Origin of the sequence: Puia sp. (assembly GCF_036500295.1) — a bacterium.
Lineage (GTDB): Bacteria > Bacteroidota > Bacteroidia > Chitinophagales > Chitinophagaceae > Puia.
In genome coordinates, this window is sequence record NZ_DASYCH010000140.1 from 1 (window position 1) to 57,671 (window position 57,671).

The window sequence follows — 57,671 nt, forward strand, 5'->3', positions numbered from 1 at the left end:
AAAGGCGGCGATGGAGCCGAGGCCGAGATAGCGAAGCGTTTTTTTTCTGTGCTGCGGGGCGACGGTGGGTGCGTACAGGCTTCCCAGGTAGTAGCCGAGGGTGATGATGCCGAGCCAGGGCAGGATGGGGTAGCCGATGACGAAGCGGAAATGCGGATAGGTGAAGAAGGTGAACTGGTGCAGGAAGGCCCAGCCGACGGCGGCGAGGCTGTTGCCGGTGGCGTGGATCCCGTCGAGGAGATTGTGGCCGGCGATGAGCAGGAGGGCAATCGTCAGCAGGGTGGGGCGGGAGAGGTGGACGAGGGCCGAGAGGAGGACCATGGCGACGCCGAAGGCCCAGATGACCTGGAGGATATAGAAGGTGAAGTGGAGGTTAAAGGTCCAGCCGACGGTGACTATGAACAGTTCGACAAAGATGAGCCAGGCGCCGCGGGTGAGGAGAAAAAAGGATACCGCTTTGCGGCCGTTCTTGTTGCCGTAGAGCCAGGCGGCGATGCCGGCCAGCAGCATGAAGATGGGGGCGCAGTAATGCGTGATCCAGCGGGTGAGGAAGAGGGCGGGGGAGGCCTGGGTGAGATCGGTGGGATCGTATAGATAGGCGCTGCCGTTGAAATAGTCGCGGGCGTGATCGAGGGCCATGATGATCATGACGAGGCCGCGGAGGAGGTCGATGGATTCGATGCGGGGGCGGGGGGGTGCGAGGGCGGAGTTTGCGGCGTTTGGCGCGGGTGAAGTTGCGGCGGATGACGTTGCCGCGGGTGACGTTGCGGCGGATGACGTTGCCGCGGCTGAATTTGCTGCGGCGGAGTTTGTCGCGGAGGACGCTGTTGACATGACGTTGGTGTTTTTAGCTCCGTAAAGATCAGTTGAATGCTCCAATACGCAAGGAGATGTGGACTACCTGCGGAAAATAATGGTGGTAGTCCAGTAATTTGAAGACTGAAGCGGGTAAGAAGATCCGGGAGCGGATGCTTGCCGTGACTGGCCGGCCTGGAGTTGCGTTGCGGGTTACCTGGCGGATTCGACGCCCTGGTCGATAGCCATCGCTACGGTGGCTTCCAGTTCGGTGATGTCGAATGGTTTTTGGAGGAAGTAGTCGGCCTGGGCTTCGCGGGCCAGTTGGGTGACATTGCTGTTCGCGCTGAAGAAGATGACCGGGATGTCCTGGGTTTCGGGGGCGAGTTTCAGGAGCCGGGTTGCTTCGATGCCGCCGGGTCCGGGGATCCAGTTATCCATGAGGATGACATCGGGCCGGTAGCTTTTTACCTGACTGACTACCTGGTTGGAATTATTGAGGGTTTGGACGTCGAATCCTTTCTTGCGGAGAACGATCGTGCAGATCTGCAGGATGTCCAGGTCGTCGTCTAATATCAGTACCCTTTTATTCATACAACTATCCTTGAAAATTCTGTGCCAACAATAGTTGGGGCGCCCGAAGGGCGCCCCAATGTAGGCTTATTTGCGGATAAACAGGGGTTTTAGGGTATACCAACCCAATGCCGGGAAGAAATGCATGGGGATAACCATACCGGGGAACAGTTCGGGCGTATCGATCGGCGGGGAGAACCGGTGGCCGATGGGCAGCAGGAGACTGGCGAAGCTAAGCAGGGTGAAGATCAGGTTGAACACGATCTCGCCGCGGGCCTTCAGTAACTTATCCAACAAGCCATATCCGATGGCCGCCAGCACGCCGCCAAAGAGACTCGCGGCGATGATCTGTACGGTGGAAGCGACTTTCGAGAAGTCGGCTTCATTGGCCGTGTAGTATACTTTTGCATAGACGATCCCGGCGATGCCGGCGAGCAGTCCGGAGACGATGCCGAGCAATAATGCTTTTTTAAACATACTAGCTATTTTGTGACGGGGACAGAGAGGTCGATTTTGATGGATTCGCCAACATCGCCGCCGGGCTTACCGAGTTTGTAGTCGTTCCTGTTGACGGTGAAGGAACCTTCGAAAAGTCCGCCGGCAGGCGTCTTTTTAAAGGCGAACGGGAAGGTGATGGACTTCGTGACACCGTGGAGCGTCAGGTCGCCGGTCACGTGGTAACTGTTACCCGATTTGGCGACGTTCTTCGAAGCGAAATGGATCTGGGGATATTTCGCAACATCGAACCATTCGTCGCTTTTGGCGTGTTTGTTCTGCAGGCCGTTGCCGGTGTTGATGGTCGATACGTCGATCGTTACGTCAAATTTGGATGCGGCCGGATTTTGCTCGTCGAAGGCGATGGCGCCTTTGAACCCCTTGAAGACGCCGCCGGCATCGTCGCTGCTGAAGGCGATGTTATAGCTATCGGCGATCTGCCAGTTCTGTGCGGTGATGAAGGCGAAGGCGCTGCCGGATAGCAGCAGAAAGGCAATAAACTTTGTCATGTCATTTAATTTATTCCTGCCGCCGGAGGCGGCAGGAATAGTTACGATTTTTAGCCTTTTACAAATTCGGTGTTGGCAACGAGGACCACTTCATCGCTGAGCATGGCAGTGGGGAAAGTATTCCCGATGCCGAAGTCGGTGCGTTTGATGGTGCCGGTGACTTTGAAGCCGGCGACGGTCTTCTTGTTGCTCGGGTTGGTGATGGTGCCATTGAAGACGGCGGTGAGCGTGACGGGTTTGGTGACGCCATGGAGGGTCAGGTCGCCGGTCAGCTGATAGGTCTTATCGCTTACTTTCTTAAAGCCTGTGCTTTTGAAGCTGAGGGTACCGAACTTGGCGGCGTCGAAGAAGGCGTCGGTTTTCAGATGGTTGTTCCGTTGTTCGTTACCGGTGTTGATCGTGTTGACATCTGCGGTCAGTTCGATGGCGGCATCGGAGAAATCATCCTTTGTCGAGGTGAACTTAGCCGTTACGGAGCCAAAGGTTCCGCCAACTTCGTTGATGCCCATGTGGGTGATGCCGAAATTGATCTGGGAATGCGCCTTGTCCATATTCCACTCCTGTGCGAAGGTGGAGGCGGCGAGGATAAAGAGAGCTGCGGTGCTGAGGAGGATCTTCTTCATTTTTTGTTTTGTTTGTGTGTTTTATAGATTAATGACTAATTCGTCTTTTGGCCGGCGCACTTTTTTCAGGTGCACCAGTTTGTCGTTGGCGGTATCGCGATAGCCGAGGGCCATGAGGGCATAGCTGCGGAGCCCTTTTTGGGGAAGGCCGAGCAACTGGTCGAGGTCGGCGTTGCGGAATCCTTCCATGGGTGCTGCGTCCACTGCTTCGAGGGCGGCTGCGGCCACGGCGACTCCCAGCGCGAGATAGGTTTGCCGGATGGCCCACTGGGCGCGGAATTCGGGTGTGTAGCCGGCGAATCGGTCCTTCAGTTTCTCCACGTAGTCTTTTTGGGCTCCGGGTGCGAGGTTGCGTTCGGCGGCGATGCGGCCGTAGACGGCTTCGATATGTTCGGAGCTGACGTCTTCCCAGGCGGCGAAGACCAGCAGGTGGGAAGCTTCGGTTATCTGCGCCTGATTGTTGGCGATAGGTTTTATCTGTTGCAGCAATTGTTTATCGGTGATGTGCAGGATAGTAAACGGCTGGATCCCGCTGGAGGTTGGCGCGAGGCGGATGGCCTCGAGGACGTTATCTACCTTTTGCTGGGGTAGTCGTTCCCCGGTCATTCTTTTTGTTGCGTAGCGCCATTGAAGGGCATCGAGAAGGTGCATATGTTGTGGTTTTATCCTTTAAATTGATGGTAATCCTATGGGGGGTATTAATTCTAACGGTGTTATGTTATGGGGCCAAAAAAAAACTAACCGGCGGCTTCGGGGGCGGCGGATGGCAGGGTTGCTTCCGGGTCGCCGGTGGGCGCCTTCGCGGGTTCGGATTGTTGGCGGCCGGAGTTTCCGGCGGGCGCTTCCGCGGCTTCGATCCCGCGGATGAAGCTGCACATCACGTCTTCGAGTACTTTGAGGGGCAGGTTATCATGATGGCCATCGGTCTGAATGGTTCGGCCCAGGGTGCTCATGTTGATGGACACGAGGCCGTGGAGCATGGACCAGAAGGACTGGTATTTGAGGAAGGGGTCGAAGGGTAGCGGGTTGCCGGCGGGTACCATGGCGACGATGCTGCTGGTGATGACCTCGTTAAAGGTGATCATGGCGGGTATCTTGCTGACGGTTTCGCAGGTGGGGATGCCAAGGCCGAACATCAGCTGATAGTATTCCTTGTTCCGGAAGGCGAAGTCCCAGTAGGCGCGGCCCATGGCTCTTATCTGGTTAGCCGGGAGGGGCTGGCCAGCCTTTGCCGCGATGAGGGCGTCAGTCAGCAGTTGGAATCCTTTTCGGTTGAATTCCAATAAGATAGCGTCTTTATTTTCAAAATGACTATAGATGACCGGGACGCTATATTCGATGGCGTCGGCAACTTTGCGGATGGAAAAGGAGTGCCACCCATCGGTGACGACCATTTCCCAGGCCGCGTCCAGGATGCTGGCCCGGACCTCTTCTTTCTGCCTTAGTTTGCGATCGGTTATCCCCATTTTCTAGGACCGTTACTTTTTGTAACGGCGTTAGGCAAAATTACACCCTTTTTTGATTCCACCAAATTTTTCTTGGAGATGGGGTGCACGGGACGGGCTTGGGAGAGGTTGGGCTCCGGCGCCAGGATGCGCGCATTGCAACCCCGGCCGTGAGCGCAGGGGTGGGGATATCTCATTTTCGGCCCCGTTGTTGCATTAGGGGTGCCAGAACCCTATGCCGGAGGAAGTAAAAATTCCTACGATATGATTACAAAGATCTCCGGTTTTGGCGTCGCCGTGGCGATGTTGCTTTTATTCAGCCATTCAGCAAATGCGCAATATGCCAACCCTTCCATCCCGCCGCGGTGGGAGGTAGGTCTCAGTGGAGGTGTTCTTGTTTACCAGGGTGATCTGGCTCCATTGGCCGGTTCCTATAAGATGGTCAGCCCGGAGGGAACCGTATCGGCCACCCGCCTGCTGAGCCCGCACTGGGGCTTGCGAACCAGCCTTACCATCGGTGAACTTCGGGGGGATGACCTGAAATACGGGCATGACTCTTACCGGAAGGCGAGGGCCCTGAAGTTCAGGACCTCTGTTGCGGAGGTAGCCGAGAGCGTGGTATGGGATGTCTTTGGCAACAATTACGACCGGACGCGCAACCGCATCGCTCCCTATCTGTTTATCGGTATCGGCTATTCCTTTTTGGGTGTCCATCGCGATGCCAGCCGCTTCGATTCCGTCTTCTTTCCTCCCCAGTCGGGGGTGACGGAGGGGCTTCGGGCCGATCTGGCAAAAGAGCCACCTCACGGAACGGTGGTGATGCCGATTGGTGCGGGTTTGCGGTATACGATCTCGCCGGCCTGGTCGATCAACGGGGAAGCCAATGGCCGCTTTGCGGCGACGGATTACCTCGACGGGTTCAGCCGCGTGGCAAATAATGGGAAGAACGACCATTACTACAGTATTACGCTGGGCGTGATCTATACTTTTTTGGGCGGCGGCAAGGAGTTGAAATGCCCGCCGAAGTTACCGCAATAGCGCCGGTGGGAGCCCGCGCCGTATATCGGGATCCACCTCATGGAGGTGGATGGGTATCATGTAAATATTTATGGGTGGACGGCGCCGGAGAAGTTTAATGAGAAGAAGCTGGCGGTGCAGGCGAAGTTGCTGGAGGATTTGAGGGGGAGTGGGATTAAGTGGCCGGGGATGTGATTACAGCGAATCGTCCATGAACCTGGTATTACTGAGTATCTTTTTTGCCTGCGCAACCTTTTCAGGAAAGAGCGTGTCCTTTGCATCAACGGTCGTGTGAAAAATGATCACCGTTTCCGTGTTTTTTTTTACAGATTTTCTGGATGACTTCTTTTTTGAAAGCATATGGTGAAGTTACAAAATTCTTTTTATTAAAAAAGCCAAATAGGCGGTTTTCATTGTTGGGTCAAAGGGTATCTCTATATTGTTTTCGGCTGTGTCAACGAGCGCACGCAAAGCAAATTCCTGGCTGAACCTATCATAATATGTCTTTAGGATGCGCGTATAAAGTTGGGTATGTTCTTTTGTGCTTTTCATAAAGGTATAACGTGTGGGGCGAATTTGTTCATATGGGTACGTCACCTGCGACATATTACAAAGCTACAAACTTTAGTAATTTAAAACTAAAATTTGTAGCTTTTTTATTATGCCTATCGTCGCGCGGCGGCAATAGGTTTTGTCGTAGCGGCTGCGGGCGGGGCCGGTGAGCCGGCAGGTGCGGCGGCGGCCGATCCCTCCCACGCCGCCGCCAGCCAGGGGCGAAGCGTATCGGGAGTATGCGCGGTGAGCGTGCGGTAGAGATCGGGAATACCGGGATAGGGGCCGGCGGACCGGAGCGCCCATTGCTCGTGGAAGCTGTGGAGGGCGGCGTTGAGACTGTCGACGCCGATGCGCCGGGCCAGGGCATAGAGTTGCAAGGCGGCGGCGGCATCCCATTGATACCATTTATTGGCGCGAAGAAGGGGGCGTTCGCCGTCGAAGTTGGTGCGGTGGCCCCAGTTGTTATCCCATTGGGTGAACTCGAGGGCGGAGTGGAGCTGGTTGGTGTCGGGGTTTTGGGCCAGCAGGCAGAACGCGGCATAATGCGGCAGCCCGCTGTTGATGACGGCGGCAGCGAGGGTGGCATTAGGCATCACCGTTATTCCCCACCATTGATGGGCCAGTTGCACGGCGACGGAGTAATAGCACTCGTCGAAGGTTCCTTTGGAGCGCAGGTCGCTGGACCAGCCGGAGGGCTCGCTGATAAAGATCACGCCGGGTGCGGCGTCTCCACGGTGGTTATAGGCGGGCGTCTCCACGAGGCTGATCCGGTCATAGGGATAGAGACCGTAAGCGCGGGAGAAATAATGCATCCCTTCCTTCAGCGCCTTTTTGTAATGTGGGAGGTTGATGGCATTGGCGGGATGATAGTCGATTTCCATTTGAACGGTGTGACCATTGTCCAGGCGGATGGTGTCGACCAGGCGGCTGTAGCGGGCGGACGCGATGACAACGGGCGGGTAAGCGCCGGGGCCCTTCCGGATAAAATGAAAATAGTTGCGGCCGTTGGCGCGGTATTGCTTCACGAGCCGGCCGGATGACTGCACCCAATGATCGTCGCTCGTGCTGACGGTGAGGTCGTAGTCGACGAGGTCGCCGTTGAATTGATTGTTTGGCGTCCGTTGACCGACGGGATCATCTGCCGGCGTCTCCGGCCATTTCTTTGCCGCGAGGCCATGGCTTCTGCGAATATCGTCGTTTCCCAGTTCGTCACCTTCATCATAGCCGAGGCCGGGCAGGTTACCGGTATTGAGGATGCCGTTGCGCAGGGCGTTAGCGGCGTAGAGGCCGTTTTGAAAACCGTTGAAGGCGACGGTGGAATGGATTTGGAACTGGGCCGAATCGCCAGGTTGCAAGGGAGCGGTCAGCCGGTAGACGCGGTAGTCGGAGGCCTCGCGTGCCGGCCGGAAGAGGTTGAACTTCCCGCGGGGGAAGTAGAGCGGGCAGGTGTAGGCGAGAGGAGTGCCGTTGCGGCTGAGGCTGTAATCCAATCCGTCGCCGTCGAACAGCAGGCTGTCGATGGGTTTATCGGTTTTGTTGACGACGCTTACCCAGGCATGGGTCTCTTCGCGCTGTTCGCGGGGATAGAGATCGACCGTCATCGTCAGACCGGTGACGTGGGGAAGGGGAAGACCGGCATACCGTTTCAGATATCGTTCCGTCAGGGCTCTTTTTTCACGGACTTCCCAGGGAGTAGTGTAGTCGTTGAGATAGCTGACATTGTAGTAGATATAGCCGCCGGCGACGAGGAAGAGGACCAGGAGGGTCAGTAGCCGCAGCCGGGTGGCGCCATGAAAGCGCTGCCGCGCCAGCCGGATGCGTTCGCGCCAGGATCGGTCGACGCCCCGGGCGAAGAAAAGCGATCCCAGGACGATGAGGATGAGACCGCCCAGCAGCCAATACAACTGATAGGCCGCGATGGGCTTTACCATATGGCCGATGCCATCCATATCGGAGGCCCAGATAGCCGGGATATAGGAATAAAGAAGAAGGATGTAATTGAAATAGTTGAATTGAAACGCCAAAAGCATGAGTATCCAGATCGTGATGGCGATGCCGTGGCCGGCGAATTTATTATTGACAACGCTATGCACGCCATAACAAAAAAGTACCATCACCACGAGGCGGGGGAGGCTGATCAGGAAAAAGGAGGATGCATATTGAGCGAGATTGAACTCGTGATAGCCTTTCAACAGCTGGATCGGCAGTCCCAGCAGAACGGGCGCCAGCGCAAGGAAAGCGGCCAGCGCACAGAGGCTTAGCAGCTTTGCACTGTTGAGTACGCGATCGGAAGGGGGCAGTGCGTCGTTGATAAAGGCAAACCGGGTCAGCTTCTCCCGGTGAACCGTTTCACCGGTGTAGAAGGCGATGATCACGAAGAGGAAGGTGATAAAGATGTCGTTGAAGGCGTCGACAAAGAAAACGGTTCGGGGGTAGTCGTTTACGCCGTAGTTGCCGGGACCATGCCAGAAGACGAAGCTGAGGAAGATATAGCCGCCCGATAGGATGATCCAGAAATAGTTGTCCCGGATGATGTTGAGGATCTCGATGCGGGCGAGGCTGAACAAGGTCCGGCGGTTGTATTTCCCTGTCAGTTCGATGTGCACCGGGGGCAGGTTGGCGGCGAGGCTTGGTGCTGGCGGCAAGGCTTTTTCTTTTGAGGCCCGGCCGCTGAAGAAGCGTTCGAAGCTGAAGCGCCACCAGGTGATGGCGAGGACGAGGGCGCCGACGGAGACCCAGATGATGCGGTTGTACAGAACAAGACCGCTGAAGGGGACGAGGTCATGGTTCAGTTGGTCGGGAGAGAGTCCGGAGACCGAACTGCGGAGGCCGTTTATCAGGAAGGGATCGGACAGGTAGATGACCGTTGGGTTATGGATATTATGGAGGAAGAAGTTGCCGATAATATAACCGAGGAAGAGGAAGAGCCCGCTGCTGTAGATGACTTTTACGTTACGGAAGACAGCCACCAGGCCAAAGAAGAGCGCCGAGGTAAAGAACAGACTGGGGACGATCAGGGTGAAATAGGGTTGCAGATAATAGAGTGCGTGATTGGGGCCATAGCGGCGGCCCTGCTGCCAGCCGAGGACGGGTCCGAGCAGTGTCCCCAGCCAGGCGCCGAGGACGGCCGCGAAGCTGATCACCAAAACGAAGAGGAAGGAGCCGAAGAAGCGACCCCAGAAATAGCCGGCCTTTGTAATGGGGTAGGAGAGGTAGTATTCTTTTGTATTGTGTTCGAGATCCCGGTAGAGCGGGGTGCCCATGATGGCGGAGCTGACGAGCATCAAAAAGATGCTGCAGGTGGCAAAGAATTCGGCGAGGACAGCCGGTGCGTTGAACATTTCCTTCTCTGTCACCGGCAGATCTCCCTGCGCAAAGCCCAGGGTGCAGAGAAGCAGGATGACAAAAAAATAGACATAGAAGACCGGACGGCGCAGCCGGTACCGGATCTCGAACAGGAAGATCTGGGTGAACATGGTAATATGTTTTACGATGCGGTTAGACTAGATAGTTAGTACATCCATTTTTGTGGCGATATGGCTGAAGTATACGTCTTCGAGGTTGGGGGCGCTGGGCCGGAAGTTGCTGCCCGGGTCCTGATCGGCGAGGATGCGGATGTGCAGGTCGCCGGCTTTCAGTTGGGTGGAGATGATGGGATAGAGTGCGCGGTACTGGTCGATGGTATCGCGGGGGATGCGTTTGCTGTAGATCCTGCCTTCCAGTTCCGCCACGGCGGTTTCGGGTTTCCCGCTGTAGAGCACTTCCCCGAGGCAGATGATGGCAAAGCGGGAACACAGCGTGCTAACGTCTTCGACGATATGGGTGGAAAGAATGACGATGGTCTGTTCGCCGAGATGACTGAGCAGATTGTAGAAGCGGTTGCGTTCGGCAGGGTCGAGACCGGCGGTGGGTTCGTCGACGATGATCAGCTTTGGGTTGCCGATGAGGGCCTGGGCGATACCCCAGCGTTGTTTCATGCCGCCGGAGTAGGTGCCGAGGCGTTTTTTCTTATCCTTATAGAGATTGACCTTGTTGAGGAGTCCGTCGACGAGGTCCCTGCGTTCTCCGGGGCCATCGACCCCTTTCAGGCGGGCGACGTGGTCGAGCATCTGTTCGGCGGAGATGCGCGGGTATACGCCGAACTCCTGCGGGAGATAGCCCAGCAACTGCCGGACGCGGGTCTTGTTTTGGAGGACGTCGAGATCGTCGAGGAAGATGCTGCCGCTGTCGGCTTCCTGGAGGGTGGCGATGGTTCGCATGAGAGAGGACTTACCGGCGCCGTTGGGGCCGAGGAGGCCGAACATCCCGTTGGTGAGGGTGAGCGAGACATCGTTGATGGCGCGGACGCCGTTGGGGTAGGTCTTGGAGAGATTTCGGATCGTGAGTTGCATGGGAAGGTTTTTAATGAATGATGAGTTGATTTTTTTTCAGGTTGCCGCCGGTGAATTCGATGCGCGATTCGGGGGTGCTTCGGATGACGGACGAGTCCAGCGTGGCAAATTGGTCGTTGACCAGACTGGTGTCGGTCAATTGCATCTGCAGCCGGTGGATGCTGGCGGGGGAATTGAGTATCGTGATGGTGTTGGCCGATCGGATGTCCAGACTGTCGAAGTATTCGGCAGGACCGTGGTGGCCGTCTTCGTATTGCATTCCGATCCAAAGGGTGGAGTTGCGGGCGATAAAGCGGGCGGACGCGCTTTTTACAGGAGCCTTCGCGCCCTGCACATAGAGCTGGCTGTTGTTCAGCAACACTTCATCTACTTCGGGACCGAGAATGGAGACCTCGGGAAGACCGTTCCGGTAGTACCATGCCGACCAGGGGCGATGGAGGGGCTGCGTGAAATTGCCTTTGATAAACAGGGTGTCGCCGCTTTGCCGCCAGGTGATCGCAGGATTGTCGGCGGCGCCGATCAGTCTGACCTTGGGCTGAGTCTGGAATAGACCGGCGTCGGGGTCTTTGTTGATGCGGGGCAGTTCGAGAGCGAAGCTGTCGGCAGGGATCAGGTTGACCCAGATGGCGCCATCCACGGAAATGATACGGAGTGCATGAATGGACGTTTTTTCAAAGCCCTCGGCATGCATCTGAGCTGCCGTAATAAAATGGTTTTTGCGGTATTCACGATAAAGCATCGCGTGGATGCCTAGCGAGAAAAGAAGTATGGCGAGAAAAAAGCCCAGGAGCCATTTATTGCTTGTTTTCATTATCTAGCTGTTTTTGTTGCGCATGCGTTTTTTGAACTGTTGATACAGCGGCTTTAGTTCTTCGGGGTCCATACCGAGGAGGAAGAGGCTGCGGAACACCTGCGGAAGGTCTTTTTCGACGAACCAGTCACGGCGATAGCGGGTTGCCTGTTCCATCGCGTCGTCCGCGGCGAAGAAGCCGATGCCCCGTTGATTGAAGATGATCTTTTCCTGTTGCAGAAATTCATAGGTCTTCATGATCGTATTGGGATTCACTTCCAGTTGTACCGCCAGTTCACGAACGGAAGGGATGCGTTCTCCCGGCGGCCATTCCTTCAGAAGGATCTTTTCGCAGACATAGTCGGCGATCTGCAGATAGATACTTTGGGTTTCTCTGAACTGCATGTTATACTTCTTTTTCTTTTAACCGGAGAAAGGTGACAAACCAGAAAAAGAGCGGCAATATAAACCAGATCAGCGTGGCGATGCTATCGCCGAGACCGGCGGGCAGGCGGACCTTGTTCGCGGGCGGACCCTGGTAATAGAGCGGCTGCGTCCAGCTCAGCACGTTGTTGTTCCAACCGTGTGGCAACAACGGGAAGACGAACGTCTTTTGGAAGACGATAAACCCGACTGCGCAGAGCAATACGGCGACCACCGTTTTTATAAATGAAAAGCGGCTGAAATAAACCGACCCAAGCAGGAACACGGACTGAACGGTAAAATACAGCGCGGTAAAAAGATGGTCATCCTTTTCCGGGATGGGGGCGCCCACTGCCGAAAACGGGTTATAGAGCGTAACGGGCAGCACGCGGGTATTGCTGTTGGGCCAGTTTCGCGGATGATTGTAGGCAATGGTATTGGACCACTGCACCATGATACCGTCTACGAAATAAAAGACGAGCGTATACGCGATGTAAAACAGGACCACACCATAAAGAAGCGCACAAAGCAATTTTTCGAGATGCGAGGCCGGAAGCGATAACCAGGGCAGGGCTTCTTTTTTGGCGCCCAGTTCGGCGAAGAGCATACTGGCATACAGGCAGCCGACGAGGTAAAGCCCGACGATATAGGCCGTGAATTGCATAAACGCTTCCATCGGCGCATAGACGTCCACGACGATGAGACAGGAGAACCAGATGGCGTGCAACCCGCCGATAGCCAGCAGGGATAGGCCATAGCGGCGGCGGTTTTCCGTCCAGTGTTTGGCTACCAGCAGACGCCAGCGGTAAAAGCTAAAAAGTTGATTGGCGGATGTGGCTTTCATGAGAAGAACGCATTAATAGTTTTGCCATTGAGCAGGACGGCTTTGTAGAGCATTTCGAGATCGGGCCGGCTATCCTCGCCTTCGAGATTGGGCAGGATCACGGCTTGTCCTTTCAGTGAAGACTCGGCATGCAGGGCCCGGGCCGCTTCATCGGGATCGACCGAGAGTTTAAAGAGCAGTTTCTCGGCGATACGGTTCATCGATTGATGGAAGAGGATCTTACCCTCTTCGAGGATGGTGACGTTGTCGATCAGGTTTTCGAGGTCCTTTACCTGGTGAGTGCTGATCAGGATGCATTTCCGGTCGTCGAGGGCGCCGGCGATGATCTTACGGAACTGACTCTTGCTGTGGATGTCGAGGCCGTTGGTGGGTTCATCCATGAGCAGGAGCGGGGCGTTGGTGGCGAGGGCGAGGCTGATGAGCACTTTTTTCTGCTGGCCATAGCTCAACTCCTGCAGATGACCAAAGGTGGGAATGGTAAACTCCCGGGTATAGTGTTCGAATTGCCCCTGGTTGAAGTCCGGGTAGAAGGGCGACATATATTGTATCCACCGGGCAAGCGGGACATCGGGCAGCTGAAAGTCTTCCGGCACATGGAAATATTTTGCGAGGAACGCGGGCTGCCGCTTGCCGGGGGTGAAGCCGAAGGCATCGATCTCGCCTTTTTGGGGAAAGAGAAAGCCGGCGATGTTACGCAGGAGCGTGGACTTGCCGGTGCCGTTACGGCCAAGCAGGCCATAGATCTGGCCGGGCTGCAACTCGAGGTCGAGACCCGTGAATACCGGCCGGCGACGGTAAGAAAAGTGGAGGTTGTGTATGGTAACCATGAGGTGTACTAGTGAAATAGTACACTAAGTTGCGGAGAATTTTTGACCCGGGCAAGTTTTTTAATAAAAAAAGAGGCCGTGTGACCTCTTTTTCTTTTTAGCGGGGATTAGCGCGGGTTAGCGCGAAGCGTAGTCCCGTTGGTGTCCATTCTTATCCATATAGATGGTCCTGGCGGTTCCCCGGTGGGTGATATTTACTTTGTAAAGGTCCCGTTTGTGGGGGCGGTCGATCCTGGTAAAGGAGTGGGCTTGTTCCCCGGGATATTTATTGCGCAGCTGGTGGATGACCTTATCGGGTACGACGGATTGTGTCACGGGCATCCGGCTATCGATATGGTGTCCCTTTGCGTCATAGCAGGCCATCATCATATTCCCGTTGGAACGAAAACTGGCGTCCCATCTTCCATTTACCATTTTCCAGTGGATCGCCGAAGTATTGGGATAGTCCCTGATAAAACGATCCTTTACCGACTGTGGAACATCTCTCGCGAACAACCCGGTTCCTGCGCACAGGAGGCCGAGTCCCAGGATGATCTTTTTCATAATCTTTCATTTTAGTGATAAAATCAGGCACGGATCGACGGTATCGGTTAAATAACTATGCCATGGGACACGAAGGGGGGCTTTTTTGCGCGCAGAATGTTTAAGAAGTTGTTAATTTCCTTATATTCATCCCTATTATGGCCCAAACCACACCTCCCCAGCGCTTGTATTCGCTGGATGCGCTACGCGGTTTCGATATGTTCTGGATCGCGGGCGGCGAAGAGATCTTCCACACACTTGCGAAGATTACCGGTAACTCTTTTTGGCAGACGTTGTCCGATCAGTTTGAACACCCGGCGTGGAACGGGTTTCATTTTTATGACCTGATCTTCCCGTTGTTCCTGTTCATGGCGGGGGTGGCGACTCCCTATTCCGTCGGCAGGCAACTGGAGAAAGGGGTCGAACGCAAGAAACTGTTATGGCGGGTGATCCGGCGCGGGTTGGTCCTGGTGCTGCTTGGACTTTATTACAACAACGGAGCGAAGCTGCATGCCTGGGATGATATCCGGTGGGGGAGCGTGCTGGGGCGGATCGGTCTTGCCTATATGTTTGCCAACATCATTTACCTGTATACGAAGCAGCGGGGGCAGATCATCTGGTTTGCGGGTTTGCTCATCGGTTACTGGTTGCTGTTGGCCTTTACATCGGCGCCGGGTTTCCCGCATGGCGACCTGACGATGGAGGGTAATTTCGCTTCTTATATAGACCGTTCGATCCTGCCGGGGAAGTTATATCTGAAGATCCACGATCCCGAGGGACTGATGTCCACCATTCCAGCCATCGGGACCGCCTTGCTGGGTATCCAGGCGGGGAATCTGTTGAAGAACTCACCGTTGTCGGGGGGAGCGAAGTCCGGGCGGCTGGCGTTGGGCGGGGTCATTTCACTCGTATTGGCGCTGGCCTGGAATACGGTATTCCCGATAAACAAAAACTTATGGACGAGTAGCTTTGTGTTGTGCGTCGGCGGGATCAGCCTTTTGTTGCTGGCGCTTTTCTATTATGTCATCGACGTGTGGGGCTACCGGAAATGGGCCTTTTTCTTTTCGGTCATCGGGATGAACTCCATCTTTATCTATCTCTCGGGTCATTTCATCAACTGGAAGTATATGACCGACGGTTTCTTTGCCTGGGTAGGGCAATGGATCGCCGCCCCATGGAATGCTTTTGCCATGGTATTTTGTCTGCTCGCGGTTAAGTGGCTTGTTCTTTATTTCCTTTACCGGAAGAAGGTGTTCCTGCGGGTCTAGCGCCGCGGCTCCAGTTCTGCCATCAAAATATCGCTGAATTCGCACATTTGCTCCAGCAGGGCGGCCAGTTCGTCGCCTTTCTGGGTGAGTGCGTATTCCACTTTCGGCGGGATCTCGTCGAAGTCGGTGCGGGTGATCAGACCATAGCGTTCGAGTAGTTTCAGCCGGTCGGAAAGGATGGTATCGCTGATAAACTTGAGGTCGTCCTTGATGAGCTTGAAGCGGTTGTATCCTTCCTTGATGCAAAAAAGCACATCGCTGAACCATCTCTTGCTAACGAGGTCGAGCAATTCGTTAAGGCTGCATTTTTCTTCGAGGAAGGACTGATTGCGATAGTTGGTTGAACTTGTTTTTCGCTCTGTCATGGTTCATTTTTTTATGGTTGAACGGTCGGGTCAGGCAGGCAGTGGAGAATCGCACAAACTTAATTTTTTAGCTCCGTAGCATTCGTCCAATGGCGGGCGGATACGACCGGCCATACTAATTATTGCGTGAGCATATTAATAAGTTTAAACTTAGTCACCTTCAAAAGAACGGGGATTTTATGTTGCCGGTTGGCCGGATATTCACTAAGTGTCACCATATTTTAACCGCGGCCGCGTTGGCCGGTTTTCCCCGGAGGGCGAGAAAGGGGTGAGTTTTAAGGACATGGGCGGTGCCGGGAGTCAATTATAGTGGACATAACTGGACACCGGGGTGACGATACCGGCCTCTTGCGCCATCGCGATCGGCAGGCTGTCGGCGTTGCCGGCGGGCTCCAGGACAGTGCCGGGGAGCCGGCCTTTTTGTTTTTGGAGGATGCGGTGATAGGCGAAGAGGCGCAGGAGGTGGTCGGGTGCGATCCCGGCTGCATCGGGGATGTGTGGGGTGCGGCCGGCAGGATCGAGGCCAAACGGGGTTGCGTAACCAGGATCGGGGATGCGCGGGGTGGTATCGCCGGGATCGTCGGTGCGGCGGATCAGCAGGCCGGCGGGGTCGATGCGAACTTCGTTGACTGCGGTGACCTCGAGCGGAAAGCTGTTGTGGTGCAGATGGCTTTGAAGCGTATAGAGATCGCCTTTTTCATAGTGGAAGGCGCCGGTTTCCCGAAGCGCCCGGAGATAGGGGGACAGCTCGTCGCCGATATTGTACAGGGTAACCTGCCCGCCTTTGTCCAGCCATTGCCGCAGCCGTTGCGCGAAAGGACTGCCGTTGAGATCGGCCAGGTTGGGCGAGCTGCCGGAGCTTTTGCTGATGACCAGGGAATGTTCGGGGTCGGTGATCCGGGCCAGGGGAAAGAGGCTGAACAGCCGATGGGCGCAGGTGGCGAAGACGGCATTCTTGTTGGCGGAGGTGATGCTGACAAGGTCGTTGCCGGTGGGGGAAGCGTATACGGGGAAATCGGCGAGCGAGGAGAGGAGGCTTTCATATTCTTCCACGGTCCAGGAACTGTTGAGGTCGAGATACACCTGACGGAAGGAGGTGGGCCCCATTGCGGGGGTGGGGGTGGCCGTGGTATATTTTTTACCTGCGAAGACAAAGGTTGCGGTTTCGATCCCGGGGTCCTCGCATTGGAGGATCCAGTCAGGAGTGTAGACTCCGTCCTGGCGGATGGGGGCCAGGGTCGAGGCGGCGATGGACAGCAGGGATGGGGGATAGCGGAGATGGCTGGTGCTATCGGATTGAAAAGCGGCCGGCCATTCGGGTCTGATCAGCCGTTGCATCGGCAGAATGCGGATGGACGATCGGGCGGCGGTTGCATCGGGACCATCGAACCCGATGCTGTGATAGGCCAGCTTCTGACCCAGCTTTTCGAGTGGCGCCGTGATGCCCAGTTTGAACCGCCGGGTTTCGGTCGACACGGGAAAGATCCGGACGACGACGGTATTCCCTTCCTGCCATTGGACCACGGAAGGGTCGAGACGGTAGGCCCCTACGATGGTGGTATAGGTGGAGTCCGCCTCATGCCGGGACCGCAGCATCGCTTTTCGTTCCCTGCCATCGATCCACAGCGAGAATGCGCTGACGACGGCGCCTTCGGGCAGATGAAAGGTGTAGAGTGCTTCCGCGCTTTGTGACCGGTGAGGTTGGCTTTTGATGGGATTGGCGATCGTGATATTTTCTTCGGTATAGCTGAGGTGAAACTGTGGCCAGAGCTGGACGTCAGTGGACACCTCGCTCGTGATCAGATGTTCACCGATGTGTATCCGTTGTTGGGCTTTGTGGCGGACATAGAAAAGCGCTTTCAGGATCATGGTCTGCTCGTTCTCGGTGAGGCGGGGAGTACCGCAGAAAAACGTCGCCATCACGATCAAGGGATCGTGTACCTGCTTGTCGGCAAAGGACTGTCGCGGCACCCAGTCGAAGGAAGCATCGCTGTTGGGATGCCAGCTGAAATCGGTTCGCAGGATGGATTCATCGAGGGTGGTGAGGGTGCAGTCTTCGGCTACGTTGACCCAGGCGGGCAGGTTGTTGCCGGCCGTTTTTGCAGCCGACAGGCTCCGGTCGAGGGCGTTGACGCGGATCTTCCAGCGGACGACATACTGGGCGATGAACCCGAGAGAAAAAACGAGGCCGGCGAAGAAGAAAAGTCGGATGCGGCGTTCGATGCGGGTGGCCCGGCGTATAAAGACGACGGTATAGGTGACAAAAAGCGCCGGGACGAAGATGTGGAGGGAGAAACCGAGGATCAGCGCGGTGATGGCCCCCATCACGTAGAGGGGAAGCAGGTAGCAGGCCATATAGAGAAAGGCGACAAAAGAGATGCCGGTGATGAAACAAATGAGATAGCGTAAGAGGGCGGGCAGGCGGTAAAAGAAAAGAATGGCGGTATAGTTGAGGCAGGAGACGACGAGCACTACGGCCCACCAGGTGGTGGAGGGTTCGAAGATGGGGAAGCTGCTGTTTAGGGCGTAGCTGCTGATCAGGGCGAGGATCAGCAGGAGGAAGATATGGGGTACGCTGTCGCTGTTTCGTTTGAGGCGGTCGTTGGCGAGCAGGAAGAAGAAGTAGACGATCGCGAAGCCATAGTTGAGCAGGAAGAAACCGTCGGCCGAGGTCGTGTTGGCGGCGGGGATGTACAACAGAGCAGAGGAAAGCAGGAGGAGGACGATGCCGGTGGTTGCGAGTTTACGGGGATTGCCAGGCTTGCGGGATTCGCTGGGCATCCCGAATATTTCGGGCCTGCCGGATTCGCTGGGTTTGCCGCCATTGGGTCTGATGATTAAAAGTGCTTTGAAATTCAAAGTGTTTAAGTTTAAAAAAGGCTTTCGTTAGCCAGAGGCGAGCGCCTTACGGCGCGTCGGCGATAGGGGCTATATGGAAAGTGCTTTGAGATACAAAGTTAATGAATCTATTTGAGATTGGCAAGCGGCTGGCGGATTTTTTTGATGGGGGCTTTGGAGCTGGTGCCGGCTTTTCGGGGCGCGGCGACCTTAGAATTCCAGGCGGCGGCCTTGCTGGGGGAAGATGAGTTTTAGATGGAGGGGATTATTGGCGAGGAGCTGGCGGCGGATCGTCTCTTCCTGGTTGGCGACGGGCTTGCGGTGGGTGATGACGACGGGCAGGTTGTTGAGAGCGGCGGGACCGCAGAGTCGGGCGAGGGCATTCATCTCCTGTTGGAGGAGGGCGGGGGTGAGGTGGCCGAAGAGGGATTTGACGGGTTGTTCGTTGGGAAAGGAGACTTCAATAAAAATGGCTTTCAGGTTGCCGCCTTTTATAAGCGGGGCAACGGCCTGCCAGACCGTATGCAGCCGGTCGGAGTGTTCGACGCTATCGGCGCCGGTATCGCCGAAATAGAGCAGCCGGTTGGAACCGTTGCGGACGAGGAAGGCGGTGCTTTCGTAGGGGTTGCCGTGACTTAACGGGAAGGCCTCAACGAAGAGCGGGGTGTTGTCCGCGGGGATCTCCTTTCCGGGTTCCAGGGTGACGTAATGATATTTCTTCAGCTGAGGCTTCTCGCCTTCGTCGCCGAAGTTGGCCCAGCTTTTCCAGCTGAAGTATTTCTCCTGTATCGTCGAAAGACAGGAGGCCAGTCCATAGATATTCTTGGCGGTGTCGTCGGGGGAGTTGATGATGAGGCCGGCGACGTGATCGAGGTGGGGATGCGAAATGAAATAGCCTTTTATCCGCGTGCGAAGGAAGACGCCCGGAGGAAGGTGGAAGACGCCGTTGGCGCGGGCTTTCTCCAACCCGGCGAAAAGAGTGCCGGCGTCAAGACAGATATAGTCCGCGCTTCCCGCAGCGGCCACCGCGTATGCGGAGAGGTTGCTTTCGTCAAGACCGCCGCGCACCCCGAGAGGAACGACGGAGAACGCCGGCCCGGGGGTTGCGCCGGAGCCCGGATGGGTAATGGCCGAATGGGCAGCGGGTTGCGCGGCGGTGGGGAACGCATGGAGGAGCGCGGATAGAAGCAACAGCCATATGGGCGCAATTCGGAGCAGCCGGGGGGCAGCGGGAATAGTATTCATGCCCTAAAAATAAGCCCTTTGCGGTTAGGATCGTATACCGGAGAAAGCCCAACCGGCGTGTTCGGCGCGACAGGCGTGATCGGCGCGACCGGCGTGCCCGGCCCGTGGGGCGAAAGGGGGATATCGTATCTTTAGGCTCTATGGCAAAAGAACATCACTATCAGACCCAGCTGCGGTGGACGGGCAACCGGGGCGAGGGGACCAGCCACTATCGTACGTACGACCGGGATCATCTCCTTTCAGCGAACGGCAAGCCGGAGATCGCGGCTTCTTCCGATCCTTCCTTTCGCGGTAACCCGCAGCGTTATAATCCGGAGGAATTGCTGGTCGCCTCTTTGTCTTCCTGTCATATGTTATGGTATCTGCATCTCTGCGCAGTGAACGGGGTCGTCGTTGTCGACTACAGCGATTCGGCCGAAGGGACCATGCTGGAGACCGAGGATGGCGGCGGTTACTTCTCGACGGTAGTGCTGCGGCCCGTGGTACTTGTGAAGGAGGCCGGCATGAAGGAGAAGGCAGAAGCCTTGCATCATGAGGCGAACAAACTTTGTTTTATCGCTAACTCGGTCAGATTCCCCGTCCGGCACGAGCCGGTCATATCTTCCGCAATCGGATGATCCGCAGTTTGTGCAGCAACCGCATCACGGGATAGGTCGGGTCAAACTCGAACCATTTCCGGGCGAAGTTGGCATCGTTGGGACTCTTGTGGTGGTTGTTTTGAAACAGTTCGCCCATCATCAGGAAGTCCAGCGGCAGCGTATTCTTGCTGTGGTCGTCGTTGTCGTAATTGGAATAGCCGTATTTATGTCCGCACCAGTTGACGATGGCGCCGTGGATCGGGCCCATCAGGAAATGGATCGGCAGCAGCAGGAAGAGCCACCAATGAGTGGCGAACACCACATAAAAAGCGACGTAAGAGAGGGCGAAGAGGAGGCGGGTGATCCAGATATCGCTGATGCGATCGAGGGCCGGCCAGGTGGGATAACGGTCACGGAAGGCCGGTTCGGGTTCCAGCTTGTATTTACGGTAGTCGAGATAGACGTTTTTCGTCTTGACCATCAATCCCCAGACATCCTTTATGAAATGGGGGGAGTGGGGGTCCTTTTCGGTGTCGCTATAGGCATGGTGCATCCGGTGGAGGATGGCGTAAGCGCGGGGGTTGAGAAAGGAGGAACCCTGGGTGACGAAGGTGAATGTGTAGAAAAATCTCTCCCAGAACTTATTCATTTTAAACATCTTGTGCGAAGCGTAGCGATGCAGGAAGAATGTTTGTGAAAATAGGGACAGAAACCAATGACACAAGAAAAACACTAGGATAGCCATAAGAGAAAACAATAATGTACCTTATAAAAGGTGCAAAATTAGGTTGTTTTTAGTAGACCGGAGGGTTTTGTTTATGATGGTTTTATGACGGTTGCGGGTTATGGCGATTGTGTTTTTTTGACGGCTGAGGGCTTGTTGCGGCCGGTCTGGATGCCGGCGATGATCAGCAGGGCCAGGAGAATCAAGCTGGCGGCAACTTGTATGGTTCTGCTGGTATAATAGGATGCCGGGTGGAACTCGAAGCGGATGGCATGATTTCCGGCGGGGATGGCGACGCCCCGGAGGACGTAGTTGGTGCGCAGGATGGGGGCTTCGGTGTTATCGATATAAGCATGCCAGCCGCGGTTGTAGTAGACTTCGCTGAAAACGGCGAAGCGGGGTGCGGTGGTGTTGGAGTGATAGAGCATCTCGTCGTTGTCGTGCTTCTCCAGCCAGATGGAGTCGGCGGGGCCGGGGGTGCCGAGGGCGGTAGCCGGGACGGCGCTGCGGTCGGTGCTGAAGAGGACGGCGGTATCTTTTACATCGAGGGTGGTGAGGGCATCCATGACGGCTCTGGAGCTATCGTCAAACCTTAGACCGCGGACCAGCCAGACCGGGCCAAGGGCGCCGGGATTGCGTTCGGCCGAGTCGCGGCCGCCACCGGCGGGCAGAAGGATGTATTTTGTATTGAGCATATCCAGCACGGGCTGGCAGTTGGGAAATTTATAGAGCTGGTTCTCGAGCAGATCCTGGTAGATGCTCAGCTTTGCCGGATGATAGCCCGCGATGGAATGATGAAAATAGGAGGACGGGACGTTGGTGATGGTGGGACCGCCGCCATAGCGGAGATCGAAGACGCGGTAGTAGGATTTGTCCGCCATGATCTGCTGATCGGCAGCCGTGGGTTGGAAAGGCGTTTGGGCTTCTTCTTCGTCGACATATTTATCCGCGCTGAGGTATTGAACGTCGATGGTAAACAGATCGACCAGGGTGAGCGCGCCGATGATGCCGAGGGCGAGCAGTGGTTTGAGCCGGTTTTTGAGCCAGAGGAAGCCGATGCCGGCGGCGATGGCGACATAGAAGAGACTGCGTAGGAGGCTGCTCAGGAAGAGGCTTTGGCGGTCTTGCCGAAGGGCATGGATAAAGGTTCGGATATAGTCCTGGATCTGCGTGGGCGCCGCGGCGGCGGCCTGCTGGATGCGGCTGTCGCTTTCGGCGGCGTAGTCGAAGCTGCTGTACAGGATGAACAGGAGGACGAAGATCCCGCCGACGAGATAGAGTCCTTTTTTATATTGTTTCCAGGCCGCGGTGCGATCGGTGGCGGACATGGTGAGCAGGCGGTTCAGCGTCAGGGCGGCCAGCACCACCAGCAGCAGGGTGGGGACGACGATGATCACGCTTGGGGCCCGGAATTTATTATAGGCCGGGAGGACTTTCAGCAGGAAGCTGTTGAAGCTGAGGAAATACATCCCCCAGCTCATCATGAGCGTGACGACGGCTGCCGCGAGGATCCACCATTTGTGTTTGCCGTCGAGGAGGAAGAACCCGAGGAGGGCAAACAGGACGATGACGGCGCCGGCATAGGCGGGGCCTGCCGTGGTGCCGATGCCGCCCCAATAGCTGTTTGGGGAAAGCTGCTGGGCGAGCTGCTGCGGCATGCTCTGAAGGGCGTTCATCGTTTTGGAATCATCCGCGGTTATCTGCGGATCGTAATCGCTGCCGCCATAGATCTTGGGTACGAGCAGGGTGAAGGCCTCGGTCTTGTACATGCTGTAGCTCAGTGCGTAGTCCTGGCTGAGACCTGTTTTTGTGACGGCGCCGCCGGGTGTGGCCAGATCGCTCCCGCCGCGGAGGGAAGCCTTTGCATAGTCGGCGGTGGTGAAGATGACCACCGCGTTGCAGGCGATGCCGAGGAGTCCCCCGATGGCGCCCAGCACCACTACTTTTCCAAGATGTTTATAGTCTTTTTCTTTTATCCAGCGCAGGAGATAGGCGAGGGTCATGAAGCCGGCGGCGATCAGCCCATAGTAAAGGATCTGCGGGTGGTTGGCGGCGATGTACAAGGCGGTGAAGAGGGCGAGAGCCACGGTTCCCAGCCAATATTTTTTCTCGTAGAGCAGGATCAGGGAGGCGAGGAAGGCGGGCATCACGGCGATGGCGTACATTTTCGTCGAGTGGCCCACTACCAGGATGGAGGGGTTATAGGTAGAGTAGGCATAGGCGAGACCGGTAATCATGCCGACATAGGGATTCAGTCCCAGTGCGAGGGCCAGGATATAAAAGCAGATGCAGGCCAGCAGGAAGAGGCCGGCCGGGTTGGGGAGGCCGAATGTGATGACCTTATAGATCAGATATTGCGGGGAGAAGGAAGGGGCATCCATGGCTACCTGGTAGGCGGGCATGCCGCTGTGGAGGCTTTCGGTCCAGAGGGGGAAATGGTCATGGGTCGCCTTGTACTCGAAGGAGTTCTGAGCCATGGCTTTCCAGCCTGCGGTATCGCCGGGAGCGAGGGTCTTGTGTTCTAAGATGGGGCTGCAGTAAATGAGAGCGACCAGGATGAACACCCCGATGGCGATAGCATGGGGGATTAGCGGGCGGTACCAGGACTTTTGCATGGGAGCAATATTACGTAAAAAAGGCTATGCAATGGTTTTCAGATAGTTTGGTTTTTGGGGATTAATTTCCGACGTCTGTGAGGGGCCTTTTTAGCGGCGTCCGGGGGGTGAAAGAAATTCGCCGGCCGCAGTGCGAATGTGTTAAAAAGCCCTACCTTTAATCCGGGCGGCGAACCGCTGCCTGCAAAGTCTAGCGATTGCATACCAACGTTTAACATTCTCACAGTTACTACCCGGGCCTGCCCGGGATTTTTCTTTAATTTCAGTCCATGGCAAAAGAATTTTATGAACTGTCCGCGAGTACGCCCCAGGGGCGGGCGGTGAGTATGGCCGGCTACCGGGGGAAGGTGGTGCTCGTTGTGAATACGGCGACGCAATGCGGGTTGACGCCGCAGTTTGCGGGGCTGGAGCGATTGCATCAGCAGTATAAGGATGCGGGGCTGGTGGTGCTGGGGTTCCCGTGTAACCAGTTTGGCGCGCAGGAGCCGTTGTCGAATGAGGAGATGGAGCAAACCTGCCTGATCAATCACGGAGTGACGTTTCCGTTATTCGGGAAATCGGAGGTCAACGGGCCGGTGACGAACCCCGTGTTCCGGTTTTTGAAAAAGAAGCTGGGTGGATTTTTCGGCAGCCGGATCAAATGGAATTTTACGAAGTTTCTGATCGACAGAGAGGGGCGGCCCGTGAGGCGGTATTCGCCGGTGACGAAGCCGGAGGCGATGGAGGGGGAGATCAGGAGGTTGCTGGGGCAACGATAATCTTTTTTGCTCGGGTGGTTCTTCATACAAGGAAATATTAAAGCCAATGATAGAAAAAGATGATTTATAAGCGACCCCCTTTAACTTTCGATGAATGGACTGCCGTCTCAAAACAAGCGACTTTCATTGAATTTGATTGGATCGGAATCGATAATCAAGGGAAAATTGGAGTTTTTTCCAGTGTTACCGTAGGCTACATCCCATCCAAGGTTTTTTATTCTTACGAAAGCTATGTTGTTTTGGAAAGTGTATTTGGCGATCTTCCGAAGATTACCGTTGCCAAACTTGCTACGAAGGAATCAGGTCGGAAGGACTATTGGGTAAATTGGGCGCAGAAGGGATTGTTTGCTTTTGATAATGAAGATGTCCATCGAAATCAACGATTGGACAGGTACGATCTGATTGCCGTTCCGGAAAAGGCGTTACTTTTTGACGGTGTTCCGGAAATTGGCGCCTGCGAAGATATAATTCCCAGATTCAACCTTGCATTTACTGGCGATATTTCGTTTAGTCAACTAAAGGAAACTGGGCTGTGACGGCGAATCGCTAAATGGCATATGTTTTGAGGCCGCCATCTTAAAATGATAGTATGAAAAGCTTGATTTACTTGCGAGCGGCGGGTTTCGCGGTTGCGCTGGCGGCGTGTGGGGGTAGGCAGCCGGAGAATGTGAAGACGGCGGAGATGGCGAATGCGGATAGTACGGCGCCGTCGAAGCAGGATTCGGAGTTCATGGTGAAGGCTGCGAGCGGAGAGCACTTAGAGGTGGTGCTGGGGCATCTGGCAGAGAGCAATGGGGCGAATCCGGGGGTTAAGCGTTTTGGAGAGATGATGGTGCAGGAACATAGCCAGGGAGAGGAGACATTTCGGGGGCTTGCGGCTTTGAAGCGCATAACCCTGCCGGATACGTTATCGGTTCAGCTGGAGGAGGAGCGGGCGAAGCTTGAGAAGAAGCATGGCGCCGCTTTTGACAAAGCATATGTCAAGATGATGGTGGACGGCCATAAAGAGGATATCAGCGAGTATCAGCATGCCGCGATAAATGGCAACGACCCCGATATAAAGGCGTTGGCCGCGGCGAATATTCCCATTCTGCAAATGCAGCTGGATTCCGTGCAGGATCTGACGATGGTGGTGGGTAAATAACCGCCGCCCTGGCGGGCGACGGTTATCGGGACTATTTTTCCAACTGTTCGAGCATTTCTTCCGTCAGCTCGATCTTTTCGGCCTCCATATTCTCTTCGAGGTGCTTCACGCTGGAAGTGCCGGGGATGAGGAGGTTGTTGGACGAGTGATAGAGCAGCCAGGCGAGGGCCACCTGGTGTGGGGTGGCGCCGATCTTTTTGGCGACGCGTTCGACGGAGGACATGGTGCTGAGATTACCGGCGTTGATCGGGTTCCACGGGATAAAGGCCTTTTCGGTGGTCTCGCAATATTGCAGCACCGATTCCCATTTGCGGTAGTCCTGGCTATATTTGTTTTGCACCGACACGACATCGATGTATTCTTCCGCCTTTTTTATTTCCTGTACACTTACTTCGGAGAGGCCGATATATTTAACCAGGCCTTCTTCCTGGACGCCCTGCAGGAATTCGAGGGTCTTCTCGAAGGGGACAGCGGGATCGATGCGATGCAGCTGGTACAGATCGATGCGATCCACATTGAGGCGGGCCAGGCTGCCTTCGAGGGCTTCCTTGAGGTGATCGGGCCGGGCGTTGACCTGCCATTGATTGGGGCCGGTGCGGAGGAAACCGCCTTTGGTCGCGATGACCAGTCCCTTCGGATAGGGATGGAGGGCTTCGGCGATCAGTTCTTCGGAGACGTTTGGTCCATAGCTGTCGGCGGTGTCGATGAAGTTGACGCCCAGCTCGACGGCGCGGCGGAGAACGCGGATGGCTTCGTCTTTATCTTTGGGTGGGCCCCAGATACCCTGACCGGTGATGCGCATGGCGCCATAACCCATCCGGCGGACCGTCAATTCACCGCCGAGCGTAAAGTCCTTTCGGAGGCTTAGTTTCGTAGTCATATGATTTTTGTTTTTAGTGTTATGTGCAGGAGAACAGCGAGTGCACGATCAACGCCCCAGTCATAGAAATTGTTCGCCGTGAATGCCCGGTTTGGATTAAATTCGTTAGGTAACCAAAGCGCTCCACATGAGAACCTGTTTTCCTGTTTTTACCTTTATTCTATCGAGCATCCTTTTATCAGGGGCCGTCCAGGCCCAGTCGCCGGGGGATAAGAAACCTTTGGACCCGACTGTTTATGACAAATGGGAGAGCATCGGAGAGCGGACCCTTTCGAATGACGGCAAATGGCTGGTTTATAGCATTACCCCGCAGGAAGGAGATGCCCGCCTGGTCATCCGGGGGACGGCGAACGACTATGCAAAAGAGATTCCACGAGGGACGGGAGCCACGATCACCGAGGATGGCCGGTTCGTCGTGTTTTTGATCCATCCTTTTTTTAAAGCCACCCGGGAAGCCCGCATCCGCAAGCGAACGCCTGATCAGATGCCCAAGGACAGCCTTTGCTGGCTCGAACTGGGAACCAATAACCTGGTGAAGATCCCCCGGGTCAGATCCTATAAGGTGGCCGACAAGAATGGCGAGTGGCTGGCCTATCTGCTGGAGAAACCGCTGCCCGCGAATGCGCCGGCGGATTCCGCGACCAGGCTAAAACTGCTAATGGCACGCGCCGACAGTCTAGCGCGGGTGGCCGACAGTCTCAAGCGTCAGGCGGCCGAGGTGGAAACAAAGGGTTGGAAGGCGGTCATGCCGGCCGGAGCCCGGGGACGTATGGGTGGTGAGGCAAGGGGCGCCGAAGGCGGGGCCGGCCGGGCCGGTGGGGCGGGGGAGACAACGGAGGAAGGCACCGAACTGGTCCTGTTGAACCTGCGCACGGGGACGGAGAAACGATTCCCGCTTACCAGTGAATATACCTTCAGCCCGCGCGGGAACACCCTGGTCATCGAGATGACGCGGCGGGTTGCCGATACCAATTCCAAGGCGGCCATTCTTTGGTTCAATACCGCCACCGGCAAGCAGGATACGGTGTTAAGAGGCTTTCATGATGCAAAGAACTATGCCCTCGACGAGGCCGGCGCGCAGCTGGTCTTTGTGGCGGAACGGGACAGCGTGCCGAAGGCGCTGGTCAAATTTTATCGCTGCTGGTATTATACGCCGGGGATGGACAGCGCGGTGGTCCGTGCCGACCGGAACAGCATTGCGGCTGCGCTGACGGCCAGCCCCAATCACCACGTGGCCGTGCCGACCGAACGGCTTGGGTTTACGGTCAGTGCGGACTTCGCCAACAGCTTCAGCAAGGACGGCAGCCGGCTTTATTTTGGGTTGGCGCCGATCCGGCCGCCAAAGGATACGGCGCTGGTGGATTTCGAGACGGCACGGCTGGATGTCTGGAATTATAACGACGATTATCTGTCCCCGCAACAGCTGGTGCAAGTCAACAATGAATTAAAGCGCAGCTACCTCGCCGTGATACCCAGGGACGAGAACCGGATGATCCCGCTTGGGGATGCGGATTGTGAGACCGTGATCCCCGCGCAGGAGGGGAATGGCCGGTTTGCGCTGGGGATGAGCAGCCGGGGATATCGTATCCAGCAGCAGTGGGAGGAGAACGGCCTGCAGAAGCTGTATCTTATCAATATCCGGGATGGCAGCCGGCGGCTGATCCGGGACAAGGTGCGGGGTGGGGCGACGCTTTCGCCGGATGGGAACTATGTCCTCTGGTATGATTGGAAAGGCCGTAACTGGTATACGTATGCGATTGCCAATGGAAAAGTCACCAATATCACGGCGGGTATCCGCCTGCCGTTGTATGATGAGGACGATGATCATCCCGATGATCCGCCGCCGCATGGGACCATGGGTTGGCTGGATGGCGACAAGCGGGTATATGTCTATGACAGGTATGATATCTGGCAATGTGATCCGGCGGGGCAGGGCGCCCCGGTTTGTCTGACCCAGGGCATTGGCCGCCGGCATCTGTGGACCTTCCGTAATTTCCGGCTTGACGGTGAAGAACGCCGGGGACGCGGGGGCCGGTTTCTGCGACAGGACTCCGCGCTGCACGAAGGGCAACGGCTGGTACTGACGGTATTCGATCAGCGGGATATGTCGGCGGGGTATTTGTTTTACCCGATGGGTGGACGGTTTGCGCCCGATACAACGGTCCGGCTGACGGGGGCGTGGAGCTATACCGATTTCTTCAAGGCAAAGGAGGCGCCGGTGGTTGCTGCCCTGAAGGGGAGCTTTGACAAATCCTATGACATCTACATCGACGACAAGCGCTACAGCCATATCAATCCCCAGCAGGGGAATTACAACTGGCTCACGGTGGAATTGCATCACTGGAAGATGTTCGACGGGAAGATGAGCGAGGGTCTTCTGTATAAGCCGGAGAATTTCGACAGCACGAAGAAATACCCGATCATCTTTTATTTCTACGAACGGGATGTCCGGACGAGGTATGACTATATCGCTCCTCAACCGGTGCGGGCCTCGATCAATATCGCCTATTTTGTGAGCAACGGCTACCTGGTCTTCGACCCGAATATCTTCTACAAGACGGGGCAGCCGGGGGAGGATGCTTATAACTCCGTCATTTCGGCGGCGAAATACCTGTCGAAATTCAAATGGGTGGACACGACGAGGATGGGGCTGCAGGGGCATAGCTGGGGTGGGTACCAGGTGGCTTACCTTGTGACGCGTTCGCATCAATTTGCGGCGGCGGAGGCCGGCGCGCCGGTGGCGAATATGACCAGTGCCTATGGTGGTATCCGTTGGGAGACGGGGATCAGCCGGCAGTTCCAGTATGAGAGATCACAGAGCCGCATCGGCTATACCCTCTGGCAGCGGCCCGATCTCTATCTGAAGAACTCGCCGTTGTTTCGAGCCGACAAGGTGACGACGCCGCTGTTGATGATGCACAACGATGCCGATGGGGCTGTGCCCTGGTATCAGGGGATCGAATACTTCTCCGCGCTGCGGCGGCTGGGAAAGAAGACCTGGCTGATCGAGTATAACGGGGAAGGGCATGGACTGACTGAGCGGCGGGACCGGAAGGACTGGTCGATGCGGCTCGCGCAGTTTTTTGGCTATTATCTGAAGGGAGAGCATGTGCCCCGGTGGATGGTGGAGGGCGTTCCGGCGACGTTGAAGGGAATCGACTGGGGGCTTGGTGATGAATAGCGGCGGAAGACGGCGTAATGCGGCGGCGCCACCGGCGGAAGCTCGATGAACAGATTGTTAACCTAACAACTATACCATGTTCCGAAACTACTGGAAGGTAGCCATGCGCAGCCTTCTCAAAAGAAAGGGATTCACGCTTATCAATATCCTGGGGTTGGCGACGGGGATGGCCGTTTGCCTACTTATCGTGCTGTTCGTGAAGCATGAGCTGGGGTATGACCGCTGGGAGACCCATGGCGACCGTCTCTACCGGGTCGTTCTCGACCGGAAGTATCCCGAGCGGAAGACCTCCTATGCGATCATTCCTATTTCCGTGGGGCCGGCCATCCGGAAGGAGTTTCCGGAGGTGGAGGAGATGACGGGCTTTGGGGACTTCACGGGACAGAATGCCTTACTTGTGCGCATCGGTGAGAAGCGATTCGAAGAACACCATGTATTGACGGCCGACAGCACTTTTTTCCGGGTCTTTCCGATGCAGCTGTTACGGGGCGATGCGGCCACCGCGCTGGAGAAGCCCGGGATGGCGGTGTTGAACGAGAGTACCGCGATCCGCTTGTACGGGTCGGCGGCGGAGGCGATCGGCAAGGAGTTTGAGCTCGACCGGCAGCAGCGGTTCAGGATCACCGGGGTGTGCCGCGACGTGCCGGAGGATTCGCATATGACCTTTAACATCCTGCTTTCCGCGACTAGCTTTCCCTTTGGACGGCAGGTCAACTATACGGGGTTTTCCACCTATACTTACCTTCTTTTGAAGCCGAATGCTTCGGCGGCGGACCTGGAGGCCAAACTGCCGCAGGTCGTCAAGAAATATGTTGCGGGGGCTATCGAGCGGAATTTCGGGATGACCTTCGAGCAATTCACCGCGGCAGGAAACGGCTATCACTACTATCTGCAACCGGTGCGGAATATCCATCTCGATTCGGACCTCGAGGCGGAGCTGAAGCCCAACGGCAGCCGGCGGGCGGTGACCATCTTCGGGATCATCGCGGCGTTTATCCTGGGGATCGCCTGTATCAATTTTATCAATCTGTCGACGGCACGTTCGGTCGAACGCGCAAAAGAAGTGGGCATCCGTAAGACCTTCGGCTCCGGGAAGCAGAGCCTTGTTCTCCAGTTTCTGCTGGAGTCCACGCTGGTGAGTGTCTTTGGCGTCGTGCTGGCGTTGGGACTGGTCATCGTGGCGCTGCCTTTTTTCAACCGCCTTTCGGGGGAGACCCTTTCCGCTGGCACGCTGCTGACGCCCGTGACGATTCCCGCGCTGCTTGGATTCGGGGTGTTGGTCGGACTGGTCGCGGGGCTCTATCCGGCGGTGGTACTTTCGTCCTTCCAGCCGATCAAGGTGCTGAAGGGTAAGTTCCAATCCAATAAATATGGGATAGCGTTGCGCAACGGGCTTGTCGTTTTTCAGTTTGCCATTTCCATCGTGCTCATCATCTGCACCATCGTCGTCAACCGGCAGATGGGATATATGCTGGGGGATAAGCTGGGCTTTGTAAAGGACCATGTCATCGAGATCGAGCGAACGGATCTGCTCGGTACCCGGACGACGGCGTTTCGGAATGAGCTGGCGGATATTCCGGGAGTCGGGAAGATCGGCGGTACGTCGAGTATGCCGGGTGAGGGCGGTTTTTTCGGCATCTCCTGGCAGCCGGTAGGCTCACGGGAATCGATGACCGGACGGGGGATCATTGCGGATGCGACCTTTGCCGAGGCACTGGGTCTGTCGATAAAGGAAGGCCGGTTCTTCAGTAAGGCGTTTCCCACCGATTCGCTGGGTGTCGTCCTCAATGAGAAGGCTGTGACCGCGCTGGGGTTGAAAGAGCCGGTCATCGGCGCGCGGCTGACCACCACGAGCGAGAACTTCAATCCCAAACCCGATTCATTCTACACGTATACGGTGATCGGCGTGGTTCATGATTTTCACTATCAGAGTCTGCATCAGGCCATCAACCCGCTGGTATTTTCCAATGCGGCGAAATTTGGGGATGTTACAGGGGTAACGGCAGTGCGGATCAAAGGGGATCAATATGGGCCGGCGATTGCCGCCATGGCGCTGAAGTGGCGCGAATTCGTGCCGGATCATCCTTTTCATTATACCCTGCTGGACCAGACGCTGGCGGCGCAATACCGGCCGGAGCAGACCCTGCAGCGCATCTTTACGGTCTTCTCGGCGCTGGCCATTTTTATCGCCTGTATCGGGCTGCTGGGTTTGGCGGCCTATGCCACGCAGCAGCGGATCAGGGAGATCTGTATCCGCAAGGTGCTGGGGGCGAGGATAGGGACGATCGTCGGGCTTTTGTCGCGGGATTTTATCCGGATGGTGACCTTATCGGCCCTGATCGCCTTTCCGCTGGCCTGGCTGGCGATGCATTCCTGGCTGCAGGGATTTGCTTACCGGGTGGGGATCAGCTGGTGGATCTTTATACTGGCCTGGGTACTCTCGCTTCTGATCACGTTGCTGACCATCGGGTTTCAGGCGGTACGGGCGGCGGGTGTCAATCCGGTTAGTATCTTGCGGAGTGAATAAGCCGGTCCGCGGCTTTTGCATGCGGAGCGAATAAACAGTACGATATGAAGAAAAGCCGGTTAGAAGCGTTTAGCGATGGCGTTATTGCGATCATCATTACGATCATGGTCCTGGAACTGCATGTGCCGCATGGCGGCGAGCTGCGCGATCTGGGGCCGCTGGCGCCGGTGCTGAGCAGCTATGTACTCAGTTTTGTACTTGTGGGGATCTACTGGAACAATCACCATCACATGATGTATGCGGTGCAGCGGATAAATGGCGCGGTGCTTTGGGGCAACCTCCATCTTTTGTTTTGGCTGTCGCTGATGCCGTTTGCGACGGCCTGGATGGGGGAAAGTCATTTTGCGAAATGGCCGGTGGTCCTGTATGGGGGTGTGCTGATCATGAACGGCATTGCCTATACGATCCTTTGCCGGCTGCTGATAAAAGAATCGGGTCCGGGATCGCCGCTGGCGATTGCCCTTGGCAAGGATTGGAAGGGGAAGGTCTCGGTCGCTTCGTATGCCGTAGCCATCGTGCTTGCCTTTCTGAATCCCATGCTGGCGTTTGGGCTGTATGTGATCGTGGCGTTTCTCTGGTTTATCCCGGATCGAAGGATCGAGCGGAATGTCACCCGGATAGATAGTCCGGAGTAGGGGTGGGCGGGCAGGTGGCTGAAACGGAACAGCAATTGTATCGAAAACGAACGGTATCGTTGTCTTGGATGTTTGTAATTTGTTGATTAGCAGATGTGTAAAAAGGTGGTCGTCAATTTGCATCCTCCCGTAAAAAATCCTTTCATGATACGGAATTACCTGCTGACCGCCTGGCGGAATCTTCAGAAGAACAAATTCAATGCGGCGATCAATGTCATCGGACTTTCGGTGGCCTTTACCTGTTGTATCCTGCTTTTTTTGATGGTGCGTTATGAGTTTTCGTATGATTCGTTCCAGAAGAACGGCAAGCGGCTGTATCAGGTGTACAATTCTACGCAGAATCTTTCAGGTGAAGATAAGGGCGAGAGTTTTGGCATTCCCGCGGCACCGGCGTTCAAAAAGGAGATTGCGGGGGTTGTGGCGAGTACGGGGCTTGAATCCGCGGGGGCAGGTATCCGTTACAAGGGAAAAGAGGTGTATCAACGGCTGACCCTGGTAGACCCGGATTTTTTTACGATGTTCTCCTTCCCGATCGTGGCGGGTCGCGCGAATGCGCCGCTGGCCGGTGTGAATGATGTGGTTATCGCGCAGTCCACGGCGACGGCGCTTTTTGGGAAGGAAGACCCGATCGGGAAGCCGGTTGAGATCAAGGTGGTGGCGGAGTGGAAGGCGGTTACGGTGTCGGCGGTGATTGCCGATGCGCCGGAGAATTCGAGCATCAAATACAAGATCCTTGCCCGTACGGAGATCCGGGGCGACTATCCCGAACGGAAGAACAACTGGGATGCGCAGGATCATCCCGTTTTTGTACAGCTGGCGCCTACCGCTGTGACGGCGGCGGCGCAGAAAGATTTCCGGGCGCTTATAAAGCGGTATAAGCTTGTCGATGACAAACAAATGCAACAGCAGGGCAACGTGAAAGATGCGAATGGCGATTATATGGCGTTTGAGCTGGAATCGATGGCCGATGTGCATTTTGACGAGGAACTGACAGGTGGCAGCGCCATCAATAAGACCTATCTGTATACGCTGGTGCTCATCGCGATCGTGGTGATGGTGATCGCGTGTTTCAATTTCATCAATCTCAATGTGGCGCGGAGTTTTACCCGGGCGAAGGAAGTGGGCATCCGCAAGACGATCGGGGCGGGCCGGCGGCAGATCTATTTTCAGCTGTGGGCGGAGAGTTTGTTGCTTTTTATCATTGCGGTGGCGATCGCCGTGGTGGCTGCTTCGATGTTGCTGAAACCTTTTAACGACCTGTTTGCGGAGAAGCTGACCTTGTCGGTTCTGTTGCAGCCACTGGTGCTGGTGACCGTGTTTATCGCGGCTGTGGTGGTGTCCTTTCTGGCAGGCGGGTATCCGGCCTGGCTGGTGTCCCGGTTCAATACGGTTGAGGTCCTTAAGGGAAAGGTTTCGGTCCGGCGGAGCGGTTTGCTGCGCAACGGGCTTATCACTTTTCAATTCGTGCTGGCGAGTGCGCTGATCAGCGGGACGCTGGTTATTTACCGGCAGTTTTCTCATCTGCGATCCGCATCGCTGGGATATACCCAGGAATTGGTGATCAGTATCCCGGTCCGGAGTCCTGAGAAAGCCCAGAAGTATGCGGATTATCTGCGGATGTTTCTTGCTTCTCAGCCGTGGATGGCCGGTGTCACGGCCAGTCACATCAATATCGGGATCGGCGAGGATCACAGTATGAGCCATACCGGGATGGGATTTATGTATAAGGATAAGAGTATCGGGACGGCGGTGGTAAACGTGGACTATGATTTTCTTTCCGTTTTAGGGATGAAGGTCATCGCGGGCCGCGGTTTCAACAGGGATTTTGCCCATGACACGTCGGGCAAGGTGAACGATGTTATCGTTACCGAAAGCATGGCCCGGGAATTCGGGCTGAAAAATTTCAGGGATGTGGCGGGGTTGAACCTCTCTGCCGATACTTCCCTGCCGAACTGGAATATCGTCGGGATCATCCCGGATTTTCATATGTATTCGATGAACGAGAAAATGGCGCCCACTACGCTGATCTTAAACCGGCATGCCGGGCTGTCCTATCTCTTTGTCAAGGTCCGGACGACGAACCCGCGGGTTACGCTGGCAGAGGTGCAGGCCGCGTTCCACAAACTGGAGCCGGACAATGTGACGCCGCCTTCTTATCTCACCGAGAATACCGAACGCTGGTATGAGAAAGAGTCGAGGTTGTCTTCCATCTTTTTCTCCTCTGCCTTTATCGCGATCCTGCTTTCCTGTCTCGGGCTTTTTGCGATCGTTTCGCTGGTGATGGAACAGCGGCGGAAGGAGATCGGGGTCCGGAAGGTGCTGGGGGCAACGATCCCGTCGATCACGGGTCTGCTTTCGAAGGATTTTATCCGGTTGGTGGCGATCGCTTTTGTGATCTCGACGCCCGTGGCATGGTACTTCCTGAATCGCTGGCTGCAGAACTTCGAATACCACGTGGATGCTTCGTGGTGGATATTCGGGATCGCGGGGGTGCTGACGCTGGTTATCGCGTTGCTGACGGTGGGGATCCAGACCCTTCGGGCGGCGTTGTCGAACCCGGTGAAGTCATTGCGCAGCGAGTGAGTTGCTTCGCGGATAGGTGGCGGCGGTTACCAGGATGTTTTTAGCGTGAAGCCCCAGGTGCGCGGGTCGCCGAGATGGGCGGCGCCGAAGTCATAGGCGTATTCGATGTATTTTGTGTCGGTGAGGTTGCGGGCCCAGAACCAGAGTTCGAGGTGGGGGATGGTGATGCCGGCGCGGGCGTTGACGAGACTGTGGGGGGATTGGCCGATGGAATTGGCGAGATCGAAATATTCTTTTCCCAGATAGAACCATTCTCCATGGAGGATGAGATTGACGTGATGACGGGCGCTTAGCGGAAGGCTGTATTGCGGGCTGAACATCGAGGTCAGGTTCGGGGTATAGATCTGTTTTTTACCGGCGAGGTCGACGGCCTGGCCGTTCTCCGAAATATTCAGGGATTGATAGTGGGCGTCGGTATAACCAAAATTGTACGCGAGTGTGAGGCCGTTGACAGGATTGGCCTCGGCTTCGATCTCGATCCCTTTGCTGATCAGCTTCCCGGTGTTGCGGGTGACGGTGATGGCGCTGGGCAGGACCAGGGTCGGCACCTGGGCGTCGGTGATATGGGTGAGGAAGGCCGTTGCGTTGAGTAGGAGCCGGTGGTCCCACCAGGTATTCTTGATGCCGATCTCGATATTGTTGCTGTATTCCGGGTTATAGGGATAGAGCGGTGGCTGGGACGGATCGGGCGAGAGCTGGGTCAGCCCGCCGGGGCGGTAGCCGCGGCTATAGGTAGCGTAGAGGTTCGCATTTTTCGTTAGGGTATATTGGATCCCCGCTTTTGGGGAGAGTGCGCTGAAATGCAGGGCGGCGGAGGTGTCGGGTGTGGTGGTGATGGCGGTCTGGCCGTCGGGTTGATATTGTTCCGTCACGTCGAGATAACGGTGTTCATAGTCATAGCGCAGACCCGCGATCAACTGGAGCTTTTTTGTCACCGAATAGGAAACCTGGCCATAGGCGGCTACGCCGGTGTTCTTTCCTTTTGTGATATCGATGCCGGAGAAATTTGAATCGGGGACGCCGAGAAGGGCGGCATCCGTGCCATAGTGGGTGGCCTGTTTGTTCGGGTTGTACTGATGGAAGAAATAGGCGCCGGCCGTCCAGCTCAGCGGCGAAGAGTGGTGATCGGCGGAGCCGAGCCGAAACTCCTGGGTCAACACCTGCACGTTATTCCAGGAAGAGCCAAAATCATTGACGATGGTGACCCCGTCGATCGGGGAGAAATCGCCGTCGACCGAAGGCTGGTAATAGCGATGATTGTTTTGCCAGGCGGTGATCGAGGTGAAATTGGTGTTATCGCCGGAATGACTGATGGCAAGGGAGGCGTTGAGGGTATTGTCGATCATCTTCCCGATCGCGTTCTGATCCAGGTGGAAGGGATGGCTGAAGGCGTCGCTCACGCTTGTCGAAAGCGGGAAGGCGCCCCAGTTGCGGTTATTCTGATGCTTGACGTTGAGGGTGAGCGACCATGCCGCGCCGGGGAGATATTTGAGATAATAGTTGCCGGTAAGCGCTGACTGGCGATCGAAGGAACTGTTATTGAAATCGTTTGTATAGTACCCGTTGCGTTTGCCGTATACCCCTGAGGCGCCGAAAAACAGCTTGTTATTTACGAGGGGCGTGCGGATGCCGGCGGCATAGCGTTGCTGGCCATAGTTGCCTTCGTCGATCTGCGCGAAACCGCGGGTCGCGTTGGTGGGTTGTTTTGTGATGATGTTGATCACCCCGCCCATCGCATTGCGGCCGAAGAGAGTGCCCTGTGGGCCGCGGAGAACTTCGATACGCTGGATATCGTTCAGCTCCGGGATGTACGTGTCGAGGCTGAACTGGTTTACTCCGTCGACATAGGTGGCGACGGCGGGATCGTAGGAGGTGGTGGTAATGCCGCGGATGGAGGTGACGTTGCGGCCGTCGCCGGAATTGCCCGAATAGAGGTTGGGGACGAAGGCGGTGATGCCTTTTATATCCCAGAGGCGAAACTCCTCCACCTGTTTAGCGGAGATAGATGTAACGCTGACGGGGACCGTTTGCAATTGTGCCTCCTTTTTCTCGGCGGTGACGGTGACCGCGTCCAACCGGCTTCCGGCGTTCTGCAGGCGGAAACCGATATTTTCCATGGGATTTTCAAAGACCCCAAACGGCCGGTCCACGGTTGCATAGCCGACGGCGGAAATCTCAAATACATATTCCCCGGAAGGCATGGAGGGGATCCGCCAGTGGCCCGCGCTGTCGGTTACGACCGTGATCTCTGTGTTCAGTACATGGATCGTGGCCTGTGGAATAGGCTGGTTGGTGGTGTCGCTCAGGCTACCGGAGATCCGCATCTGGGCGGTTGCGCAGGAGAACAAAACAACGTGGAGGGCGAGGATCAGCGCGATGCGGATGGGTTTCATTTAGGCAGCGAGAATTTTTTTAAGGTTGTTGTAGCTTGTCGTGATGCTGGCAAAGGCGTCTTTGGGCATATCGTGCTCTACAAAAAAATGCTTCATGCCGGCGGTCTCAGCATTGGCGAAGATACGCTTAAAGTCGACAACCCCTGTCCCGACGGGAGCGGGGCCATCGCGCTTTGTATCGAGATCTTTTACATGCCACAGCGGGAACCGGCCGGGGTGTGCTTTGAAGAGCGCGACGGGATCGATGCCCGCCTTTGTCGCCCAGCAGAGATCGAGCTCCATTTTGATGTCGGGGTGCAGTTGCCGCAGGAAAATGTCATAAGGCGTCTCGCTGCCGGCTTTTGCAAATTCTTCGGTGTGGTTATGATAGCAGAGCGTGATGCCGGCTTTTTTACAAGCCTCGCCGGTCTCGTTGAGGATGACGATCGCGGCTTTTATCTCATCGGCGGTCTCCGTCGGAATATTGGCGCATACGAGGTAGGGGACTCCGCCTTCCGCGGCCTCGTCCACTAGCTGCTGCCTGTTTTCCTTCAGATTCCGCATCGGCGGGAAATGGATGGGTTGCCCTTTGGCGTCGAGCATCGGCTTTGCGTTGGCGGGCATCTTGAACGGTGCGCCCAGCACATGATGCGATTGCCAGGACATGCCGCTGTCTTTTACGAGGGCGGCGAATTGTTTTGGCTTCATGCCGTAGTAGCCGCCTTTCATACTAAAGGCGGACTCGATCTCCCGGTAGCCGATGGCTGAGATCTTTTTTAAGGTGCCGGCAACGTCGGCGTCGATGGTCGTGAAGAAAGTGAACAACTGTAACCCGATGGGATGCCGGCCTGCCGGGCCGCCGGCATTGTTGAAAAAGGCCTGGGCCTGTTTACCGATGGCGAGGCTGCCGATGGCGGCGGCGCCGGTGAGTTTGAGGAATTCTCTTCTATTTGACATCGTTTCTTATTTAGCGTTGAAGGTTAGTGACATTATTCCGCCGGAGATGGGCTCGGCGCCTTTGTAGACAAGATAGAGGATGTGCGGCTTGCCATCCGAAACGGCACTGATGGGGATCGTCGCCATCGCCATCTGCAGCGCAGCTTTATTCCCGGCTGATGGGGTTATGGAAGCCTTGCCCAGGGACTTGCCATCGGGGCTGTCCAGTCTTGCTTCGAAATGGAGGGGCATTTTTGGCGGCGCCTGCCAGCCGCAGGCCAGGGTGATCGACGACACGCCGCTGAGGTCGACGCTATCCGATGCGAACCAGCCTTCGCCGGCGGGGAAGATCATTATATTCCGGCCATTGTACTTAAAGGTGGTAAATCCCTTTGTCTTTTCCAGTCCGGTGAAGAAGAGTGTATTGCTGCGGAGGCTGAGGACCGTCTTGCCAGTGAGCGCTTTGATATTATTTCCGCCCTTATCCGTATAGCTTGCCGTGATGACCATGGAGCTGCCGGGTTTGGTATCTTTTGGCGGGGTGATGGCGCCGGTTGGCGGCAGGGATTTTTTCAGGGCTTCCTTGTTGCCCAGCGAGAGGATCCAGGTGACGATGGAATTGACGTCGCCCGGGGAGAGGCTGGGGTGCGCCGACATGGCTACATCGCCCCAGACACCGCTGCCGCCCTTGATGATCTTGTTGGTGAGGTAGCTGGCCGCCTTGGGGTCCTTCCGGTATTTCTGAGCTACGAGCAGGAAGGCGGGGCCGATGGATTTATCGGCTTCCTTATGACAGCTTTTACAGTCCAGCGTTTGCGTAAGCTGTTTGCCGCTGACGCTTGCTTGGCCCTGCTGGTGACCCATTGGCACGGCTGTCTTGTCATATCCCTGGATATAGTCGACCGAAACGTAGAGATTGGCCGGGTCGATCGTCGCGGTGTCGTTGTCCTTCACCGATACGGAATAGCCGACGGGCATACCGGGCAGGTAGAAGGATTTATTACCTCCTTTCAGCTGGATGGAGACTTTTGGTTCTTCGTTGCCGGCGTAGACGGGCACCCCCTCGCTTTTTGCCGTTGCGCCCTGATCATCCTTTGCTTCGACGGTTATCGTATAGTCACCGGCGGTAGAATAGGTGTAGTCGAGGGTAGGTTCGGCGGTTTGTTTTTTTGTGCCGTTGCCCAAATCCCAGGTGTAGGTGAGCTTGCCTTTCTCCGGGTCTCTTGCGGTGGCGGTGGCCTTCACGGCAAAGGGCAGGAGGCCGGAGGTCCTGTCGATGTCCACCGAGGAGACGACGGGGGCGAGGTTGCCGCGGATATAGTCGATGCGGGCCAGGCCGGCGTCGGGGTTTTGGGTGAACCAGCCGGTGCCGTACTCGAGCAGGTAGATCCTTCCGTCGGGGCCGACTTCCATATCGATGTCGGAGGACATTTTTACGCCGGGGGCGAAAGGCTCCATTTTATCGAAGTCGCCATTGGGGAGCATGGTCACGGCTTTCATCCAGCCCCGCATCCATTCATAGATGATGAGTTTGCCGTTGTAGTAATCGGGCAGCCGCGTCGAGTCCGGATACAGATCGGTGTAGTATACCGGGCCGGCCATCGCGTTACGGCCGCCTGTTCCCACCTCGGGGAAGTCGGGTGAGGGGCCATAGGGATACCAGATGAAGGCGGGATGGGCCGGCGGCAGATCGCGTAAGCCGGTGTTATTCCGGGAATCGTTGACCGGATGGGCCGGATCGAAGGCCGGACCGCTTTTCCCTGTTGCATAATCATATTCGTGATAGGCGTAGTTGTCCCCGACGAAAAGGGGCCAGCCGAAGAAACCGGCCTTGCGTGCCTGGTTGACCTCGTCATAACCGCGGGGACCGCGGGTGGCGAGGCTGTCGTCGTTGGCATCGGGTCCCACTTCGCCCCAATAGAGATTGCTGTTCTTCTGATCGACGGAAATGCGATAGGGATTTCTGTCGCCCATGACATAGATCTCGGGGCGGGTTTTTGCTTCTCCCTTTGGAAAGAGATTGCCGGGAGGAATATCGTAGCTGCCGTCGGGATTGACCTTTATCCGCATGATCTTTCCGCGGAGGTCGTTGGTATTGCCGGCGGAACGTCTTGCGTCATACTGCTGGTGACCCGGGAGATCGTTGAGGGGGGCGAAGCCGCTGTTGACATGTTTGGCGCCTTTCTCGTCGAAGGGGGTGGAGTTGTCCCCGGCGGAGAAATAGAGCAGCTTATCGGGACCGAAGGCGATGGAGCCGCCCGTATGACAGCAGATCTCGCGCTGTGCTTTTACCTCGAGAATCGTTTTTTCGGTGGCTTTGTCGAGGGTATCGTTCCTGAAGATGAAGCGGGAGAGGCGGTTGACCGAGCTGTCGGCTGGACTGTAGTAGATATAGACATAATTATTTGTGGCGAAGTCGGGGTCTTTTGCCAGTCCGAGCATCCCTTCCTCTGCGTTGACGCCGGGGGTGTGTAGGGTCTTGTAGTAGACGTCGAAGAGGCCCACCTGCTTCACCGTTTTTGTATCCTGTTTATAGAGTTTGATCCCGCCGCGGCGTTCGAGGATGAGGATGTCGAAATTGGGCAGGATGGTCATTTCGGTGGGTTCGAAGAGCTGGCCGGTGAAGAGCTGGGTCTTTACAAAGCGTTCTTCATCGGGTGGGATCTGAGTCTTTGCCTTCGCGTAGTCGACGGGGTTGTTGTCACCGATGGCGTATTGGATGCCGGCGAGGAAATGCTTGAGATAGTTCTCCTCGGTGTAGCTTTCTTTTGTGTGTCCCAGCTCGGTATAGAAGGCGCGGCCGCCGTCGTATTCGTGTTCCCAGGCCATGGGGTGGTCGCCCATTTTGTGACCCCCTTTATAGCTGCTTTCGTCGATGCTGAGCAGGACGTGGACGTCCTTGTTGAGTTCTTTATAACTATAGAATTCATCCCGGCGTTTCCATTGTTTGGGGAGGAATTGCGTGGCGGGGTTATTCGAGTCGACGACGTTGATCACTCCTTCCTGGATGTTGGGGAAGCTGTCATGGATGCCCGGGTGATCGAGGAAGTAGCCGCCTACCAGGCGGCCGTACCAATGCCAGTCATATTCCGCGTCCGCGGCGGCGTGGATGCCTACATACCCGCCTCCGGCCTGGATATAGCGTTCGAGGGCCACCCGCTGCCGGTAGCCGAGCATATCGCCGGTGGTGCTGAGGAAGACGACGGCGGAATACTTTTTCAGGCTGTCGTCGTTGAACCAGCCCGCGTCGGTGGTGGTGTCGACGTCGAAATTGTTCTGGGCTCCAAGTTTTTGGATGGCGATGTTGCCGTCGGCGATGGACTCGTGGTGGTAGCCGGCGGTCTTGCTAAAAACCAGGACGCGGGGCTTCCCGGCATGGTGGGTACAGGCGGCGAGGAAAAGGATCAGGAAAGCCGTGAGGTACAGGCTCTTCGAGGGCAGGCAATAGCCGTTCATGTGTGTAGTTTTAGTGCGCCGCCAGGGCGGCTTTGAATTTTCTTTATGTCGGTATGACACAATAATAGGATTATTTTCTCAGAATTCCCTTCCGACAGGAGGGTGGGGGAGTCGTTGGCGGAAAAGAGCGGATGGTTGGCGGTTTCGATTGAGCAAGTTTCGGGTTTTGGTGTGGGTTGGTTTGGGATATTTTTGTGGGATGAACGATCTATTCACTACTACGGATACGGTGGTCAACCTGCTGCCATTTGACGGGCATGCGGATTATTATGGGACCGTGATCGGGGCGGCAGAGGCCGGGAGTTATATGGACCGGATGATGGACGGTATCGAATGGCGCCATGACGAAGCGGTCATCTTTGGCCGGCATATTATTACCAAACGAAAAGTAGCGTGGTATGGCGACAGTGATTACGGGTACAAGTATTCCGGTGTCGTCCGGCAGGCGCTGCCCTGGACGGCGGAGCTTCTTGCCCTGAAGCTGCTGACGGAAGGATTGACGGGAGTACGATTCAACAGCTGTCTGCTGAACCTTTATCATGATGGCGAGGAGGGCATGGCCTGGCATAGCGACGATGAGAAGGACCTGGCGCCGGGTGGCGCGATCGCTTCTTTGAGTTTTGGGGTGGAGCGGCGGTTTCTGTTCCGGCATAAGCGAACGAGGCAACTGGTCGAGGTAACGCTTGCCGCGGGGAGTCTGCTGGTAATGAAGGGGGCTACGCAGGACCGGTGGCTGCATAGCCTGCCCAAGATGAAGCGGGTGAGCCGGCCGAGGGTGAATCTTACTTTTCGGATGATGAACAGGTGAATTAGGCTTTATTTAACGCCGGGGATTTAGCGCGGGGAATGTTTTTCACTAGTTTGATCTCCGATGAGGGAATATGTACCATTCGAGGTGGACAAACAAACCTGGAAGGACCTGGATCTCTTTGATCAGGGCCGGCGTGGACTGATCTTCCACCTGTTTAACAAAGTGAGGACCGTCGGCGGTGAAGACGCGCTGGAGCATCTGCTTCGGACGCCCTCGACGGTGCGGGCGGAATTGGAAGGGCGGAGGGATATCATTCGTTACTTCGCAGATAATGAGAGCGGGTGGCGGATCGACAAGGAGCAGCTGTTGGCGATAGAGCACTATCTCTCCTCGGGCATCGCGCTGTTCCCGGGCTTTTTTCCCGATGCGGGGATCTATACCCTGCGTAACCTGATAAAGGAGTCGCCACACTATTATACGGTGACCAATGGCGTGAGAAGGACGGCCGCGCTTTTGCGGTTTCTTTTTCAGCAGGCGCAGGGATGGCTGGAGAGCGATTGTCCCGAGGTGCTTGCCGACCGAGTGCTCGAACTGCTGGAACTGGTATTCGATTCAAGGGTTAAAGCCATTCTTTTTTCCCCCGAGCAGCCGCTTACCCTGAGGGAACTGGCGCGTTGCGATCATTTCTTCCGGGGAGCAGGCAGCGGCAGTGTACGCCGGATACTCGACAGCCTTTACGAGTGGGATGCGTATCAGGCGGTGGCGTACGCCTCACAGCAATACGAACTTTGTTTTCCGCATTACAGCGATGCGCCGGGGCCGAAGATCCAGGCGCAGGGATTGTTTCACCCGTTGGTGTCGAAGCCCGTGGCGAACGATTACCAGATGGGCGGAGAGGCGAATCTCTGTTTTATCAGCGGGGCCAATATGGCGGGGAAATCGACTTTTCTGAAATCGGTAGGGCTTGGGATCTATCTCTCGCATGTCGGCTTTCCGGTGCCGGCCCGGTATTGGGAGACCACATTGTTCAACGGGCTGATCACCACCGTCAACCTGGCCGATAATATCAGTCAGGGATATAGCCATTTCTACACCGAGGTCAGGCGGGTGAAAGAGGTAGTGTCGACCATCCGGGAAAAGAAGAAAATGGTCATCATCTTCGACGAACTGTTCCGGGGGACGAATGTCAAGGATGCCTCCGAAGCCTCCCTGCAGGTGATCGATGGGCTGGCGGGGGTTAGCGGGAGTCTGTTCCTGATCTCGACACATATTGTGGAGATCGCGATGGAGCTGCAGCGAAACCCGAATATCTTTTTCGCGTGTTTCGAGTCGACGATGGAGGGCGGCGTGCCGTGGTACAGCTATAAACTGCGGAGCGGGATCTCGAACGAACGGATGGGGATGCTGATCCTTAAAAATGAGGGGATCCTGGAGATGCTGGGAGAGATGAAGCGACGGTGAGTTTGGTCAGCTGCTGGCGGTATAGTTTGCCGATCGGGATCTCTTCGCCGTGGATCTCGACGTCGTTCTGGGTAAAAGCGGTGACCTTTTGGATGGCGATGATATAGGATCGATGGATACGCAGGAAGAGATGAGCCGGCAGCATTTCTTCGATCGAGCTGATCGACTTCTTCATAACGAGCGGTTTCTGGCCCACCCGGATGATCCGGCTATAATCCTTCAGACTTTCCACATAGACGATCTCGGCCAACTGTACTTTCACCATTTTCCGGTCGACCCGGAAATAGAGGAAGGGATCGGTCGACGCGGCGGCGTCTTCCGGCTTTTCGGCCATCGGCATCGCGGTATCCGTGAGCTTGTTTACGGCGCGGAGGAAGCGTTCGAAGGAGTAGGGCTTTAGCAGGTAGTCGACGGCGTTCAGTTCGAACCCTTCGAGGGCATAGTCTTTATGGGCCGTGGTAAAGATCACCTTTGGCGGATGACGCAGGGTCCGGACAAGTTCGGTTCCCAGTAGCCGCGGCATATTGATATCGAGGAAGAGGAGATCCACGGGATGCTGCTGCAGAAATTGCATTGCTTCGAGGGCGTTGTTGCAGGCGCCGATCAGTTCGAGGTTGCCGGTGTTCTCCAGGTAGGTCTGGAGTATCTTCAGCGCCGGGGGTTCGTCATCAACGATAAGACATCTGAGTTTCATAGTTAGCAGGGGTTGAAGTGAAAGGAATCGCGTCGAGCCCGATGGTCAGGGTAACCTGCCAGTCGTCTTCGTCGGCGGTGGATTTGAGGGTGTGGCCGGGATAAAGTAATTCCAATCTTTTCTGAACGTTGCCAAGACCCAGACCGCCGGTATGGCCGGTGGGGGCCTCCAGTATGTCGCGGCTATTGATCAGCTTGAAGTGGAGGGTATCGTCGGCTACGTGAAGATGAAGGCTGATCCAACTGATGCCCGCCCGTTCACCGATGCCGTGTTTGACGGCGTTCTCCACGAAGGGAAGCAACAGGAGCGGGGCGATCGTCTTGCCCGTGAGATCCCCGGTGAACTGCAGGCTGCAGTCGAGTCTTTCGCCGAACCGCATGCTTTCCAGGTGGAGATAGTTTTTTATGATGTCGATCTCCATCTCGAGGGGGATGCGGGGGGCATTGCATTCGTAGAGGATATAGCGAAGGAGGGAGGAAAGCTTTAATACGATCTGCGGCGCCTGGTCACTTTTTTCCAGGGAGAAGGCATAGAGGCTGTTAAGGGTGTTGAAGAGAAAATGGGGGTGCAGCTGGGACTTGAGGAGCTGGAGTTCGACGATCAGCTTTTCTTTCTCCAGCTGTTGTTGCTGTTCTTTTGCCTGGTACCATTGTTTGACCAGCTTGATGGTGACGGCGATCCAGCCGGTGCTGAAAAGGGCGTAGATGCTGTGAGGTAAATTCTCCGGAACCCAGAGCCGATCTCCTCCCGAATAGTGCAGGATGTAGACATCGGCTACGCGGAGATAGAAAAGGGTCACTGCCAGGATCGTGACGAATCCGATGATGGCGGCGGTCGGTTTGCCTTTCAGCACATAGCGGGGGAAGAGGAAGTAATTGAGGCTATAGACGAAGAGAAGATGGCCGGGAAGGAAGCCGATGCTGTTGGCCAGGGCTTGCAAGGGGGGACGGCCAAAGCGAAAGACGAAGTTGAAGAAGGTGAGGGCGGCCAGCCAGAAGAGGATGTGCAGGAGCACCCGTTGGCGGGATAGCTTTTTAAGAAATGTTATGTACATGAGTTCTGCCATGCCCTTCAATATCCAAAGCAATTTATTCAAAAAGAGGCGGAAAGCACAGGGAATGTTGCTTACTGTCGACGAAAATACCGTTTTGGTCGATGGATGGCGTCCCGGGGTGGTTTTGGCGGTTGGTCAGCGGTGAGCGGGCGACTGTCTCCCGGAACGGGTGGTTTGGCGATTGGGCGTTTCCAGCGGATTTTGGCGTAGTAGTTTTATGCCGATCAAATCGAATGATATGAAACGTCTTATGTTATTTCTTTTCGTGCTGGCCCTGGCAGGGGCGACGAGGGGATCTGCGGCGGGCCGGCCTGTGCCGGAGAATGGATTCTGGGTGATCATCACGTGGGAGACCGGTCCGGCTACGACTACTGTGAAATTCTATGATCTGAAGCAACAGCTGATCTATGTGGAGCACCTGGACGGGGTGAGGCTCGATGGAGCAAGCCGGCGGGTCTGCCGGATGTTGAGTAAGAGCCTGCGGACGGCGTTGGTTGCCTGGGAAGGTAGCGGGAGGATGACGAGTGATCAGGGGATCGTTGCGATGCGGATGAAATGAACTCTCTCGTATAGAGAGGTTTTTGCAAGGCCCGGGTGTTTTTACATCCGGGCTTGTTTTTTTGTCAATTGAAGAGGATTTCCTAACTTTCGATCCTACACCTGAGAGAGTTCGTAACGACTCAATACAATTCCATGTTAAAAAGTATGCTGCGGATCGCCGTGCGCCACTTGCGTAAACGCAAGGGTTATGCGGCGTTGAATATCCTTGGGCTTACCGTGGGTATCGCCTGTTGTCTGCTGATTTTCGAATATGTCGCGTATGAACGAAGCTATGAGCGGTTTAATCCCGTCGCCGACCGCGTCTTCCGGATCCAGAACGAGGAATTCCAGCATGGCAAGATGGTGGTTCCCTGCGCCTCTTCGATGCCTGCCCTCGGGCCGGCGTTGAAAAAGGAAATGCCCGAGGTGGAGAGTGTTTGCCGGCTGAACCGGCTGGGGATGATCCTGGGTAATGACGCGCGGAATGTCCGGTTCAAGGAGGATAAGGTCTATTTTGTCGATCCGGCGATGCTGCCCCTCTTCGATGTGCCCCTGGTGGAAGGTGATGCCCGGACGGCGTTGTCGGACCCGGGGAAGATCGTTCTGTCGGCGACGACGGCGAAGAAATATTTCGGCAGTGAGGACCCGCTTGGCAAGGTGTTGACCGCTCATGGCAGTGGGGGTACCCGGCCGATGGAGGTGTCGGGGGTATTCAAAGACTATCCCGGCAATTCCCATATCCAAATGGATGTCCTGGTCGCGTATAAAGAACGCAGCCGGATAAACGGGACCTATGGAACGGCCGACGACCCGATCGAGACGAGCTGGGGGTGGACGGATTTTTATACCTATGTATTGCTGAAGAAGGGCGTGGACGAGCGGAAGTTTGCCGCCAGGCTGCCGGCCCTTATGGACAGGCATTTCAACAACCTTCCTGAAAGGAAAGCCGACAATGACCGGTACCATCTTACGGTCATGCCGATGCGGGACATTCATCTGTATTCGCATTATACCGAGGAGATGGAGGCTAACGGCGATGGGCAGGCTGTGGCATTTTTGTTCCTGATCGCGTTCTTTATCGTCTGTATTGCCTGGATCAATTATATCAATCTTGCTACAGCGCGTTCGCTGGAACGTGCAAGGGAGGTAGGGGTGCGGAAGGTGCTTGGCGCCTTGCGGCATCAGCTGATCCGGCAGTTCATACTGGAGAGTCTTCTGCTTAATCTTTTGGCGCTTGTGATGGCCGTGGGGGTGGTGTTGGTGGTGAACCCGCTGTTCGGACAGCTGACGGGCCGGCCGCTGACGTCGGTGATCCGGCTGCCCACCAGGTATTGGATGTATTTTGCCGGGGTATTTATCGGCGGGACGCTGTTGTCCGGGGTTTATCCGGCGTTGGTCTTGTCGCGTTATCAGCCGGTGAAAGTCTTAAAAGGATTGTTCAAGAATGCGGCGGGCGGGCAATGGTTGCGGAAGGGATTGATTGTAGGGCAGTTTGCAGCCAGTATCATTCTTATTGCGGGGACGGTGATCGTCTATCGCCAGGTTTCGTATATGCAGAATCAGCAGCTTGGCGCCGATATCGATCAGACGCTGGTGGTGAAGGGCGCCGGCACCGGCATCCGCGACTCTGCGTACCGGAGTATCTTCCAGTCCTTTAAGAACGAGGTATTGCAGCTGCCGGGAGTCAAGAGCATGGCGGCCTCGTCGAATGTGATGGGGGAAGAGATCCTGTGGTCGACCGACTGGAATTGGATCGGGAATCCGGCCGGGAAGAAGAAAATAGAAAATTTTATGTTGGGGGTGGATGAGGATTTTGTGCCGGCGTATTCGATCCGGATGGCGGCGGGCCGGAATTTCTCCCGCTCGTTTCCTTCCGACAGCAAGGGGGTGTTGCTAAATGAGACGGCTGCCCGGGTTCTGGGATTCCCTTCGGCGCAGGCCGCGGTGGGCCAGCTGGTGGGTACGGGCTATGGGGACTATGACTCCCTGCATGTTGTGGGTGTCGTCGCGGATTTTCACAATGAGGGCTTGCAGAAGGCCATCCAGCCGTTGGTGTTGTTGCCGAACCGGGATGGGCGGGCCAACTATTCCATCAAGGTGCAGGCGGCCAATGCGGGAGGTACTGTTGCGGCTGTGAAGGCGATCTGGAACCGGCATTTTGCCGGCGATCCCTATAACTATTTTTTCCTTGATGAATTTTTTAGCCGGCAGTATGCCGAGAACCAGCGCTTTGGCGAGGTGTTTGGGCTTTTCGCGATGTTTGCCGTAGTGATCGCCTGCTTTGGGTTGCTGGGGCTCTCTGCCTACAATGTGCTGCAGCGGACCAAGGAGATCGGTATCCGCAAGGTGCTTGGGGCGTCTGTGAGCAGCCTGTTGTTTCTGTTGTCACGGGATTTTCTGATCCTGGTGGGGGTTGCTTTTGTCGTGGCTGTGCCGGTGACCTGGGTGGTGATGGATGGCTGGCTGCAGAGCTTTGCCTATCGCATCGGTATCTCCTGGTGGGTGTTTGGTGTGGCGGGGATGCTGGCGGTGACGGTGGCTTTTGTCACTGTCGGCGGGCAGGCGATGAAGGCGGCGTTGGGGAACCCTGTGCGGGCATTGCGTAGTGAATAAAAGCTTATGATACCAACTTTTTGGAAAGTAGCCATCCGCAATCTTTTGAAACGGCGGATGAGTACGCTGATCCATGTTACGGGACTTGCCGTGGGCTTCGCGTGCTGCATGCTTGTTCTGTTGTTCATCCACAGTGAAAGGGCTTTTGACAAGGGATTTGAGCGGGCTGGGGATATATACCGCATAACGTCCGATTTCAAGGATGGAAGCCGGGCACCGACGGTGGCTTTCCCATTTGGGACGCTGCTGCGGCAGGAGATCCCGGAGGTGGAAGCTGTGAGCCGGCTGGATGCCAAACGCAGCCCTTGTGTCATTAAGGTAATGGATGATACATCGGCCGTGCCCTATATGGAATGGTCGGGGTATTGGGTAGATGCGAATTTCTTCGATCTCCTTTCTTTTCATTTTCTTCAGGGGGATCGTCGGGCGGCGCTGGCGGCGCCGAATACGATCGTGCTGAGCGATACTGTAGCAAGGCGGCTTTTTCATGGCGGGTATCCCATCGGTAAAAGGGTGCGCGCAGGCGACGTCGTATATACGGTCTCCGGCGTTTTCCGTCAGGATATGCCGAATCATCTTGACGCCGGCTTCTTTGCCTCGAACAACAGTACGGGGATCCGGGAAGAGATGGCTCACGTACTCGACTGGGTGGGCGATCCCAACTACTACACGTATGTGCGGCTTAAACCCGGCAGCGATATCGCGCATGTTACCGAAGAATTGCATGCCTACACCACGCGTCATGCCCTCGCGTATATGAAACGGCGGGGGGAAGTGATGGTGAACGGCCTTCAGGCTCTGGGGGATATCCATCTGTATTCCGACCGGTATTCCGACTATCTGTCGCCCAAGCAGGGCAGTCTTCAATATCTCTATCTTCTTGCCAGCATTGCGGGGGCGATCCTGCTGCTGGGGTGCATTAATTATATGAATCTGTCCACTGCGGCGGCGTTGGACCGTGCCCGGGAGGTCGGGGTCCGGCGGGTGCTGGGGGCGGAAAAGCGGATGATCCGGAAACAATTCCTTTTGGAGACGTTGATGGTGTGTTTGCCGGCATTTCTGTTTGGGCTTGGACTGACCGCGGCTTTCCTGCCGGCGTTTAACGCTTTTACGCTTCAGCATTTGTCATTGCTCGATCCCGGGGCGATGACGGCGGTGCTTTTGCTGGTGCCGGTGGCGTTGGTGACGGGGTTACTGGCGGGAGTTTATCCGGCGATCTATCTATCGTCCTTCCAGCCTGTGAAGGTGTTGAAGGGAAAGATAAGCGACCCGGGGTCATTGCTGAGCATCCGCAAGGTTTTGGTGACGAGTCAGTTCATCGTTGCAACAGGGCTGCTTTTTTCGACGATCGTTATCTGGAAGCAGTTGCGATTCATGATGTCGGCAAAGACGGGTGTCGATGAAGAGCAACAACTTGTCTTCAATCTCAGCGACGCGCAGGCGTCGCGTAACAGTCCTTATTTTATGCAGGAGCTGGCCGCGAACCCGTCGATCCAGGCAGTGGCAGGCGCGGCAAGTCCGATGGTGTCGGGGAACATGAGCCTCTATCCCGCGGAGAAGAGCGTGAATGACAAGCAGGATATCTTTCTCAACCTGGTAGACGAGCACTATTTGTCGACCCTTGGGCTGCAGCTTCTCGCGGGCAGGAATTTCAACCCGCAGCTCTTTACTAATGCCGATATGCAGCAGGATATCGAGCGGGAGGATATCGGCCGGCAGGTGATCCTGAACGAGACGGCGGTGAAGACGCTGGGATATACGGTGGAGAATGCCGTGGGGCGGCAACTGGCACACGAGAACAATGGCGTCATCTACCACTATACTGTGGTAGGGGTGATGAAGGACTATCACTACTTTTCGATGCATAATGCCATCGGCGGGCTGGGGCTGATGCCGGTGAATTCCCGGCGCTTTGGGGCGGTGATCGCGAAGGTCCGGAGTCGCGATATGGATGCCGTGATGCGGTTTGCCTGGTCTAAGTGGAGAGGGATGAACGGAGACAGCCCGGTGAGCATGGATTTTTTGAGCCATATTTTCAGGTATGATTATGCTGCGGACCGGCGGGAGCAACAGATGATGAGCGCGTTTACGGTGATTGCGATCATTATTTCCTGTATGGGGGTGCTCGGGCTTGTGACGTATAGCCTGAGCCGGAAGGCAAAGGAGATCGGTATCCGGAAGGTGATTGGCGCGAGGGTGGGACATATCGTGTTGCTCTTCGTCCGGCAATATCTTTTGTTGGTGCTGGTGGCCAACGTGATCGCGGCGCCTTTGGGATGGGTGCTGATGCAGCGATGGCTGCAGGGATTTCCTTTCCGGATAGCTATCAGCTGGTGGATGTTCGCGGCGGCATTCGGGATGGGCTGCGTGGTGATGCTGGCGACCCTTGGGTTTAAGACCGTGAAGGCTGCGCTGAGCAATCCCATGATCGCATTACGGGGTGAGTGAGCGAATTTTGGAGGCAACGGCGGGCGGATCTATCTTTGGGATATGTTGATGAGAATGAGCAGGGTCGACCTTGTAAAGGGTGGGCTTATCATATTGGTCATCGCCGGTCATCTTCTGCCGGGAGAGTTTCATGCCAATCTTGCGCGTTGGATCATCTATTCTTTCCACATGCCTTTGTTTACCGCGGTGAGTGGCTATCTGTTCTCCTGGGAGAAGATGCGGGAATTCCGGTTTGCTGATGTTGTCCGCAAATACTGGCGCAGGCCGGTGTTACCCTGGCTGGTGGCGTTGGCCGTATATGCGGCGGTAGATACGGCTCCAGGGTCGCTGCTTTCGGCAGCGTATTGGGCGGGATTCCTGGGGCATTTCATCCGGCCTTTTTTTCATCTTTGGTTTATCGCAGCCTATCTTTTTTGGGTGTTGCTTAGCTGGGCGTTGCTGCATTTGCGGCTGTCATTGCCGTGGATATTGCTAACGGGGTCTTTGCTATCTTTTGGTTCGGAGCTATTGCGGCATTGGATACCGCCATTGACGGGAAATCATTTTTCGGGGGCCGATACCTTTCTTTATACGCTCCATCCCAACTATTATGTGTTCTTTGTGCTGGGCGGGTTTTTCCGGCGGTATAATGCGGGGTTATCGGTGGGATGGGTAGTTCCGGCGACACTGTTGTTGCTGACTGCCGAAGTGCTGCTTTTCTATTACCCTAATGAGCCTGCTGAGGCGGTGGTATTCTTTTTGTATAATTTCTGCCTGATCCGGCTGATGGTTGCATTTGTGGAGGGGAGGCCTTCCCGGCATTATCGCCTGCCGGAGTGGATTGGGGTCCATTCGCTGGCTATTTATCTCTGGCATGTACTGCCGCTGATCATCGTGTTCCGGCTCCATCTTGCCAGTGCCTTGCAATTCTATTTGCTGAATGCGGCGTTGATGACAGTGTTGTTTTTGGGGGTATGGATGACGGCGCGCATCAGGCAAAGGCTTCGCTGAGCGCTTTGTCGAGGGGGCAGTTGCCGGTATAGGTCTTGTCGATCACCTCCTGCAGGCGGCTTTTGACCAGGATCAGTTGTTCTATCTTCTGGTCGATGCGATCGATCTTGCGTTGGACATAGCGGATACCGCGTTGGGGTTCGAGTACGCCTTCTTCGAAGAGGATAAGCATGGCGAGGGTTTCCTGCAGGGTAAAACCGTATTCTTTTATTTGCCGGATGGCCAGGAGGCGTTTCAGCACGGAGTCGGGATAGTCTTTGAATTGATATTTGTCGCGGCCGGCGTCTTCAACGCGGATAAGGCCTCTTTTCTCGTAAAAACGGATCGTGTCCCGGGTAAATCCCGACAATTTTGACAGTTGGCCGATACGCATAATGGTATTTTTTACTTTTTTTTGAGCGCTGACGACTGTGGACTATACTCCAGCGTCTATGTTTGCTTCATCAAATTTAGGAAATATGGAAAAAATGCCGGTTTCGGACTATATCGTTCGGTTCAATGACTGCGATCCGCTGGGGCATCTCAACAATGCGCGGTATATCGATTATTTTTTGAATGCGCGGGAGGATCATCTGCGGGATCATTATGGGATCGACCTTCGCGAGTGGGCGTCGAGGGGGATCGGGTTTGTCGTGAGTTATCATGAGATCCGATATCTGCGGCCTGTGTTATATAATGACCGGGTGGCGATCCAGTCGGCGCTGATCGGGTGGGGGGAGAGTTGGTTGACGGTGGAGATGCTGATGTTTGATCTTGAGCGGAAGCAGTTGAAGGCGGTGATGTGGACGACGTTTACCCGGATCGATCCGCGGACAGGAAAGCGGGTTGCGCATCCGGAGGATTTTATGGAGTGGATCAACGGGACGCTGGTGGAGGGTGTTGACCTTGACCGGGGGGTTAATGGGAGGGTAGAGTCGTTAAGGACTACGGATTACTCGTGATCTCCGACTGGCTTTTCAGGACGGCATTCCCGGATTGCCGCCGGTGCAGCAAATTGACATAGTTGAGGGCAAGCCGGAGGCCATAGACCTCATAGGCTTTCTGCGCCCATTGGACGGCTCCGTCGACGTCGCCATCGATCTCGCTGATGATCGCCATGTTATAGCAGGCGCGGCCTGCTGCCTTGTGGGAAGGGCTGTTCGTCTCCTGCTGCCAGATCTTGCCCGCCCCCTCCCAGTTGCCGGTTTGAGCCATTCTTTTGGCGACGATGAAGTTCCCGTTGCCTCTCACATAGTAATAGCGCGAGACGCGGATGGAATAGGGGACGATGCGTGAAGCATACACCTGGCCTGCGTCCATCCCCGCCTCTTTCACGGCCCCTTTGCGGCTGGCGATAGCCGTGCCCGTGCCGACGGGATCGAGTAAGCGGGTATGGGTCGCGAGGTTCCGGGAAAGGACGTATTCGTCGAGGATATTGTGGGAGGTGGGGTCGTAGATGCGCCAACCGGTCTTTACCTGGGTATTTATGCTTACCCTTTGATCGAGAGCGGGTGTGCCGGCAATGGTGGTCAGCAGTCTCGCGGGACCGCCGCCGGCGCCAACACCCACGCCGGATTCGGCATCGAATAATTCCAATGAAAAGAGTAGGTCGGTATGGCTTTCACGGCAGATCCTTTCCACGGTGTCCCAGGGAAGGGAATTGGGGAATACGCCGGCGCCGAAGGACCGGAGGTCGAGGTTGTCGAGGGATCTTACGATGGTGAAGCGGTTGTTCTTTCGAAGTTCGTCCGTGAGGCCATAGACCGTAGCTTTGGCGCCTTCGGCCTGTAGGGTTTTGCTTTCGAATGAGACGGCTTTATGGATCGCGTCGATGGTTCGGTTCTCGTCGGCGGCACGGGTTCTGTTGACTACGGCTGCTGACTTTGCGTTGGGCGGGAGGCTCACCGGGGCCGGTACTGTGACGCTGAGGGACATCAGGTTGGTGGAGCTGCAGGAATAGCAAAAGATGGCTATTGTAGCACAGAAGGGGGCGAGCTTCATGAGGTGGCCGGTTTGGTGGATATTGGGGGTTTCCTCGCTCAAAACGGATATCGGAGCCCTTTATTATCCATCCGGCCGGTTTACAGGGTCCTTTTCACGTAATGATGCGCAACGTGTCCTGGCTTAATCGTCTTCGAATCGACAAGTTGCAATTGTAAACTCTCCGGCATAGCGATCCCCTCCATCAGTCGTCTGCCGCCTCCTGCAATCACCGGATGAATGACAAAATAAAATTCGTCAACCAGGTCAAGTTTGATCAGTTTTGAAGGCAGGGATACCCCGCCCAGTAACATGTTTTTGCCTTGTTGCTGTTTTAATCTAAGTATTTCCTCTTTAAGGTCCGTGCGGACAATTCTGGTATTCGGATCGGAGGTTTCCAACGATTTTGAGAAAACAACCTTTGCGACGGAATCAAAGGTTGTCGCGAATTCATTCGATACTTTTGACATCGATTGTTTTTTGGCGATATCAGGCCAAAAAGGGACCATTAATTCATAGGTTACACGCCCGTAGACGAGCAGATCGGAATCGCGAATGAGGTTCGTAAAATATTCGTGCAATTCTTCACTGGGGATCGCTTTGGTATGATCGAAGCAGCCATCAAGGGTCAGGTTGATCGCGTAAATTAATTTCCTCATTTGATCTCTTTGCGTTTTATGATCTTCAAATTAGTGAAATTTCGTCGTCTCCGGATGGGGTGCGAAAGGTAGTAAATGAAAAAAGCACCTGGGCGCGGTTTGCTTCCAAGTGCTTCATTTTCAGTGTCCCCGCACGGGCTCGAACCGTGGACCCGCTGATTAAGAGTCAGCTGCTCTACCAACTGAGCTACAGAGACATATCTCTTTATTGAGATTGGACGGCAAAATTACGGAAAAAGAGTAAATCAAGATCAAAATGGGCAAATTTTTTTGGACGAGGCGGGGTTCATGAAGTGGCCCGGTTGACGCGGCAGGAAAGCCATTCATCCCGAAGGGCCGCGGGGTCTTTTACCTGTGAAGCCAGCGAAGGTCAGAGGAGGGAATAACACTCTTTACTATGAACCGTTTCTGCTTATTGATCACCGTTATATGCATTTGGGATCGGGGGAGTCTGCAGTTTGCCGCATGGGCCGGACAGTAGATTGCGCAGCTATTTTTTGCAGACGCCGCAGGAGCCGCCTTGTTTTGCGCAATGCTTGCAGTAGTTGCAGTTCTTGCAGGCCTTGCAGTTTTTGGCGCCAGTGCAGGTGGCTTCGGGGTGGGTGAAACTGTAAACGGTGAGGGAGAGCAGGAAGGCGGAGGCGGTCAGGAGGAGGAGTCTTTTCATATCTTTAGGTTTAATACGATCAAGATATAGAATATGGCAGATACCATCAACTATGTTTTAGACCCGATTGGGTTTATCCGGAGCGGGTTACGGACCCGGGAGGACGCGCCGAGGCAAGGATTTGAAGGGGCGCCGGATGTCTGGCTGGAGCTCGCTGAGGCGGTTGCGCCGGCATTACAGGGAGTGGAAGTTGGCGACGAATTCGTCGTGATCACCTGGCCACCGGTGCATGAAATAAAAGGCGACGGGGACGGCGATAAGCAGCGAAATGCCGACAAGCCGAACGAAGTCGAGCGAGAGCAGCCGCCAGAGAAGTTATCGGATATGCTGGATATCCGGTTGGCGACGTGCTGGAGTTTCAGCAGCAGGATCAAGAAGTTGATGGAGGAGAATAAGAAGGAGTTGCACAATGCGGGGAGAAGGGATGGAGGAAGTTGATTATGACGAGGTTGAGCCCGGCCGGCCGGGTTTAAATAAATGGAAACGTATACTGCGGCGATAACGCGCCGGCGTCGATCCCAAATGTAAAATGCCCTTCAGCGTTGCCGAGGGGTATTTTGTTGTGCACGCAAGCTGGTTAATTCCCGCGTATAACCGGTTAATATCCGATCTGAATAATTGTTAAATTGACATTAATTTAGAATTGGACACACACATCCCCTGATCCTAACCGCCCGACGATTGCTCAGCCCAAGTTAAGTTCGTTGTAACTGGCTGAACGGGTATATTTTTCCCTACCCTATACTCATTCGGCATTTAAACCAACAAACACCATAAAGCTTAACTTTTATGAAAAAACTGCTATGCCTTCTCGTGCCTGCCATCGTAGGCCTGTTGATCGTGAAAGACTCCCTCGGTTCTCCACCATTGCCTCCCATTCACATTCAAGGTACGGTCCGCGACTTTCAAAACGGTCAGCCATTACAAGGTGTTACCGTGCGGGGGAAATTCAGCACGGCGACGACCGCAACCGATGCCAACGGGAAGTTCACCCTGGAAATACCGGATAACGAAACGACGCTCGTTATCTCCATGATCGGGTATACCCCACAGGAGATGACGATCGCGCGGCGCACCAGCTTTACCATCGAGATGAAACCCACCGCCAGCAACCTCAACGAAGTGGTGGTCGTAGGTTATGGTACGCAGAAGAAAGCGGACCTTACCAGCGCCGTCGCCAGCGTAAAAGCCGGGGACTTCGTTAAGGGGAATGTCATCGATGCAGGCCAGCTCATCCAGGGCAAGGTCGCCGGCGTGACCGTCAATGTCCCCAGCGGCGATCCTACCGGTAACTCTGTTATCATGCTGCGGGGGATCACCACCCTGGCCTCCGGTTCTCAGCCGCTGATCCTTATCGATGGAATTCCCGGCAACCTCAACACGGTGGCGCCGGAAGACATCGAGTCTGTCGACGTGCTGAAGGACGGTTCGGCTGCGGCCATCTATGGCACCCGTGGGACTAACGGGGTTATCCTCATTACGACCAAGCGGGCTTCCGGCCTCGCCGAACCGGTCATCGACTACAGCGGTAGCCTCAGCACCCAGCAGATCGTGAAGAAGCTGGACCTGCTTAATGCCGCGGATTACAAACGACTGGCGGCAGCCGGTTCCAACCGCATCGACTATGGCCACAGCACCGACTGGCTGAAGGAGGTCACCCGCACTCCGTTCACGCAGATCCATAATATCAGCCTCCGTGGCGGCACCAGCAAGACCAATTATGTAGCCGACGTCAACTACCGCGGTCTGCAGGGGATCTTCCTCAATTCCGATAACAAGACCTTCACCGGTCACCTGCAGATCAATCACAGTATGTTCGACGGCAAGCTGAAGGCCATGGCCGATATCGTCAGCTCGGAGAATAAATATTATACGACAGGTGACGGCACCGGCTTCAGCACCCTCACTTACCGTCAGGCGG

At 55.7% G+C, this 57,671-nt stretch carries 48 protein-coding genes and 1 tRNA gene (1 of these 49 running past the window's edge); 19 read left to right on the plus strand and 30 right to left on the minus strand.

Annotated features, from left to right (window positions below; all coding sequences use genetic code 11):
* From VGM48_RS24825 to VGM48_RS24855, 7 genes are all read right to left on the minus strand, one after another.
* Positions 1-834: DUF1624 domain-containing protein (locus VGM48_RS24825; protein WP_331583673.1), on the minus strand; the 834-nt coding region annotated here is incomplete at its 3' end.
* A gap of 174 nt (positions 835-1,008) precedes the next feature.
* The gene (locus VGM48_RS24830) at positions 1,009-1,389 is read right to left on the minus strand and encodes a response regulator (protein WP_331583675.1); all 381 of its coding nucleotides are present in this window, start codon (positions 1,387-1,389) and stop codon (positions 1,009-1,011) included.
* A gap of 66 nt (positions 1,390-1,455) precedes the next feature.
* Positions 1,456-1,845, minus strand: a complete 390-nt coding sequence (locus VGM48_RS24835; RefSeq protein ID WP_331583677.1) for a hypothetical protein — start codon at positions 1,843-1,845, stop codon at positions 1,456-1,458.
* Between the two features lie 5 nt (positions 1,846-1,850).
* A complete protein-coding gene (locus tag VGM48_RS24840; RefSeq protein ID WP_331583679.1) occupies positions 1,851-2,372 on the minus strand; it encodes a YceI family protein in 522 nt (173 codons plus the stop codon).
* Positions 2,373-2,422: 50 nt separating this feature from the next.
* Positions 2,423-2,995 (minus strand): YceI family protein, encoded by a 573-nt coding sequence (locus VGM48_RS24845; protein ID WP_331583681.1) that lies wholly within the window; start codon positions 2,993-2,995, stop codon positions 2,423-2,425.
* A 21-nt stretch (positions 2,996-3,016) separates the two neighbouring features.
* Positions 3,017-3,646, minus strand: coding sequence for a nitroreductase family protein (locus VGM48_RS24850; protein WP_331583683.1), 630 nt, complete (start codon positions 3,644-3,646; stop codon positions 3,017-3,019).
* An 86-nt stretch (positions 3,647-3,732) separates the two neighbouring features.
* Positions 3,733-4,461, minus strand: coding sequence for a TetR/AcrR family transcriptional regulator (locus VGM48_RS24855; protein WP_331583685.1), 729 nt, complete (start codon positions 4,459-4,461; stop codon positions 3,733-3,735).
* Between the two features lie 243 nt (positions 4,462-4,704).
* On the opposite strand from VGM48_RS24855, the gene VGM48_RS24860 reads away from it, so the two are divergent.
* A complete protein-coding gene (locus VGM48_RS24860; protein ID WP_331583687.1) occupies positions 4,705-5,478 on the plus strand; it encodes a DUF6089 family protein in 774 nt (257 codons plus the stop codon).
* Between the two features lie 644 nt (positions 5,479-6,122).
* On the opposite strand, the gene VGM48_RS24865 is transcribed toward VGM48_RS24860, so the two are convergent.
* From VGM48_RS24865 to VGM48_RS24895, 7 genes are all read right to left on the minus strand, one after another.
* Positions 6,123-9,488 carry a hypothetical protein gene (locus VGM48_RS24865; protein ID WP_331583689.1) on the minus strand — a complete coding sequence of 1,122 codons (3,366 nt, stop codon included), beginning with the start codon at positions 9,486-9,488 and terminating at the stop codon, positions 6,123-6,125.
* 27 nt (positions 9,489-9,515) lie between these two features.
* Entirely contained in the window at positions 9,516-10,403 is an 888-nt protein-coding gene (locus VGM48_RS24870) for an ABC transporter ATP-binding protein (RefSeq protein WP_331583691.1), read from the minus strand.
* A 10-nt stretch (positions 10,404-10,413) separates the two neighbouring features.
* The gene (locus VGM48_RS24875) at positions 10,414-11,214 is read right to left on the minus strand and encodes a hypothetical protein (protein ID WP_331583693.1); all 801 of its coding nucleotides are present in this window, start codon (positions 11,212-11,214) and stop codon (positions 10,414-10,416) included.
* Positions 11,215-11,217: 3 nt separating this feature from the next.
* The gene (locus tag VGM48_RS24880) at positions 11,218-11,598 is read right to left on the minus strand and encodes a GntR family transcriptional regulator (protein ID WP_331583695.1); all 381 of its coding nucleotides are present in this window, start codon (positions 11,596-11,598) and stop codon (positions 11,218-11,220) included.
* A 1-nt stretch (position 11,599) separates the two neighbouring features.
* Positions 11,600-12,460, minus strand: coding sequence for a hypothetical protein (locus VGM48_RS24885; protein WP_331583697.1), 861 nt, complete (start codon positions 12,458-12,460; stop codon positions 11,600-11,602).
* Positions 12,457-13,287, minus strand: a complete 831-nt coding sequence (locus tag VGM48_RS24890; RefSeq protein ID WP_331583699.1) for an ATP-binding cassette domain-containing protein — start codon at positions 13,285-13,287, stop codon at positions 12,457-12,459. The genes VGM48_RS24885 and VGM48_RS24890 overlap by 4 nt, the downstream gene beginning before the upstream one ends.
* A gap of 117 nt (positions 13,288-13,404) precedes the next feature.
* A complete protein-coding gene (locus tag VGM48_RS24895) occupies positions 13,405-13,830 on the minus strand; it encodes a hypothetical protein (RefSeq protein ID WP_331583701.1) in 426 nt (141 codons plus the stop codon).
* A gap of 137 nt (positions 13,831-13,967) precedes the next feature.
* Between VGM48_RS24895 and VGM48_RS24900 the strand changes: the two genes are divergently transcribed.
* Positions 13,968-15,077, plus strand: a complete 1,110-nt coding sequence (locus VGM48_RS24900; RefSeq protein WP_331583703.1) for a DUF5009 domain-containing protein — start codon at positions 13,968-13,970, stop codon at positions 15,075-15,077.
* On the opposite strand, the gene VGM48_RS24905 is transcribed toward VGM48_RS24900, so the two are convergent.
* The 3 genes from VGM48_RS24905 to VGM48_RS24915 form a co-directional block, all read right to left on the minus strand.
* A complete protein-coding gene (locus VGM48_RS24905) occupies positions 15,074-15,442 on the minus strand; it encodes a helix-turn-helix domain-containing protein (protein ID WP_331583705.1) in 369 nt (122 codons plus the stop codon). The genes VGM48_RS24900 and VGM48_RS24905 overlap by 4 nt on opposite strands.
* A gap of 300 nt (positions 15,443-15,742) precedes the next feature.
* The gene (locus tag VGM48_RS24910; RefSeq protein WP_331583707.1) at positions 15,743-18,301 is read right to left on the minus strand and encodes an XrtN system VIT domain-containing protein; all 2,559 of its coding nucleotides are present in this window, start codon (positions 18,299-18,301) and stop codon (positions 15,743-15,745) included.
* 189 nt (positions 18,302-18,490) lie between these two features.
* On the minus strand, positions 18,491-19,525 hold the full coding sequence (locus VGM48_RS24915) for a 3',5'-cyclic-nucleotide phosphodiesterase (RefSeq protein WP_331583709.1): 1,035 nt from the start codon (positions 19,523-19,525) through the stop codon (positions 18,491-18,493).
* A 140-nt stretch (positions 19,526-19,665) separates the two neighbouring features.
* Between VGM48_RS24915 and VGM48_RS24920 the strand changes: the two genes are divergently transcribed.
* A complete protein-coding gene (locus tag VGM48_RS24920; protein WP_331583711.1) occupies positions 19,666-20,142 on the plus strand; it encodes an OsmC family protein in 477 nt (158 codons plus the stop codon).
* On the opposite strand, the gene VGM48_RS24925 is transcribed toward VGM48_RS24920, so the two are convergent.
* Positions 20,120-20,848, minus strand: coding sequence for an acyl-CoA desaturase (locus tag VGM48_RS24925; RefSeq protein ID WP_331583713.1), 729 nt, complete (start codon positions 20,846-20,848; stop codon positions 20,120-20,122). The two genes, VGM48_RS24920 and VGM48_RS24925, sit on opposite strands and share 23 nt — an antisense overlap.
* A 98-nt stretch (positions 20,849-20,946) precedes the next feature.
* Positions 20,947-23,442 (minus strand): YfhO family protein, encoded by a 2,496-nt coding sequence (locus VGM48_RS24930; RefSeq protein ID WP_331583715.1) that lies wholly within the window; start codon positions 23,440-23,442, stop codon positions 20,947-20,949.
* Positions 23,443-23,711: 269 nt separating this feature from the next.
* Here VGM48_RS24930 and VGM48_RS24935 point away from each other — a divergent pair, with 269 nt between their 5' ends.
* The 3 genes from VGM48_RS24935 to VGM48_RS24945 are packed head-to-tail and all read left to right on the plus strand — an operon-like array spanning position 23,712 to position 25,344.
* Positions 23,712-24,200 (plus strand): glutathione peroxidase, encoded by a 489-nt coding sequence (locus VGM48_RS24935; protein WP_331583717.1) that lies wholly within the window; start codon positions 23,712-23,714, stop codon positions 24,198-24,200.
* 59 nt (positions 24,201-24,259) lie between these two features.
* Positions 24,260-24,736 carry a hypothetical protein gene (locus tag VGM48_RS24940; RefSeq protein ID WP_331583719.1) on the plus strand — a complete coding sequence of 159 codons (477 nt, stop codon included), beginning with the start codon at positions 24,260-24,262 and terminating at the stop codon, positions 24,734-24,736.
* Positions 24,737-24,789: 53 nt separating this feature from the next.
* Positions 24,790-25,344 (plus strand): DUF4142 domain-containing protein, encoded by a 555-nt coding sequence (locus tag VGM48_RS24945; RefSeq protein ID WP_331583721.1) that lies wholly within the window; start codon positions 24,790-24,792, stop codon positions 25,342-25,344.
* A 31-nt stretch (positions 25,345-25,375) separates the two neighbouring features.
* On the opposite strand, the gene VGM48_RS24950 is transcribed toward VGM48_RS24945, so the two are convergent.
* Positions 25,376-26,224, minus strand: coding sequence for an aldo/keto reductase (locus VGM48_RS24950; RefSeq protein ID WP_331583723.1), 849 nt, complete (start codon positions 26,222-26,224; stop codon positions 25,376-25,378).
* 127 nt (positions 26,225-26,351) lie between these two features.
* Here VGM48_RS24950 and VGM48_RS24955 point away from each other — a divergent pair, with 127 nt between their 5' ends.
* The 4 genes from VGM48_RS24955 to VGM48_RS24970 all read left to right on the plus strand — a co-directional run bounded on the left by VGM48_RS24955 (position 26,352) and on the right by VGM48_RS24970 (position 35,150).
* Positions 26,352-29,405, plus strand: coding sequence for a S9 family peptidase (locus VGM48_RS24955; RefSeq protein WP_331583725.1), 3,054 nt, complete (start codon positions 26,352-26,354; stop codon positions 29,403-29,405).
* Between the two features lie 76 nt (positions 29,406-29,481).
* On the plus strand, positions 29,482-31,932 hold the full coding sequence (locus VGM48_RS24960) for an ABC transporter permease (RefSeq protein ID WP_331583727.1): 2,451 nt from the start codon (positions 29,482-29,484) through the stop codon (positions 31,930-31,932).
* A 44-nt stretch (positions 31,933-31,976) separates the two neighbouring features.
* Positions 31,977-32,567 (plus strand): TMEM175 family protein, encoded by a 591-nt coding sequence (locus tag VGM48_RS24965; RefSeq protein ID WP_331583729.1) that lies wholly within the window; start codon positions 31,977-31,979, stop codon positions 32,565-32,567.
* A 144-nt stretch (positions 32,568-32,711) separates the two neighbouring features.
* A complete protein-coding gene (locus VGM48_RS24970; RefSeq protein ID WP_331583731.1) occupies positions 32,712-35,150 on the plus strand; it encodes an FtsX-like permease family protein in 2,439 nt (812 codons plus the stop codon).
* 26 nt (positions 35,151-35,176) lie between these two features.
* Here VGM48_RS24970 and VGM48_RS24975 read toward each other — a convergent pair whose 3' ends face one another.
* The 3 genes from VGM48_RS24975 to VGM48_RS24985 are packed head-to-tail and all read right to left on the minus strand — an operon-like array spanning position 35,177 to position 41,914.
* On the minus strand, positions 35,177-37,543 hold the full coding sequence (locus VGM48_RS24975) for a TonB-dependent receptor (RefSeq protein ID WP_331583733.1): 2,367 nt from the start codon (positions 37,541-37,543) through the stop codon (positions 35,177-35,179).
* Positions 37,544-38,479, minus strand: a complete 936-nt coding sequence (locus tag VGM48_RS24980; RefSeq protein ID WP_331583735.1) for a sugar phosphate isomerase/epimerase — start codon at positions 38,477-38,479, stop codon at positions 37,544-37,546.
* A 6-nt stretch (positions 38,480-38,485) separates the two neighbouring features.
* Positions 38,486-41,914 carry a ThuA domain-containing protein gene (locus VGM48_RS24985; RefSeq protein WP_331583737.1) on the minus strand — a complete coding sequence of 1,143 codons (3,429 nt, stop codon included), beginning with the start codon at positions 41,912-41,914 and terminating at the stop codon, positions 38,486-38,488.
* Positions 41,915-42,113: 199 nt separating this feature from the next.
* Here VGM48_RS24985 and VGM48_RS24990 point away from each other — a divergent pair, with 199 nt between their 5' ends.
* Together VGM48_RS24990 and VGM48_RS24995 are read left to right on the plus strand one after the other, a co-directional pair.
* A complete protein-coding gene (locus VGM48_RS24990) occupies positions 42,114-42,722 on the plus strand; it encodes an alpha-ketoglutarate-dependent dioxygenase AlkB family protein (protein ID WP_331583739.1) in 609 nt (202 codons plus the stop codon).
* Between the two features lie 63 nt (positions 42,723-42,785).
* Positions 42,786-44,126 carry a MutS-related protein gene (locus VGM48_RS24995; protein WP_331583741.1) on the plus strand — a complete coding sequence of 447 codons (1,341 nt, stop codon included), beginning with the start codon at positions 42,786-42,788 and terminating at the stop codon, positions 44,124-44,126.
* Here VGM48_RS24995 and VGM48_RS25000 read toward each other — a convergent pair.
* Together VGM48_RS25000 and VGM48_RS25005 are read right to left on the minus strand one after the other, a co-directional pair.
* The gene (locus tag VGM48_RS25000; protein ID WP_331583743.1) at positions 44,077-44,820 is read right to left on the minus strand and encodes a LytTR family DNA-binding domain-containing protein; all 744 of its coding nucleotides are present in this window, start codon (positions 44,818-44,820) and stop codon (positions 44,077-44,079) included. The genes VGM48_RS24995 and VGM48_RS25000 overlap by 50 nt on opposite strands.
* Positions 44,795-45,886 carry a sensor histidine kinase gene (locus VGM48_RS25005; protein ID WP_331583745.1) on the minus strand — a complete coding sequence of 364 codons (1,092 nt, stop codon included), beginning with the start codon at positions 45,884-45,886 and terminating at the stop codon, positions 44,795-44,797. The genes VGM48_RS25000 and VGM48_RS25005 overlap by 26 nt, the downstream gene beginning before the upstream one ends.
* Positions 45,887-46,112: 226 nt before the next feature.
* Between VGM48_RS25005 and VGM48_RS25010 the strand changes: the two genes are divergently transcribed.
* From VGM48_RS25010 to VGM48_RS25025, 4 genes are all read left to right on the plus strand, one after another.
* Complete coding sequence (locus VGM48_RS25010; protein ID WP_331583747.1) at positions 46,113-46,433, plus strand: hypothetical protein; 321 nt, start codon at positions 46,113-46,115, stop codon at positions 46,431-46,433.
* Between the two features lie 134 nt (positions 46,434-46,567).
* On the plus strand, positions 46,568-49,027 hold the full coding sequence (locus VGM48_RS25015; protein WP_331583749.1) for an ABC transporter permease: 2,460 nt from the start codon (positions 46,568-46,570) through the stop codon (positions 49,025-49,027).
* Positions 49,028-49,033: 6 nt separating this feature from the next.
* Complete coding sequence (locus VGM48_RS25020) at positions 49,034-51,475, plus strand: ABC transporter permease (protein ID WP_331583751.1); 2,442 nt, start codon at positions 49,034-49,036, stop codon at positions 51,473-51,475.
* A 42-nt stretch (positions 51,476-51,517) separates the two neighbouring features.
* Positions 51,518-52,465 (plus strand): acyltransferase, encoded by a 948-nt coding sequence (locus tag VGM48_RS25025; protein ID WP_331583753.1) that lies wholly within the window; start codon positions 51,518-51,520, stop codon positions 52,463-52,465.
* Here VGM48_RS25025 and VGM48_RS25030 read toward each other — a convergent pair.
* Entirely contained in the window at positions 52,446-52,838 is a 393-nt protein-coding gene (locus tag VGM48_RS25030; RefSeq protein WP_331583755.1) for a MerR family transcriptional regulator, read from the minus strand. The two genes, VGM48_RS25025 and VGM48_RS25030, sit on opposite strands and share 20 nt — an antisense overlap.
* Positions 52,839-52,923: 85 nt before the next feature.
* Here VGM48_RS25030 and VGM48_RS25035 point away from each other — a divergent pair, with 85 nt between their 5' ends.
* Positions 52,924-53,406 (plus strand): acyl-CoA thioesterase, encoded by a 483-nt coding sequence (locus VGM48_RS25035; RefSeq protein ID WP_331583757.1) that lies wholly within the window; start codon positions 52,924-52,926, stop codon positions 53,404-53,406.
* Here the strand turns inward: VGM48_RS25035 and VGM48_RS25040 are convergent.
* From VGM48_RS25040 to VGM48_RS25055, 4 genes are all read right to left on the minus strand, one after another.
* Entirely contained in the window at positions 53,390-54,445 is a 1,056-nt protein-coding gene (locus VGM48_RS25040) for a DUF6340 family protein (protein WP_331583759.1), read from the minus strand. The genes VGM48_RS25035 and VGM48_RS25040 overlap by 17 nt on opposite strands.
* A gap of 80 nt (positions 54,446-54,525) precedes the next feature.
* Positions 54,526-55,083, minus strand: a complete 558-nt coding sequence (locus VGM48_RS25045; RefSeq protein ID WP_331583761.1) for a dihydrofolate reductase family protein — start codon at positions 55,081-55,083, stop codon at positions 54,526-54,528.
* 124 nt (positions 55,084-55,207) lie between these two features.
* Positions 55,208-55,280, minus strand: a tRNA-Lys gene (locus tag VGM48_RS25050).
* A gap of 293 nt (positions 55,281-55,573) precedes the next feature.
* Positions 55,574-55,750 carry a hypothetical protein gene (locus tag VGM48_RS25055; RefSeq protein ID WP_331583763.1) on the minus strand — a complete coding sequence of 59 codons (177 nt, stop codon included), beginning with the start codon at positions 55,748-55,750 and terminating at the stop codon, positions 55,574-55,576.
* Positions 55,751-55,783: 33 nt separating this feature from the next.
* Between VGM48_RS25055 and VGM48_RS25060 the strand changes: the two genes are divergently transcribed.
* Both VGM48_RS25060 and VGM48_RS25065 read left to right on the plus strand, forming a co-directional pair.
* A complete protein-coding gene (locus VGM48_RS25060) occupies positions 55,784-56,188 on the plus strand; it encodes a hypothetical protein (RefSeq protein ID WP_331583765.1) in 405 nt (134 codons plus the stop codon).
* A 351-nt stretch (positions 56,189-56,539) separates the two neighbouring features.
* Positions 56,540-57,671, plus strand: the beginning of a protein-coding gene (locus VGM48_RS25065; protein WP_331583767.1) for a SusC/RagA family TonB-linked outer membrane protein. It continues 1,838 nt past the right edge of the window; 1,132 of the gene's 2,970 nt are visible here — the first part of the coding sequence; it begins with the start codon at positions 56,540-56,542; its stop codon lies beyond the right edge, outside the window.

Excerpts from the sequence above, each read along its gene's own strand:
- VGM48_RS24830 (WP_331583675.1), bottom strand. The coding sequence starts at position 1,389 with ATGAATAAAAGGGTACTGATATTAGACGACGACCTGGACATCCTGCAG.
- VGM48_RS24835 (WP_331583677.1), bottom strand. The coding sequence starts at position 1,845 with ATGTTTAAAAAAGCATTATTGCTCGGCATCGTCTCCGGACTGCTCGCC.
- VGM48_RS24840 (WP_331583679.1), bottom strand. The coding sequence starts at position 2,372 with ATGACAAAGTTTATTGCCTTTCTGCTGCTATCCGGCAGCGCCTTCGCC.
- VGM48_RS24845 (WP_331583681.1), bottom strand. The coding sequence starts at position 2,995 with ATGAAGAAGATCCTCCTCAGCACCGCAGCTCTCTTTATCCTCGCCGCC.
- VGM48_RS24850 (WP_331583683.1), bottom strand. The coding sequence starts at position 3,646 with ATGCACCTTCTCGATGCCCTTCAATGGCGCTACGCAACAAAAAGAATG.
- VGM48_RS24855 (WP_331583685.1), bottom strand. The coding sequence starts at position 4,461 with ATGGGGATAACCGATCGCAAACTAAGGCAGAAAGAAGAGGTCCGGGCC.
- VGM48_RS24860 (WP_331583687.1), top strand. The coding sequence starts at position 4,705 with ATGATTACAAAGATCTCCGGTTTTGGCGTCGCCGTGGCGATGTTGCTT.
- VGM48_RS24865 (WP_331583689.1), bottom strand. The coding sequence starts at position 9,488 with ATGTTCACCCAGATCTTCCTGTTCGAGATCCGGTACCGGCTGCGCCGT.
- VGM48_RS24870 (WP_331583691.1), bottom strand. The coding sequence starts at position 10,403 with ATGCAACTCACGATCCGAAATCTCTCCAAGACCTACCCCAACGGCGTC.
- VGM48_RS24875 (WP_331583693.1), bottom strand. The coding sequence starts at position 11,214 with ATGAAAACAAGCAATAAATGGCTCCTGGGCTTTTTTCTCGCCATACTT.
- VGM48_RS24880 (WP_331583695.1), bottom strand. The coding sequence starts at position 11,598 with ATGCAGTTCAGAGAAACCCAAAGTATCTATCTGCAGATCGCCGACTAT.
- VGM48_RS24885 (WP_331583697.1), bottom strand. The coding sequence starts at position 12,460 with ATGAAAGCCACATCCGCCAATCAACTTTTTAGCTTTTACCGCTGGCGT.
- VGM48_RS24890 (WP_331583699.1), bottom strand. The coding sequence starts at position 13,287 with ATGGTTACCATACACAACCTCCACTTTTCTTACCGTCGCCGGCCGGTA.
- VGM48_RS24895 (WP_331583701.1), bottom strand. The coding sequence starts at position 13,830 with ATGAAAAAGATCATCCTGGGACTCGGCCTCCTGTGCGCAGGAACCGGG.
- VGM48_RS24900 (WP_331583703.1), top strand. The coding sequence starts at position 13,968 with ATGGCCCAAACCACACCTCCCCAGCGCTTGTATTCGCTGGATGCGCTA.
- VGM48_RS24905 (WP_331583705.1), bottom strand. The coding sequence starts at position 15,442 with ATGACAGAGCGAAAAACAAGTTCAACCAACTATCGCAATCAGTCCTTC.
- VGM48_RS24915 (WP_331583709.1), bottom strand. The coding sequence starts at position 19,525 with ATGAATACTATTCCCGCTGCCCCCCGGCTGCTCCGAATTGCGCCCATA.
- VGM48_RS24920 (WP_331583711.1), top strand. The coding sequence starts at position 19,666 with ATGGCAAAAGAACATCACTATCAGACCCAGCTGCGGTGGACGGGCAAC.
- VGM48_RS24925 (WP_331583713.1), bottom strand. The coding sequence starts at position 20,848 with ATGGCTATCCTAGTGTTTTTCTTGTGTCATTGGTTTCTGTCCCTATTT.
- VGM48_RS24930 (WP_331583715.1), bottom strand. The coding sequence starts at position 23,442 with ATGCAAAAGTCCTGGTACCGCCCGCTAATCCCCCATGCTATCGCCATC.
- VGM48_RS24935 (WP_331583717.1), top strand. The coding sequence starts at position 23,712 with ATGGCAAAAGAATTTTATGAACTGTCCGCGAGTACGCCCCAGGGGCGG.
- VGM48_RS24940 (WP_331583719.1), top strand. The coding sequence starts at position 24,260 with ATGATTTATAAGCGACCCCCTTTAACTTTCGATGAATGGACTGCCGTC.
- VGM48_RS24945 (WP_331583721.1), top strand. The coding sequence starts at position 24,790 with ATGAAAAGCTTGATTTACTTGCGAGCGGCGGGTTTCGCGGTTGCGCTG.
- VGM48_RS24950 (WP_331583723.1), bottom strand. The coding sequence starts at position 26,224 with ATGACTACGAAACTAAGCCTCCGAAAGGACTTTACGCTCGGCGGTGAA.
- VGM48_RS24955 (WP_331583725.1), top strand. The coding sequence starts at position 26,352 with ATGAGAACCTGTTTTCCTGTTTTTACCTTTATTCTATCGAGCATCCTT.
- VGM48_RS24960 (WP_331583727.1), top strand. The coding sequence starts at position 29,482 with ATGTTCCGAAACTACTGGAAGGTAGCCATGCGCAGCCTTCTCAAAAGA.
- VGM48_RS24965 (WP_331583729.1), top strand. The coding sequence starts at position 31,977 with ATGAAGAAAAGCCGGTTAGAAGCGTTTAGCGATGGCGTTATTGCGATC.
- VGM48_RS24970 (WP_331583731.1), top strand. The coding sequence starts at position 32,712 with ATGATACGGAATTACCTGCTGACCGCCTGGCGGAATCTTCAGAAGAAC.
- VGM48_RS24975 (WP_331583733.1), bottom strand. The coding sequence starts at position 37,543 with ATGAAACCCATCCGCATCGCGCTGATCCTCGCCCTCCACGTTGTTTTG.
- VGM48_RS24980 (WP_331583735.1), bottom strand. The coding sequence starts at position 38,479 with ATGTCAAATAGAAGAGAATTCCTCAAACTCACCGGCGCCGCCGCCATC.
- VGM48_RS24985 (WP_331583737.1), bottom strand. The coding sequence starts at position 41,914 with ATGAACGGCTATTGCCTGCCCTCGAAGAGCCTGTACCTCACGGCTTTC.
- VGM48_RS24990 (WP_331583739.1), top strand. The coding sequence starts at position 42,114 with ATGAACGATCTATTCACTACTACGGATACGGTGGTCAACCTGCTGCCA.
- VGM48_RS24995 (WP_331583741.1), top strand. The coding sequence starts at position 42,786 with ATGAGGGAATATGTACCATTCGAGGTGGACAAACAAACCTGGAAGGAC.
- VGM48_RS25000 (WP_331583743.1), bottom strand. The coding sequence starts at position 44,820 with ATGAAACTCAGATGTCTTATCGTTGATGACGAACCCCCGGCGCTGAAG.
- VGM48_RS25005 (WP_331583745.1), bottom strand. The coding sequence starts at position 45,886 with ATGGCAGAACTCATGTACATAACATTTCTTAAAAAGCTATCCCGCCAA.
- VGM48_RS25010 (WP_331583747.1), top strand. The coding sequence starts at position 46,113 with ATGAAACGTCTTATGTTATTTCTTTTCGTGCTGGCCCTGGCAGGGGCG.
- VGM48_RS25015 (WP_331583749.1), top strand. The coding sequence starts at position 46,568 with ATGTTAAAAAGTATGCTGCGGATCGCCGTGCGCCACTTGCGTAAACGC.
- VGM48_RS25020 (WP_331583751.1), top strand. The coding sequence starts at position 49,034 with ATGATACCAACTTTTTGGAAAGTAGCCATCCGCAATCTTTTGAAACGG.
- VGM48_RS25025 (WP_331583753.1), top strand. The coding sequence starts at position 51,518 with ATGTTGATGAGAATGAGCAGGGTCGACCTTGTAAAGGGTGGGCTTATC.
- VGM48_RS25030 (WP_331583755.1), bottom strand. The coding sequence starts at position 52,838 with ATGCGTATCGGCCAACTGTCAAAATTGTCGGGATTTACCCGGGACACG.
- VGM48_RS25035 (WP_331583757.1), top strand. The coding sequence starts at position 52,924 with ATGGAAAAAATGCCGGTTTCGGACTATATCGTTCGGTTCAATGACTGC.
- VGM48_RS25040 (WP_331583759.1), bottom strand. The coding sequence starts at position 54,445 with ATGAAGCTCGCCCCCTTCTGTGCTACAATAGCCATCTTTTGCTATTCC.
- VGM48_RS25045 (WP_331583761.1), bottom strand. The coding sequence starts at position 55,083 with ATGAGGAAATTAATTTACGCGATCAACCTGACCCTTGATGGCTGCTTC.
- VGM48_RS25055 (WP_331583763.1), bottom strand. The coding sequence starts at position 55,750 with ATGAAAAGACTCCTCCTCCTGACCGCCTCCGCCTTCCTGCTCTCCCTC.
- VGM48_RS25060 (WP_331583765.1), top strand. The coding sequence starts at position 55,784 with ATGGCAGATACCATCAACTATGTTTTAGACCCGATTGGGTTTATCCGG.